The sequence below is a fragment of the Arthrobacter humicola genome (genome assembly GCF_022803015.1).
Classification (GTDB): Bacteria; Actinomycetota; Actinomycetes; order Actinomycetales; family Micrococcaceae; genus Arthrobacter; species Arthrobacter humicola_A.
Map to the genome: position 1 here is coordinate 172047 of NZ_JAFKON010000005.1, position 56358 is coordinate 228404.

Below are 56358 nucleotides of genomic sequence, written 5' to 3' on the forward strand. Positions count from 1 at the left end.
ATAACGCCATTGCACGGCTCCGCCGCACCAGCGCCGGCCTCGAGGAAGCCTCTGCCGACCTCGGCGCCGGTGTTTTCACCACGTTCGGCCTGGTGACTTTCCCCCAGCTCCGCTCCGCGCTTCTGGCCGGCGGCCTGCTGGCCTTCGCGCTGAGCTTCGACGAGATCATCGTTACCACGTTCACGATCGGGGCCGGCGAGACCACGCTGCCGATCTGGATCCTGCAGAACCTCTTCCGTCCGAACCAGGCGCCCGTGGTCAATGTCGTGGCGGTCGTGCTGATCGTGGTCTCGATCGTCCCGATCTGGCTCGCGCAGCGGCTGTCCGGGGACTCGGTGCGTGTCAGCGGCGCCCGGGTGTAGGCGGACAGCGCTATACGGTGCCGGGTTCCGCAGGGTCGATCGAGATGACAGCCAGGAATCCGCGGCCCAGGATTTCCGGCGTCGCGGTATCGGCGCCGACGACGGCGTCGTAACGGTTCAGCTCGACGCGCTCCGGCTCGGGGGCGGCGACGGCGGCCGGCCCGGTGGGAAGGCTGCCGGCAGTCCCGGGGCTGGCCGTCCCCTGCCCCTGCAGGAGGATGCCGAGTTGGCCCGCGAACACCGGATGGGCGCGCTTCTTGGACAGCTCGATGATGGAGGTGTAGCCCTTGAAGGCGCCGTTGCGGGTGATGACGTTCAGATCCCGGATGTCGCCGGTGGGCAGCGCCCCCGCCGAGTCCGCGTCGCCGGAGAACCGGAACGGCCGGTACTTCTCCAGCGGATGCTCGGCCCCGTCCACGCTCAGAAGCAGCAAGTCGCCGTCAACCACCGTCAGTACACGGTCCATTCCGGCGTAGGCGGAGAAGGGGCCCGCTTTGGAGACTTCGGCAATGCTGACGCGCCAGTCCCAGGCGTTGTCCTGCCCTGTATCTTGCGGAGCGGTCTGCGGGCCGGTCTGCATGGACGGGGTCCGTGGATGGCGCGCCACTTCGCGCGTCACCCCGCCGCCGTTGCGCCAGGGGTGGGCTTTGAGCTCGGCATAGCGGATGATCTCCATGGCCTCAGCCTATCGGCCCGTTTCCGGGGACGGCGCTCGCGCCGACGCCGCCGGCACGCCGGCGGGGACTGCGCACGCCCGTGTCGACGCAAAGTCGGCGGCTAGGGCCCGGCCTTGCTAACGTCGGAGGCAGGAAGCGCCCAGAAGGAGCCCGAATGTTTGTCAAAGTGTGCGGCCTGAGCACCCCCGATGCGGTCCGCGTCGCGGCAGGCGCCGGCGCGGACGCCGTCGGCTTCGTCCTGACCCACAGCCCCCGGGAGGTCACGCCGGAACAGGTCAGGAACCTCCTCGCCCACGTCCCGGACGGGGTGCCCGCGGTGGGGGTGTTCCGGCACGAACCGGCCGCCGACGCCGTCGCCGTCGCCCGTGAGGCGGGCCTGGTCTGGGTCCAGCTCCACGGGGACCGCTCACCCGCCGACGTCCGGACAGTGCACGACGCCGGGATGAAACTGATCAGGGCCGTCACCATGGCCGCCGCGCCTGAGGACTTCAGCGACTGGGGCGAGGAGCTGCTCCTGATCGACGCCGCCGTGCCAGGCTCAGGCGAGGCCTGGGACTACGGATCGGTCCGGGCGAAGGCCCTGACCGGACGCAAGTGGCTGCTCGCCGGCGGTCTCGATCCCGCCAACGTGGCCCGGGCAGCGGCGGAGGCCGGGGCGTGGGGTGTCGATGTGTCCTCCGGCGTCGAATCGGCGCGCGGCATCAAGGACTTGGCCAAGATCGGGGATTTCGTGCGGGCGGCCAAGGCGCCTGAATGAGGCTGGGCCGCCCGCGGACCATCTGAGGGGGGCTAGGAGCGTTTGATGATCACGTCATCGATGTATTCGTCGCCCTTTTGCCGGTTGTGCTCGGCCCCGAGCTGAACTTTGCTCAGGCTGCTTCCGAGCATTTGGACGCTCGAGCTGCTGTAGCGCTGCACGCCGTCGAACCATACCTGGATCGTTGACGAATTGCCGTTGGCGGTCACCCGCATGGACACATGGTGCCAGGCGCTCAGAGAGATGCTGCTGGAGATCAGCTTCGTGTAGACAAAGCTGCCACTCGGTGACGTGACCCGGAGCCACAACTGCCCGTTGCTGTTGTAGCGGTAGATGTCCGCGACACGGGTGGAACCGGAGAAGAAACGGAAGTACGGGACGTCATTGCCGGAAACGCCGGCAACAGTGATATTGAACCAGCCGTCTGCGTACGAGGTCTTGGTCCCCGAGGAAAACGAAGGGGAGGAGAGGTTTGCGAGCGAGCCGGAGTCCGTGGTCACGTGCAGCTTAACCGCATGTGTCCCGGTGTGGGGCCGCGAAGTGGACATCGTTGCGGTGCCGGTGCCGGACACCTTGGGGACGAGGCCGCAAAAGCCGCCCGCTTCAAAACTGGTGGCGAGCACGACGGTGCCCGGATAGGAGTTTGTCGGTGCCGGGCTGCAGGTTGCGGCGGTGGCAGCCTGGGCGGAACCGAAGACAAGGGAACCGGCTACGAGCATTCCGAGCGTCCCAACCATGCTGAGTGTTCTAAGTTTTCTCATTGAAAATACTTTCCGTGATTGGTTCGACTTGTTGGTGTCCGCCCGGCGCCGCGGCACCGGGCGGACGGTTTCTGTCATGCCAGCTGCGCCAAATGCACCAATTGCATGACCACCGCGACGCCGACTATGGCCAGCAGGGCTGCCGTGGTGATCACCACGGCGCGCGGGAGTGCCTTGTCCGGCTGCAACACGCGAAGCACATCGCAGCTCACGAGGGCCGTCATGGTGGCCAGCCCCGTCAGGAAGATGATCATTTCGCACGCACCAGGGCACGCTTTGGCCGCTTGAGCTCAATGCCCAGGAATACGAGGGTCAGGGCCGACAGGAGGCATACGGCCGCCGGCGGTGACCAGAGACGTGCGTAGATCATCGCCGTCGCCACGAGGGTGGACATCGCGAGGCTGAAGGCGATTGCGATGGCGATGCTGAGGGGAAGCGCGCCAGTGGCCTGGGCTGAGCGCGGGGGGTCGAAGCGGAGGAGCAACACCAGCGCCGTTCCAGGCCCGGCCAGCATCAGCAGGCCAATCACCGCCAGGCGCAGGCCCTCGGGGCCGACAAACGAGAGCGGTATGGCTGCTACGGCGACGGCTGCCGTCGCATAGCTCACGTAGCTGCGTTCAGTTGCCATTGCTAACTCCTTCGATGTGAAAAATCACGCCGCCTGCGTTTTCAAAAACCTTTGTCCAGCCCGGACTCGTGGCGCATGTGGCGGTAAAACGTTGAAGGTCGCCGGTGGGAGTCGAACCACGAAGTTCGGCTGCCTCCTGCTGGCTTTCGGTAACGATGAGGTACGCGCCCGCTTTGTGGGCGATCTGGTTGGCCGCGTCACAGCTGAGCGGCGCGGCGTTGGGAATGGGCTCGGCAGCAACGAGCGCCCGGTAGTCGTAGTCCGCGTAGTGCTGGTATCTCCACGGGGTGTTGCGAACTGCCTCAATGAGGACGGAACCGGTGGGCGCAGTCGCATAGAGGTGGTTCACTAAGGCGATTTCGTCGTCGTTGAAGCTTTCCATGCCGTCATTTCCGTAACGGGAGACGACAGTGGCTGTAGCGAGTACCGCGCCCATCAGCAGCAGCGCTAGGGCCCGGCGCAGGCTCAGCCCCGCGGCACTGTCTGACATCAGTGGCAGCACAACCAGGCAGACGGCGAACGGAAGGCTGAAGAGGTACAGGCGCAGAAGCAGTTCACCGCCATAGGGCTGGAGGGGAATCAGGACCAGCGGCGCCAGCGCCGCGGCCGCGGCCGCCAGCCACGGTGCCTTCCGCCGGTAGCCCACTATGGCGCCGGCAACGGCGAGCACCCAGACGACCGCAACCTCGGCCATGCGCGTGTAGACCACGAACATGTGGGCGTCGCTGCCTGAGACCCTGTTGCTCAGCGCGCCGAGGCTGTTCGCACCGATGTCACCGAGCGAGCCGAGCAGCTGGCCGAAATGCCCCTCCACGAATGTGGAAGCCGCAAAGAGCAGCCAGCCGACGGGCAGGACCACGGCCAGGACCGGCAGGAAGCGCAGCCGGAGACGTCCGGTCAGCAGGAGCGCGGCCAGGATGGGGATCGCGGCGAAGGGGCTGAGCTGGTGTGAAGCAGTCATGGCAAGCAGGATCAGCGCGCAGACCACCACGAGAATCGCCGTGTCCGCCCGGTGCGGTTCCGCGGCGCCATACCGCGGGACCGAGCTGTCCAGTTTGCCGACACTGCGGGCAAGCCACCGGGAGAAGCGGGTGCGCTCCGTGGGCCAGGCCCAACCGCCGAAGACGCTGAGCAGGCAGGCAATCAGTGTGAGCAGGAGGAGGAACGAATAGGCCTGTGGTGACAGGTAGTCCTGCCCAATCCAGCTGGCCACGTAGAAGATCCAGACAGCCGCCCAGGCCTGGCGCGGATTTGCCGTCAACCGCCGGGCCAGGGCCAGCAGCGGTGCGAGCAGGAGGATGTTGATGCCCACCGGCGCCCACGTTGCGATCCCGAAAAGATCCTTGGCGCCCGTCGCCCCGGAGAGCATTCCCAGCACGTTGAAGAATCCTGGCCAGTTGAAGTAGGCGTCCAGGGTCGGATCCAGCTGGCCCGATTGGCTAATGGTGTCGGCAATGCCCAGATGCCGGTAGCTGGCCTCGAGGCGGGGCAGGCCATGAATGATGGGGTCAGCACCGTCGAGGAGAACCACTGTGACCAGGAGCTGCCAGGTCAGAAGCGCCGGAACCAGACGGCGGAGGCTCAGCGAGGCGACAAATCCGGCGAGGCTGAGCGCGAGCGCAACGAAATAGGCCGGGGGGAGGGCATCAATCAGCCCGGCCCCGCCGATCTGAAAGGGATTGACCTGGTTCATGCTCCACACGCCGAGGGCGAGCGCGGCCGCGGCTGCCGCGGCCAGGGCACCGATGTGCCACGACGGCGTGAGTCCGAGGTTGCGGTGGGTGGGCGGCTTAGCACCGCCGACGTGCGCATGCGCCTCATGCCGGTGGGCGGTGCCCACCGGGAGGCTTGTTGCCGTTTCGTGTGTCATCATTTCTCGATTCAGGTCGGCTGGTGGCGCGCCGCTGAAGGAATCTCGCCTGCGGTGGAGGCGGGCTTCATCCGGGTCAGGGTGATCAGGCGCCAAGTGGCCATCAGGCAAGCAGCCGCTTGGGCAACGGCCCAAAGGACTGAGACCCCGGTGAGGCCATATTGTTGCGCCACGGCCGCGGCGGGTGCCACGACCAGGATGGCGGCCAGAGTGGCGACTATCGTGGATTCGAAAAGCCGCCCTTGGGCCCGGCACAGACCGTAGTAGACCTGGGTCACGCAACTCAGGAGGAGTGCCGGGACGAGTACAGGAATGAGGACCCACGCGGACGCGTAATCCGGCCCGAGGAAGCCCAGAAGCAGGGGGCCGGCCAGCAGCAGTATCAGCCCGGCCACGAGAGTCAGCATAAAGCTGGCCCGTAACGCGGAGGCGAGGAGGCCCGGCCGCGCCCGTGAACCCGCGAGGGCCGTTTGCAGGGTAAACCCGGCGGACTGCGGCACGAAGAACACTGCCGAGGCCATCATCCAGACCACATACCAGGCGGCAGTCGACGCCGGGCCCAGGGTAGCTGCAACGATGAGCGGGAGCAGGTAGCCGGGCGCGCGGTCGGCGAGCGTGAGGGCGTGGTTGGGAAGCCCTGGCTTCAGGAGATTGAGGGCCGGCCGAGGCCGGAAGCCGTGCTTCCAGTCGGGGGACACGTGGGCCCGGGCGAGCTGGCGCAGCCCTACGAGGACACTGGCCAGGGCGCCGGCGGCAACGGCGCCCACAATCACCGCCAGGTCACGGAGCCCGGCGGCCAGCGCGACGGCCAGGAAGAGGAGCTGGACGAGGGACTGTGCGAGGCTTCTGACCAGCGTGCGGTCGGCCCGTTCCTGGGCTACGCCCACGTGGTCGAGCTGGTAGGCGCTGGCGGCGAGCAGCGCCGTGGCCAGGAAAAGAACCGTGACCAAGGGGTCGGCCCAGGCCTCGCCCACGCCTGTGCCGAGCCAGGAGGTGACGGCAACCAGCAGGCCCGCGCCCAGCAGGGAGCACGTCGCCACGGTAAGCAGGCCGGTGGCGATGAGGCGCCGGCCGCCGTCAGTTTCCGCGGGCAGCAGCGTCAGCGTGGCAGGCCCGACGCCGAGCATCCCCAGCTGCACGGTCAGGAGCGCGGCTGCGACCACCGCGGACCCCAGACCTATTTGCTCCGGCGGGAGCACGAGGGCCGCGAGAGCCCAGAACAGGAAGCCCGTCACCATGGGGGCAATCCTCGCGGCGGCCAGCCAGGCAGCGTTCCCGCCGACCGAGATCGGTTTGTGGGCCGGCCGCAGGAGCTCGCCGGCCATGGCGCGGTAGTTGTAGAGCAGGAAGCCCATCCAGTACGGCAGGAAGCGGGGTGCCCGGAACAGGGACATGCCGACCCCCCGAACGGTGGCCAGCAGGGGCAGCATCACGAGCCAGCCGGCGCGGCCCGTGTGCTTGCGGACAGTCCGGGCCATCCCGGCCCCGTCCTGGAGCCATTGGTCGCGGGCGTAGTCGAACGTGTCGTCGAACCGGTGCCTGACCACCACGGAGTCGGAGACGCCGAGCTTGAACCCGGCCTGCTCCAGCCGGATTCTCAGCTCCACATCCTCCCCGGAGCGGAAGTCGTCGTCGAACCCGACGTCGAGCAGCACGTCACGGCGCATCAGCGTGGCGCTGACGCCAAACCACTTGCGCACCCGGCTGTGGTTGTGGTGCCAGGCCAGCGCAGCCCCCCAATAGCCGGGGCCGTCGGCTTCGCTGGCCAGCCCGAATTGCAGGCCGTCGTAGCCGCCGGCCTCGAATTCGGTGAGCAGCCGGGACAGGCTCTTCGGCGGCAGGACGACGTCGGCGTCGATCAGGGCGACAACGTCGCCGGTGGCACTGCGGGCGCCGAGCATCCGTGCGGCAGGCAGGCCACGTCCTTCGTCGGAGATGACAGTCGCCCCGCAGTCGCGGGCGATTTCGACAGTGTCATCCGTCGAGCAGCCATCGACCACGATCATCTCGTACGGGTGTTGGCTGCGGATCGACTCCAGGCACTCGCCCAGCCAGGCTGCGGCATTGCGCGCCGGAACAACAACCGACACCTTCAGATCGCTCACGTGGCCTCGCCTCACTCATCCAGTTTTGAACGAACCAGATTCGCGATGAAGTCAGAGGCCTGGTCCGCTGACCAAGCGGCCGGCAGCCGGAGCAGCCAGCAGGGAACGTCCTCCAGGGCCCGGCGCACCACGGCCGCCTTCTGGCCAAAATGCTCCTCCAGGGGGACGAGGCTGGTGGCGCCGAGGGCCTCGACGAGGCGCCGCGAGACCATGGGCAGTTCCGAATGGAAGTTGCCGACGACCCGGGACGTCATCCACTCGGCGCTGCGTGCTTCCAGCCGCGCGTCCGCGCCGTCGAATCGCTCGAGGAAGATGGCCAGCTGTGCCGGCGCCGCGGACGAGATCCGCTGCGCCCCAAAAACATGCTCCGGCTGCACCATGCGGTGTTCGGGGGACCAGCGCCGGGTGAACGCGGCTGTTTTCGGATAGCGGACAATGACCGGATGGACCGCCGTGGCCAGATGGGCGACAGGGGTCGTCATCCATCCGGGGGCCAGGGGCTTGCGGGTTCCCCGGAACATGTCCGGGTAGATGGCGCGGTGGTGGGGTTTGATGAACATCGGTTTGGCGTAGCCCATGAGCATTCCGCCGGCGCCCATGAAGGCCCAGTCGTCGGCCATGAACCGCACATCGGGCATGGCCACCAGCTTCGCCACCGTACTGGTCTTTCCAACACCTCCCCAGGCCGGCAGGAGAACCCCGGAGCCGCGGAAGTCCACCACGGCGGCATGGATCATGGCGGTCTCCTCCTGGACACACAGCCGGTCCAGCAGCGGAATCACAGAGGTCAGGAGCTCACCGGCGCCTTCGATCCGATACCCGTCCTTTGTTTCGATGATCTGGACGCGGTCCGCCGGAATATAGAGGGACTCCCCGGTGAACCGGTAGGCATCCTCCGCGTGCGACTGGCTGGAAACCGGCGATATCTTGGCGCCGATGGTGATCCGCCGCGGCGCGGTGGAATTCCCCAGGAACGGGGCGAGCATGTCCCGCAGTTGCGGTTCCCCTGGCGTGCCCGCCTCCACGTCGATGCCCACGATCCCGTGGACATCGAAGGAGGCTCCGGCAGAGGCGCCTATGGGCTGTTTCACGTCGCGCTCAGGTTGGCTCATGATCCAAGCTTTCTGGGGTCGGGTTCCTGCGGTCAGGTGGTTCCGGGTGCGTCTGCACCGGGCGGTCTAAGGGGAAGGGCGCAGCGCGGTTCATTTGACTTCCCGCCACGGCTCTTCCGGCGTCACAACAGCCGCTTTGGCCGGCGACGGCGCCGCAGGCAGCCGGCGGCCGCGCACATAGCCGGTCGCAGTGGCCGCGAGCACGGCGATGATGGCCGCGGCCCGGCCGAGCCCGGCGCGGTCCCCGCCGCCGAGCCAGCCGCGGACTCCGGCGAACACTGCACGAGGCAGGACCTGCCGGACATAGCGCCGCTCGGGACCAAGTGCCCGTTTGTGGCCGACCACCCTGCTGACCTGTGCCTTGGAAATCCCCTCGCCCCAGGACCGGGCCAGCATGTAGCGCACGGTGCCGCGCTCGGCCGGAACGTGGTGGTGCACCAGGGCCGCGGGCTCATAGACCACCCGGGATCCGGGAGCTCCGATCACCGCGCGGATGCACAGTTCGGTCTCTTCGCAGCCCAGCGGGACGGCGTCCTGGCGGCCCAAGGTTGTGTTGAAACCGCCGACCCGTTCCAGGACGCCGGCGCGGAAGGACATGTTCGCGCCAATGACGTTGCGGACCTCGGCGGCGACTTTGGGCATTCCCCGGTACGTGCAGCCGACAATCCAGTCGAGCTCGTTGGCGAAGTAGCCCGGCCGTCCGGCTTCCCAGAGCGGTTCCACCCGGCCGCCGACCGCCAGAACGTCGGGATCGTCGTACATCGCCGCGAGCCGTTCGAGCCAGTCCGGCTCGGCTTCGGCATCGTCATCGAGGAAGGCCACGATCTCGGCCTTGGCGATTCCTGCTCCGGTGTTGCGGGCGCCGGAGAGACCCTTGGGTCCGGCGTTCTCGACAATTACGGCATCCGGGACGGTAAAGATCAGGCGCTTGTACAAGTCCACGTTGTAGTCCACGACGACGATCGTCTGCTTGGGTGGGAAGGTCTGGGTGCGGACGGAGTCCAGGGCGCCGATCAGCCGGTCCCACCGGTCCTCCGAGTAGGAGCAAATGACCACGGATACTTCCGGAAGGCTGGAGTTCTCGGACATCCTATTCGCCTGCCCGTACGCCCAGGACGCTGCTGGGATCGGTGGGAACGTGCGGGAAGACCTCGTTGGGGTACTTGTACTTGACCCGGCGCAGGGCTTCGGGGCGGGCGCCGGCGGTCGGGGCTTCCCAGCTCACGCGCTCACGGGCCAGGGTGCGGAGGACCCGCCAGCCGTCCCGGAAGGTATGCAGGTTTGACTGCCCCGAGATGCGGGACAGTTCGTGGCTGGGCACCTCGGCGATGCGCAGGCCCGCCCTTGAGGCCCGCACAATCAGTTCAGTTTCGATCTCGAACCCGTCCGACTCCAGCTCCAGAATGTCAACGCATTCGCGGCGCAGGGCGATGTAGCCGTAGCAAAGGTCCGAGTAGTCGCTGTGGAGGACAGTGTTGGCGAGCCGGGTGAGCATCTTGTTTCCGCCGCTGCGCAGCCATGTGAGATCGTCTGAGCCGCCGCCCGTCACATAGCGGGAGCCTTTGACGAAGTCGTATTCGTGCTGGAGCGGAGTCACCAGCCAGCCGATCTCCTGGGGATCCATACTGCCGTCGCCGTCGAGCATGACGATGATGTCGCCGGAGGCTGCGGCGAATCCGGCCCGCACGGCGTTGCCTTTGCCAGGGCGGGGCTCTGCCACCACCACGACGTCCAGGCGCAAGGCCCGGGCCACCTCCACTGTGCCGTCCAGGGAACGGCCGTCAACAATTACCACCTCATCCACATAGGAAGGCATACGCCGCAGCACCCACGGCAGGTTCATTGCCTCGTTCAAAGTGGGGATCACCACGCTGACCGAGGGATTTGCCGGCGGGGGCGTCGTTTGGGGGCGCACGTTCGGCTTGAGATTCGGGATGGACACTGGCCTCACCACTCAATGACGTATTCTGCTCGTCGCAACTACAGCGCTTTCCGACTCCTCCGACCGGAAAATAGACCCAATGCTTACGCTGTTCGGTCGTCGACAACTTAGTGATATACCCCAGGGTTAAAGTTTGGTTTCGCCACCTTGCATTAACCTTGGATTAACTGGAACCTTCAACCAAATTTGAGGCAAAACTGTTGATGGGCGGTTGCCTCCATGCGACACTGGCCGGATGCGGACACCCGTTCATTGGGGGCGCGTGCCGGCAGGTCGCCGGCGTCTCCTGACCTTCATGACCATGGCGGTTCCCGCCATGGTCATGGTTCTGGCCCTGGCGGCGTGCGGCACGGATGCAGCTCCACAGGGCGAGCGGCCGCTGTTCACGTCCATTTCGGCGTCGCCGGCGGCTCCGCCGACCGACGCCGGAACAGGAGCCCAGCCCGGGCTCCAATCAGTGGCGCCGACTGAGCCGCCGGCAGGTGGCACCGCCACTGCCGCCCCTGCGACTGGGAGCGCGCCGGCGTCACGGCCTGCCCGGACATCGGCACCGCCTCCGGACCGGACCACTGACACGGCCATGTCGGGGGATCTGCCCGGATGGAGGAACGTCTTTGTGGAGGACTTCTCCGGCGGTGACGTCCCCCTTGGCTCCTTTCCCGGGCCGCTGTACCGGGACCGGTGGAGTGCGGGATACAAAGACGGAACACCGGATACGGACGGACAGGTCAGCGGCGGAAAATCGGGCTACTACCCCTCGAAAGTCCTGAGCGTCAAAAACGGCGTTCTGGACTGGTTCATGCATTCGGAAAACGGTGTCTTCATGGGCGCCGCGCCCACGCCCAAATTTCCGAATGCCAGCAAAAATCCCCCGAGGGCCAACAGCATGCTGTACGGCCGCTACTCAGTCCGGTACAGGGGGGATGCCATGCCTGGCTTCAAGACGGCGTGGCTCCTGTGGCCGGATAGTGGCATCTGGCCGCGGGACGGGGAGATAGATTTTCCCGAAGGCGACCTCGGAGCAATCCTGACGGCAGCTGCCCATTTCATGTCCTTGGATCCAAAGCGTTTTGAACAGTTCTTTTCCAATAAAGTTTCCACGGACTGGCATGTGGCCACGACAGAGTGGACCCCCGGACGCGTTGAGTTCTTCATTGACGGACGATCCATCGGCGCGAGCACGACGGACGTGCCCTCGACGCCCATGCATTTCATCCTGCAGACCGAATCCTGCCTGCCTCTGTGTCCGGCTCCGGAAACCCAGGGCCACGTCTACCTGGACTGGGTCAGCATCTGGGTGCCGGCCTGAGCCGTCTTGGGCGCGTCCGGCGGCCTACCGTCGGATGCGCCGCCGCACTCCTGAGCCGGAATGCCGCAGCAGATTACCGGTGGAGGGTAAAGGAATCCGAGAAGCTGTAGCCGTCGGCGGGAATGAACCGGGCGGCAAGTTCATCCGCCGTCGCCATGACGTCCAAGGTCCCAAAGGCCGGGTCCTGGTTCTTTCCGGATGTGCTGGCGAAGTAGCGCATCTCCGGGTCCTCGGACCGGACGTTGTAGAGTCCGACGCCGCCAACGCCGACGGTGGCGAACACGGTCCCCGAGCCCTGGGCCATGGCGTCATCGGTATCGGCCAGGCATGCGGAGGCGAAGGTCGCGGGAACGAGTTCCGCGCAGCCTCCGCCCGTGGCCAGTTGATGCGTCCGCTGATAGACGTGGTCGTGGCCGGACAGGACCAGGTCCACCTGCTTTTCGATCAGCATATTCGTGAAGTCCTGCCCCGCCTGGCAGTCGTAGTTGCCGACGCTCAGGCACGGGGTATGCATGCCCACCACCGTCCAGGGGATGTTCTGCGATTTGGCCTCGTCGATGGCGTCCGCAGTCCAGCGCCAGCGTTCGCTGTCCCTTGAGTAGTCCAGCGGCTCCCCGCCACGGAAATCGATGCCGGGGGAAACCATGATGAAGCGGACAACCGGATTCTGCTCGGGGACATCGAGGCGCCATTGGACGCCGTATTCGCCCTGGAGGCCGGGCATCCTGTTGGGCAGGCACTGGACATACTTCTCGATGTCGCCATCCCGGCCGTCACTCTCGTGGTTTCCGGTCACCAACTGGTACGGGAAGTTCTCGCCGAGACGGGCGGTGACCATGTCGCAGAACTCCTGTTCGAGCCCGGCCTTGTATGCGAAGTCGCCCAGCGCCAGGTTCAGGTGGGGCTTGAGGCCGGCAACGGCGTCGAGCACTTTCTTGGCGCCCGAGCCTACGCCGATGTCACCTTGGGCGGTGAAGTGCACGGGCTCCCCGGCTGACGGCGCGGCAGACGACGACGGCGGTGCGGTGGATGGCGGTGGGGACGACGGCGCGGGGGACGACGGCGTGCCGGGGCTGGGGCGCGGTGCGGGTTCCGGCGGCCCGGGCTGGCAGGCGAAAAGCAACAGACCCAGGCTCAGCAAGCCAGCGCAGATACCCGCCTTGCCACGTTGCCCCAGGGACCTGGCCACGATTCCTCACATCATTTGGTTGATCAGGACTGTGTGAATAGTTCTGCGAAATTCGGTGATTGCCCGGCATTTATAGGCCAGAGTAACCCGGCCGTGGAGCGAAGGCCAGAGAACGCCTCGGCCCGGACAGCTGGATCCGCCGCCGGAAATCCCGCCGCCGCCGCGCGACGCCGCCGCCCGGCGTGGCCGCTGGCGTGTTGCGTGCCGCGTGTCCCGCGTCAGGGCCGGTGGGACCTAGCCCGGGACGGGCTTCCTCGTTAGCATGCAGAGTGGGGAATACCCCGACCGCCCGCGGGACAGGCCCGCCACCGCTTGAAGGAGACCGTTGTGACTCTGCCCGAAGGTTTGACCCCCGGAGTGTGGACATTGGACATGTCCCACAGCGAAATCGGTTTCAGCGTCCGCCACGCGGGCATCAGCAAGGTCCGCGGCCGGTTCAACGAGGCCTCCGCCGAGGCAAGGGTGCGCGAGTCGCTGGCGGACGCAAGCCTGCACGCCACGGTCAAGACCGCCAGCTTCGATTCGGGCGACGCCAACCGCGACGGCCACGTCCGCGGCCCGGACTTCTTCGACGTTGAGCAGTTCCCCGACATGACTTTTCGGGCCACCGGGATCCGGGGTGAGGGGGAAGACTATGTGCTGACCGGCGAGCTCACAATCCGTGGCGTCACCAAGCCGGTGGAGCTCGAAGTCGAGTACACCGGCGTGGCGGTGGACCCCTTCGGCGCCACCCGGGCCGGATTCAGTGCCGAGGCGGACATCAGCCGGAAGGAATTCGGCCTGACGTGGAACGCCGCCCTTGAAGCGGGCGGCCTGCTGGTCAGCGACAAGGTCAAGATCAACGTTGAGGCCGCCATGGTCAAACAGGCCGATACCTAAGCACCGACGAGGCGGGCCCAACCCGGCCGGGCACCCGTGGACCGGGCTCGTGGAAACCTGTCCGGGGTTGGGCGCGAAAATCAGGGATCTTTCCGGGTAAACCACTGATCCGAATGTCACTCCTACGGGCGAGAATTAATCCATGAAGACACTCCTGAACATCATCTGGCTGCTCTTCGGCGGCCTGTGGCTTGCCTTGGGATATTTCCTGGCCGGCGTCGTCTGCTGCCTGCTGGTCGTCACCATTCCGTGGGGCCTGGCCTCGTTCCGCATCGCGTCCTATGCCTTGTGGCCGTTCGGCCGCATGGTGGTGGACAAGCCCGGCGGCAACGGCATATTCACCCTGGTGGGAAATGTCATCTGGCTGCTTGTGGCCGGGATCTGGATCGCGATCGCACACGTCGTTACGGCCTTCGCCATGGCCATCACGATTATCGGCATTCCGCTGGCGATCGCCAATCTCAAGCTCATACCCATCTCGCTGATGCCGCTCGGGAAACAAATCATCCCGAGCAACACCCCGTATGTGACCGCCTACAGCCCCGGCCGGCGCTAGGCGGCGGCAGCGCAGCCAGCAGGCCGGGGGACTTCACCTGTCAGTTCAAGCAATCCGAGGGAGAGGGCCATGAGCCAACCGGCAAACGGCGAAACGGACCTCATGCTGGTCATTGTCCGCGAGTTCAGGGCGCCGATCCACGGCGTGTGGTCGGCTTTGACGGACCCGGACCAGGCTCCGCAGTGGTGGGGTCCGCGCGGCTTCCACGTCCCGCGTGAGAGCGTCGACGCGGACCTCGAAGTCGGCGGCCTGTACCGCGCCTGCATGATCCAGGACAGTACCGGGCAGCAATTCTGGTGGAGTGGGGTGCATACCGATGTCGAGCCGCCGCACCTGTTCATGTTCACCCATGCCTGGGACAAGCCGGACGGCACCCGCGGCTTCGAGACCGAGGTGACGATCCGGTTGGAGGAGATCGACGGCGGCACGCAGATGACCTTCACCCAGGGGCCGTTCGACTCTGCGGAAAGCCGCGACCGCCATGGCGAAGGGTGGCGCGAGTCGTTCGACCGGCTGGCGAATCACCTCAGCGTGGCTGCCTGAGCCGCCGGTCTCCGGTGGGAGGCCGGGGCACCGCTCACGCGAGTTCGCCCTGTAGGTTCCGGCGGGCCGCGTCCAGCCACAGTGTCCGGCCACGGTCGGTGTGGAAGAGCGGATCGAGCTGCAGCAGCTGGCGGACGACGGCGGCGCGGCCGGCGGCGAAGTCGGCGTCGCCGATGTGCGCGAAATCTTCCCTGACGGCGGCGAGGTAGCGGGCGTAGGCCTCCGGTTCCCCGCCGAGGACGGAGAGGTCGGCGTCGCTGAGCAGGGCGCCGTCGTCGTCTCCGGGCTCCGGACAGTGGTCGGCCGTCAGCAGCACCAGGCGCACCACTTCGTCCACCTCGGCGGCCGGGAGACCGGCATGCCGGAGCCGGTCGTCGGCCAGCCGCGCCGACTCTTCCTCGTCCTGGCCTGCCACGCCGCGGTAGACGGCGTCGTGGAACCAGGCGGCCAGCAGCACGGTGCGGGGCGGATCGGCCGGATCGCACAGCACGTCCAGGGCTTCCAGCACCGCCAGCAGATGGGTGCGGCCGTGGTACTTCCGGTGTTCCTCGCCCCAGCGGTCCAGCAGGTCCAGGAAGAGGGCGTCGTGGCCCGCCAACGCCTGGTTCCAGCGGTTCAGGAGCGGAACCCGGAGGGCCTTGACGCGCCGTCGGGCCGGGATCCGCAACCCGCTGGCGATCAACTTTCGGACGAGGACCCGGCCCTCCACAGGAATGGCGCCGGCCGCCACCAGGGCCTCGTATCGGGACTCGGCGACGTCGTAGTGGTCGCCGTCGAACGCTCGCCTCGGGATGCCGGCGGCTGCGGCGAAGGCGTGCAGTTCCGCCAGCGACGTGTCCGAGACCAGGTGGGAAAAGTGGGTTCCGTGGGCAGGCCAGAGCGGCGGATCGACGTAGACGGCCATGGTGGCAGTCTAGCCCCGACCGCGGACACGCGCGGCCCGGACTGCGGGCACCGGTGCGGCACCGGGCGGCCACCGCCGTCGGGGTCATGCCGCGACGGCGGGGCCACCGCCGTTGTGGTCATGCCGCGATGGCGGGTCGGATGTTCTGGTTGCCGCGGAACACGTTCCCGGGATCAAACTCAAGTTTCACTTCTGCCAGCCGGTTGTAGTTTTCGTCGCCGTAGGCCGCGCGGATCCGGGCCTGGCCTTCGTCGCCGATGAAGTTCAGCCAGACGCCCCCGGTCGCGTAGGGGGAGATGTCCTGGCGGAAGCGTTTGACCCATGCCTTCGCGTCCTGCCCGCCCTGCGGGGTGTCGCCCAGGCCGAACGGGTGGCTCACCCAGCTGGCGGTCCGGTTCAGCAGCGGGGTGGCCGCGGCGGCCGGCCCGCTCACCGCCCCGCCCCAATGGGCGATCAGTTGCTGGGAGCTTGGTCCCGGGAGGTTCCGGGCCGAGTCGATGATGACGTCCAGGGCGTCGTCGGAGAGATCGTCGTGATAGTCGGCGCTCCAGTAGTTGTACTTGCCCGGCGGGTCGTCCAGGGAGCACTGGAAGTCTGCGTAGCCGGTATCTTCCACCAGGTCCACAACAGGGCCCAGTTCCCGGTATGCCTTGGCATGTTCTTTGCCTTCCTCTGCATCCCCGGCGAAGACATACACGACGTATACCGCCATCTTGCCCACCATGGCCGCGGGCACGAAGGGTTCCGCCGGTGCAATCCCGTAGATGAGGGTGGCGGACTCTTCGTTGGGAGCCGCGGAGGCCAGGTCCCGGTATCCGCGGCTGAGTTCCGGGGCTGCGTCCCCGGGCCACATCAGCACCCCGGCATGCACGCTTGGCCCCAGCTGATGCAGGCCGAACGTAAAGGAGGTGGCGACGCCGAAGTTCCCGCCGCCGCCGTGAAGGGCCCAGAAGAGTTCGGGATTCTCCTGGGCGCTGGCCGTCACCTGCTCGCCGGTGGCGGTGACCAGATCGACGGAGACGAGGTCGTCGCAGGCGAAGCCGAAGGCGCGCTCAAGCCAGCCGGACCCGCCCCCGAGCGTGAAACCCGCGAGCCCGGTCGTGGAGACCCGCCCGCCCGTGATGGCGAGGCCGTATTCCTGGGTGGCGCGGTCAAACTCGCCGCAGGTGAGGCCCGCGCCCACCGTGGCAGTGCGGGCCTCCGGGTCCACCCGCACGGATTTCATCGGACGAACGTCAATCACGAGGCCGCCGTCGTTCGTGGACATGCCGGCTACGGAATGGCCGCCGGCCCGGACGGCGACTTCGAAGCCGTGTGTACGCGCGTACGCCAACGCCTCGGCCACCCCTTCAGGGCCGGCGCACGGGGCAATCACGGCCGGATGGCGGTCGATCATCGCGTTGAAGAGTCTTCGTGTTTCGTCGTATTCCGGGTGACCCGGCCTGACCCACCTCATGGCAGTGCTCCCTCGGTGACCGCAGCTCCGCCCCACTTTTCGAGCTTACGACTGCACGCCAGTTGTGGCTATGGCTCATTGCTTGGCCAGCCGCACACCGCCGGCGCCTTAGCCGCGGACACCTGTCCGCCGACCGGGTGTTCTGGCGCGGGCGGCTGGCGGGAGTGGACGGTGGGTTAGCCGCGGGCGTCGCGGACCGGGTGCTGGCTGACGATGGAAACCCGGTTGAACGCGTTCATCGTAATCGCCAGCCAGCTGACGGCGGAAAATTCTTCGGCAGTCAGGTGCCGCCTGGCCTGTGCGCCTTCGTGGTCGCGGGCATGGGCGTCAGAGATAGTGGTGATTGCCTCGGCCAGCGTCAGGGCTGCGCGTTCCTTTTCGGAGAACAGAGTGGTGTCGCGCCATGCGGGGAGGACGGCCAGGCGCTGGGCCGACTCGCCGTTCTTGACGGCATCGCCCACGTGCATGTCCAGGCAAAAGGCGCAGCCGTTGATCTGCGAAATGCGGACATTGAGCAACTCGATGAGTGTGTCGTCCAGCCCGGCCTCGACGGCGGCTTCCTTGGCTTTCAGGCCCAGCCCGTTGAGTGCGCGCCAGGCAGCGGGGTGAGCCTTGTCAAGGAATATGCTCCGGTGCCCGGGATCCTGCGGTGCCGTCGTGTCATTCATGGGTTCCACAATACCGACGGGCCTCGGCACGGCCCGGAGCGGCGTGTGACAATTCTGTCAAACCTGTGACAAGCTTTGGGGGTGGGAGTGTTTGGTCCGGCGGCCGGCTCCTTGGGGGACCCAGCCGCCGGACCGCTCCTTCTGAGCCCGGACTTTCGGGCAGCTACTTCCGAGCCGGGCTACTCCTTCCGAGCCGGTCCAGGTTTCGCGCCACCGAGCTCCGCTAGGCCGGGCTTCACGGAGTTGGTTTGCGCAAGTTGTCGCTGGGGGACATGTCCAGTTTTCAGCCAATCGTGCGGCTGCGGGGGACATGTCCAGTCTTCAGATCCGGGGATGAGCACAAAGGGCGTATGTCCACTGGCACGGGGCAGCAGAGGGCATGCCCGGTGGTCACACGTGGCGGGGATGGACATGTCCAGTTTTTGGGCAGTTTTGCGGAGCACGGGAGGACATGTCCAGTGGTCACGTCCGGCTGCGGGGGACATGTCCAGTCTCCAGGTCCGGGGATGGGCACAACGGGAGTATGTCCACTGGCGCGGGCCAAGGGAGGACATGTCCCGCGGACTCACAGGTGAGCAGGCGCGGCAGGAGCAGCACCAGCAGCATGGGAAGCCGCCGAAGCCGCACGGGCCAGTTCCGCCCCCGCGGCCTGCATGGCTGCCGGATCTCCGGCCACGATGATGCGGGCAAAGCTGTCGGCGTAGTCGCCGAGGTCCGGATCCACCGATCCCACCACCGCGTACACCGGCGTGGTGCCGGCACGGGCCAGGATGGCACCGATGATCTTCCCCTGGCCGGTCTGGGAATCCAGCCGGCCCTCGCCGACCACCACGGCGCTGCTGGCAGCCAGTTGCGCGTCGAAGCCCAGCAAATCCAGCACATAGTCCGCCCCTGACACCAGGCGGGCGCCGTAACGGGCCCACATTCCGCCGGAGAAGCCACCCGCCGCCCCGGTCCGGTCCACCAGCCGGGGATCGCGGCCGTAGTCCCGGGCGAACTCCGCCGCGAGCAGCTCGAGTTTGTGTGTCAGCAGCTCAACAGCGGCGGGCCCGGCTCCCTTCTGCGGCCCGAACACGCGTGCGGCGTCGGAAAAAGGCGTCGTGACATCGCTCAGGATCACCAGCTCGGCGCTGCGGAGCCCGCCGCGTTCCTCGATCGCGGCGATGGCGCCGGCCCCGCCGTCGGTGGTGGCCGAGCCCCCTGCCGCCACCACGATGCGGCGTGCGCCGTGCCGGGCGGCCTCCGCGATCATGACGCCGGTGCCGTACGTGCTCGCCGTCAGCGGGTCCCGGCCGCCGGCGGACGGCAGGTTGAGGCCGCTCGCGACGGCCAGTTCGACGACGGCGGTCCCGGTGGCGGTGAGCCCGACCGCCGCCTCGACGGGTTCGCCCCACGGCCCGACCGTGGTGACAAGGACGGGCCGGGCGTCCAGACCGCGGGCGAGGGCCTCGGTGGTGCCCTCGCCGCCGTCGGCCACGGGCAGCTCGCGGGCCGCCGCGCCGGCCGAGCGGATGCCGGCCGCGATGTGCCCGGCCACCTGGGCCGCCGTGAAGGTGCCCTTGAAACTGTCCGGGGCCACCAGGATGCTCATCGGCTCAGAACCCTACGTTTTCCCGGCCCTTGAGGTGCAGCATCTGCCGCGCCTCGTCGGGGGTGGCGACCTCAAAGTTGAGGGCTTCCAGGATGGTGCGGATCCGGGTGACCTGTTCGGCGTTGGACGCGGCGAGCTGGCCAGGACCGATCCACAGGGAATCCTCCAGGCCCACCCGGACGTGGGAGCCCATGGCGGCGCCGATCGTGGCGAGCGGCATCTGGTTCCTGCCGGCGCCCAGGATGGACCACTCGTAGTCCTCGCCGAGCAGGCGGTCCGCCGTGCGGCGCATGTGCATGAGGTCCTCGGGGTGCGCGCCGATGCCGCCGAGCAGGCCGAAGACCGACTGGACGAACAGCGGGCCCCTGGCCAGCCCGCGGCCGTGGAAGTGCGCGAGGTTGTTCAGGTGCGAGATGTCGTAGCACTCGAACTCGAAGCGGGTGCCGTTCTGGTTGCCGATGCCCAGAATGGTCTCGATGTCCTGGAAGGTGTTCTTGAAGACGAGGTCGCGGCTCTTTTCGAGCCCTTCGCGCTCCCAGTCGTGGCCGAACTCGGTGAAGCGGTCCAGCATCGGGTAAAGCCCGAAATTCATCGAGCCCATGTTGAGGGAGGCAAGCTCCGGCTTGAACAGCGCCGCCGGCTGCATCCGCTCCTCGACGCTCATGTGCGGCGAGCCGCCCGTGGTGATGTTGATGACGGCGTCGGTGTTGCGCTTGAGCTTGTCCAGGATCGGGGCGAAGTGCTCGGGGTCCTGGGAGGGGCGGCCGTCCCTGGGGTCGCGGGCGTGCATGTGGACGATCGCGGCGCCTGCCTCGGCGGCGCCGATCGCGGCGTCGGCGATCTCGTCGGGGGAGACGGGCAGGTGCGGGGACATGGACGGGGTGTGGATGGCGCCGGTGACGGCGCTGGTGATGATGACCTTGCGGGCAGCAGCCATGGGAATGTCTCCTTGGTGGGCAGGGCGGGGCAGTGTGGGTGCGGGGCGGGCGGCGGCCTGGGGCGGACCGGCTCCCCAGGCAGTTCAGTTCAGTTCAGGTCAGTAGAGCTTTTCGGTGTTGCCGTCCACGGCCAGAGCCTGGCCGTGGACGTTGCGGGCCATGTCGCTGGCCACGAAGGCGGCCATGTTGGCGATGTCCTCGGCCTCGATCAGCCGGCCCAGCGAGGACTGGTTGTGGTACAGCGCGGACACCTCGTCCGCCGGCAGCTCGAGCATCCGGGCTTTGGCGGCGATGACGGAGTCGATGCGTGGGCCGTTGACGGCGCCGGGGCAGATGGCGTTGACGCGGATGCCGTCCGGGCCAAGTTCGATCGCGAGGGTTTTGGTCAGCCCGACGACGGCCCACTTCGACGCCGAATAGGCGCTGCGGCCGGCCATGCCCAGCCGCCCGGCGGCCGAGGACAGGTTCACGATAGAGGCGCCGCTGCCCTCGCGCAACAGGGGCAGGGCATGCTTGATGCAGAAGAACTGACCATGGATGTTGACGTCGAAGGTTGCCTTCCACGCCGCGGCGTCGAGGGATTCCAGGGGTCCGGTGGGCCCGGCGATGCCGGCGTTGTTGACGAGGACGTCGAGGCCGCCCATTTCGACCCGGACGGTGTCCATGAGTTCGCGGACCTGGCCCTCGTCCGAGACGTCGCTGACCGCGGCGAGGAGCCCGTTGACGCGGGCCTTGTCGACGGCGTCGGGGTCGATGTCGGTGACGAAGACGGTGGCGCCGAGTTCCCGGAACTTGCTGGCGATGGCCAGGCCGATGCCGTTGGCTCCGGCCGTGACGAGAATGCGCTTGGCAGTGAAATCCATGAGTAGTCCTTGCAGTGAGATGGCTTGCGGACCCGCTCCGAACCCGCGGGTCCGGAACGGGCGGTGGGAGCAGTGCGTCAGTGGGCGGCCGGAACAATCGCGGGCTTCTCCGTGCCGCGCTTGAGCAGCAGGGACAGCAGCGCGCCGATGACGCACATGCCCACGATGAACCACAGGCCGGAGAGCTTGGAGCCGGTGGCGTCCTGCATGAAGCCCATGACATAGGGGCCCAGGAAGCCGCCGCAGAGGCCGATGGTGTTGACGAAGGCGATGCCGCCGGCGAGGGCGGCGCCGCTGAGGCGAGTGGCCGGGTAGGTGAAGAGGATCGGCTGCAGGGCGAAGAAATTGAAGGCGGCGAGGCAGAAGCCGATCATGCCCAGCAGCGGCCCGCCGACGGCGCCGAGGGCGAAGCCTGCGACGATGCCGGTCATGGTGCCGGTGACCAGCATCCGGGAGCGGCGGCCGTCGGTGGCGAAGCGGGGGACCAGCAGGGCGCCCGCCGCGGAGAAGATCCACGGGATGGCCGTCAGCAGGCCGATCTGCAGCGGGCTGAGCTTGCCGTACGTGCCGATGATGGAGGGCAGGAAGTAGGACAGGGCGTAGACGGCGATCTGGTGGGTGAAGTAGACGCCGACGACGAGGAGGATCTGCTTGTCCTTCAGGACATCGCGCAGCAGGTGGTTGCCGGAGGCCGCGGCGCCGGCGGTCTCCTCGGCGGCGATGCGGGCCTCGAGATCGGCGGATTCCTCGGCGGTGAGGAACGTCGCCATGCTGGGGCGGTCCGGGAGCTTCTTCCAGACGACGTAGGCGAGGACGCAGGCCGGGAGTCCTTCGACGAGGAACATCCACTGCCAGCCGTGCAGGCCGCCGAGCCCGTCAAAGGTCAGCAGCAGCCCGCCCAGCGGGGCCCCGACAATGTTGGCGATGGAGACGCCGAGCAGGAACATTCCGTTGGCCTTGGCGCGGTCCTTGACCACGAACCACTGCGTCAGGAAGTACATAACGCCCGGGAAGAGTCCGGCCTCGGCCACGCCGAGCAGCATCCGCATGATGTAGAAGGACCATTCGCCCTGGACGAAGGCCATGCCGGCGGAGATGATGCCCCAGGTGATCATGATCCGCATGATCCAGAACCGGGCGCCGACCTTGTGCATGATCAGGTTGGACGGGATTTCGGACAGGGCATAGGTCAGGAAGAACAGCCCGGCGCCGATGCCGTACGCGGTGGCCGAGATGCCGAGGTCGATCTCCAGCCGGTCCTTGGCCATACCGATGTTGGTGCGGTCCAGGAAGGCCATGATGTAGGCGCCGATCAGCAGCGGCATGACGCGGCGTAAGATCACGCCGTTGATTTCCTGTGGTGTGCGCATCTTCTTTGTTGCGGATACAACTGACATGGGTCGGGGTCCTTGGCTCGTTGGCGGGATAGGTGGTCAGGGAGGGCATGCGGAAAGGGCAAACGGGAGGTAGGCGGCAGTGCGCGCGGCGCGTGGTTCGTCAGGGTCGCGGGAACGGGTGGGGCTGGCCGCGGACGAGTCGGCCCGCGCGTGGCGCGGCCTCAGCTGTCAGGAGGCGTGCAGCCGCACGTCCGCCCGACGTGCAGGCGGTGCCGGCACACTTTCGAGGTGTAGGTGGCGGACGGGGAATCGATGCGTTTGAGCAGCATGGCGAACGCCTCGTTGGCCATTTCCTGCTGCGGTTGGACAATGCTGGTCAGGTTGATCAGCCCGGAGCGGCTGTGCGGCAGCCCGTCACAGCCGACGACGGCGACGTCGTCCGGGATGCGAAGGCCGCGCGACAAGGCGTATTCCATGACGCCGATGGCAAGCTCGTCGCTGCCGCACACCACGGCCTGCGGCGGCGTTTCGGCAGAGAAGAGCCGCTCCGCCGCCAGCCGGCCGCCCTCGTTGTTGACCCTGGTGCTGATCTTCCGGTCGCCGCTGATCGTGATGCCCGCCGCGGCGGCTGTGCGGACAAACGCCTGTTCGCGGGCCAGGGAGGCCGTTGAGAACCGGGGGCCGATCACTGTGGCGATTTCGGTGAAGCCGTGGCTGAGCATGTGCTGCATCAGCGTGGTGGCTGCCGCGTCGTCGTCGATCCCGACGAAATCCGAGTCGAGGAAGTCCGCCCTGCGGGACAGGCACACGTAGGGGATGCGGGCCGCCCTCAGCGTGCGGAGCGCGGTGGCGTCGTCCCGGAGCGAGGCGGCCAGGATGATGCCATCGACGTTGCGGTGCGCGAGTGTCGAGGTGACCTGGGCGAGCACCTCCGGATCGTCCTGGGTAGTGGCGACGAACACTTCGTAGCCGGACTCCGCCGCGGCCGTAATGACGCCCTGCGCCCAGCGTGGAAACATCGGATTGATGATGTTCGGCAGGATCAGCCCGATGACCCGGGTCCGCTGCGGGTCGGTTGACTGCGACGGCTTACGGGGCCTGAAGCCGAGCTCGTTCGCCACGTGGATGATGTGGCGCCGGGTCTCGGGCGAGACGCCGCCTTTGCCGTTGAGGACGTAGGAAACCGCAGCCGAGGAAACCCCTGCGGCGCGGGCCACGGCAGCGGCCGAAACCGGCGGTACGGGGCCGTCGACGGTGGCGCTTATGGCGTGTTCGTGCATGTCCGGCCCTCCTTCGCGTCGGTTCGTTTTGCTGTGACCCCAGTTACAGTAAGGAGCCCGCCGATCGTTAAGCAACGTTAAGTCATTCACGCGGGCCGCGCAGGCTAAGGGCCGCCGGGCATGCTCATTGTTCACGCCCGGCCCGAGGGGACATGCCCAATGTTTGTGGCCGGCCCGAGGGGACATGCCCAATGTTGGCGTCCGGGCCGGGGGGACATGTGCAGCCGTGGACCCGGGCGCTGGGCATAGTGGCACTATGTCCACTCTTCGGGCGCGGGGGAGGGCATGTCCCGCGGCGGGGGTGCGCGGGGGAGGGCATGTCCCGCGGCGGGGGGGGCGTCCGGGTGGCCGCGGGCGGTCGGCCCTAGACAGGCGTTTCGCTGTCGGCAAACATGGAGCCAGCCTCCCTCATTTCAAACTTGAGCGATGTAGACTCAACTTTGATATCAGGACCATTCCGGAAGGAGCCCTCGTTGGACGCCAAATTCACCACCAAGAGCCAGGAGGCCCTCGCTGCGGCCGCCATGAACGCCTCGACCGCGGGCAACCCGCAGCTCGAGCCCGCTCACTTGCTCAAGGCCCTCATGGACCAGCGGGAGGGCGTCGCCGTCGCGCTGCTCCGCGCCACCGGCGCCGACCCGGACGCCGTCAGCGTCCAGGCGAGCACCGCCATCAAGGCCCTTCCGTCGACCTCCGGGAGCAGCGTGCAGCAGGCGCAGTTGTCCCGGGCAGGGCTGCAGGCGATCAAGAATGCCCAGAACGAGGCCGAGCGGCTCGGGGACGCCTTTGTTTCCACCGAACACCTGCTGCTGGGCCTTGCCGCCGGGACCGACGGCGTCGGGAGGCTTCTGCGCGAGGCCGGCGCCTCGCACGAGGCACTGCTGGCCGCCCTGCCGGGCTTCCGAGGCGGCCGCAAGGTGGACAACGCTGACCCCGAAAACTCCTTCCAGGCGCTGGAGAAGTACGGCACCGACCTGACTGCGATTGCCCGCTCGGGCAAGCTGGACCCTGTGATTGGCCGCGATGCCGAAATCCGGCGGATCATCCAGGTCCTGAGCCGCCGCACCAAGAACAACCCCGTCATCATCGGCGAGCCCGGCGTGGGCAAGACCGCCGTCGTCGAAGGACTTGCCCAGCGAATCGTGGCGGGCGACGTCCCCGAAAGCCTGCGCGGCAAGACGCTGATCGCCCTGGACCTCGCCTCGATGGTGGCCGGGGCGAAGTACCGCGGCGAATTCGAGGAGCGGCTCAAGGCTGTCCTGGAAGAGATCAAGAACTCTGAGGGGCAGATCGTCACGTTCATTGACGAGCTCCACACGGTGGTGGGTGCCGGCGCCACCGGGGACAGCTCCATGGATGCCGGCAACATGCTCAAGCCCATGCTGGCCCGCGGCGAGTTGCGCCTCATCGGTGCGACCACGCTGGACGAGTACCGGGAGAACATCGAGAAGGACCCCGCCCTGGAACGCCGGTTCCAGCAGGTCTACGTGGGCGAGCCCAGCGTGGAGGACACCATCGGCATTTTGCGCGGCCTCAAGGAGCGCTACGAGGCGCACCACAAGGTTGCCATCGCCGACTCCGCCCTGGTTGCCGCCGCCACGCTCTCCAACCGGTACATCTCCGGCCGGCAGCTGCCGGACAAGGCGATCGACCTCGTGGACGAGGCCGCGTCCCGGCTGCGCATGGAGATCGATTCCTACCCGGAGGAGATTGACCAGCTGCGCCGCTCCGTGGACCGCCTGACCATGGAGGAGTTAGCCCTCGCAAAAGAGAAGGACCCTGCCTCCGTGGAGCGGCTGGCTACACTCCGCGCGGACAAGGCGGACAAGAATGAAGAACTGGCCGCGCTGAACGCCCGCTGGGAAGCCGAGAAGGCCGGCCTCAACAGAGTGGGAGACCTGAAGGCCAAGCTGGACGAACTCCGCTCGGCAGCGCAAAAGGCCCAGCGCGAAAGCGATTGGGAGACCGCGTCGAGGATCGAGTATGGCGATATTCCTGCCCTTGAGCGGGAACTCAATGTGGCCGCCGAAGCGGAGTCGGCCCGGGTGGCCGGCGGCGGGGCCAAGCAGGATCTCATGGTGGCCGACCAGGTTACCGCCGACGACATCGCCGAGGTGATTTCGGCCTGGACCGGCATCCCCGCGGGGCGCATGCTCCAGGGCGAGAGCCAGAAGCTGCTGAACATGGAGCACGTGCTGGGCGAGCGGCTGATCGGCCAGAAGCAGGCCGTCGCCGCGGTCTCCGACGCCGTGCGCCGCGCCCGCGCCGGGATCAGCGACCCCAACCGGCCCACCGGCTCGTTCCTGTTCCTCGGCCCCACCGGCGTCGGCAAGACCGAACTCGCCAAGTCCCTCGCGGACTTCCTGTTCGACGACGAGCGCGCGATGGTGCGGATCGACATGTCCGAATATTCGGAGAAGCACTCCGTGGCCCGGCTCGTCGGGGCGCCTCCCGGGTACGTCGGCTACGAGGAGGGCGGCCAACTTACCGAGGCCGTGCGGCGGCGCCCGTACTCCGTGCTGCTGCTTGACGAAGTGGAAAAGGCCCATCCGGAGGTCTTTGACATCCTCCTGCAGGTGCTCGACGACGGCCGGCTCACCGACGGGCAGGGCCGCACCGTGGACTTCCGCAACGTGATCCTGGTGCTCACCTCGAACCTGGGCAGCCAGTTCCTCGTGGACCCCAACCTCGACGCCGCGGCCAAGAAGAACGCCGTCATGGCCACGGTCAACGCTTCTTTCAAGCCGGAGTTCCTCAATCGGCTCGACGAAGTGGTGCTGTTCGATCCGCTGAGCGTGGAGGAGCTCTCCCGGATCGTGGAACTGCAGGTCAAGGAGCTGGGCGAGCGGCTCAAGGGCCGCCGGCTGAACCTCGAAGTTACCGAGGGTGCCCGCGCCTGGCTGGCCGTATCCGGCTTCGATCCCGCGTACGGCGCGCGGCCGCTGCGCCGCCTGGTGCAGCGCGAGATCGGCGACCGGCTCGCAAAGGCCATCCTGGCCGGCGAAATCGCCGACGGCGACACCGTCCTGGTGGACACCGCGCCGGACCTGATGGAACTCACCATGGGCGGCCTGGGGGACAGGGAGCTGACCAGCGGCGGCGCGGCCACGGGCACCGGGCTCTCGGTCCGGCGCAAGGAGTAGGCGCCGGCCCGGGTGCGCTCGGTGCCACTGGCAGCCCGGTCCCGTCCCGGCCGCCAGTGGCGCTCAGCACCCTGCCGGCGGGCCAACACCGTGCGCCTTGCCAGCGCACTTGGCCGGGCAAGCCTAGGGCAGCAGGGACTCCTTGATGACGTTTCCACCGTTCGCCGCGGCGTAGCAGTCGACCCGCCGGTCGCCCATCTCCCAGCTGCGCGGGCTCGGGTAGGCCAGCTTGTAGCTCAGGTCGTAGTCGCCGGCCTTTGCCGTGAGCGGAGCCGCCTTGCAGGCATCGCGGGCCTTCTGCTTGAGCTGGTCCCGGCCGGGGTACGAGTCATCTGGCCCGTATTTTTCCACCGCGACCAGCTGCGCCGAGTGGCCGGTGGCGCAATCCACGACGGTGGACTGTTGCGCATCCGGGTCGAAGTCCTTGAAGCAGTCCCGCAGCTGGAAGTCCAGGGGGCTGACGCCTTCCAGCGGCAACGCCCCGCGGCTGGCGGGGGCGGACGCCGACGAAGCGGCGGGGGCCGGGCTGTCGTTGTCCGCGGAGGCCTGGCCGCTGCCGGCAATTGCGGCCACAGCCCACCAGACCAGAAGCGCAAGCACCACGAGGACCGCCGCGGCCACGCCGAGCCGCTTTGGCCCCTGCCGGCGGATCCGGCGGACCAGGGGACGTGCCCGCCGTGAGAGAGCCTTCTTGGTGCGTGAGAGCGCTTTCCTGGCGCCGGCGAACGCGGTGCCGGCAAGGGCCGGGCGCGCGGGCTTCGCCGCTGCGGGTGCCGCCGCAGGATTCGTGGGCCGCGCACGGTCGGCTGTAATGACGGGCAGGGCGGACGTCGGCGGCCTCGAGGGCGGCGGCGGGATAGTCCCGGCGTCGTTCCTTGGATTCTCTTCGGTCACTGAGAAATTCACCACTTCCGTGCGTCTTTGCCGGGGCTGGAGGCCCGGCGTAGCGGCCCTTTTCTGGGCGCACATCACGAAACTCTATCGAAGATGCGCGGCACCGCGCATGCGCCAGCGGCTGCGGCCACCGTTGCGGGAGGCGCCACACTGTCCACAGGGGGCGGGCCGGCGAGCAGTTGGCGCCGAAAGCATGTAATCTAGGTGTACGACAAATTGACCAAACATTCCGGGGCCTCACCGATCGCCAAAAGGTGACCACCTCCGGTCCAAGTACAAAAGGGGGTCACGCCATGGGGCGCGGCCGTCAAAAGGCAAAAGCTACCAAGCAGGCTCGGGACATCAAGTACTACTCCCCGAACACTGACTATTCGGCCCTTCAGCGCGAGCTCACGGGCCCGGGAAGTCGTGCCACGAGCCACTTCGCGGATGACCCGGTTGAACCGGATTATTCAGCGTATGTGGATAAGTACGCGGACGATGTGGAAGACGACGACGACGAGGTTGATTCCCGTCGCATAGGTTAGTCGACGCTTCCTTCCGGCAGTTTTCTCCGGGGGATCCATCCGGCACCGCGGTGCCAGCCAAAGATTTTCGGGCCGCCGGCCACACCTGTAACAGGCGTGGCCGGCGGCCTTTCTTGTGCCCGCAGCCGTCCGTATCCGGGCCGGCCGGCTGGCCCGCGCTGCGCCGCGGATGAGCGCGGATGAGCCGGCGCAGTTGTCACCGGCGGGGCGCCGGGCTAGGTTGTTCGTGCCGGATTTTCCCGGACGCCACACCGATGCCCCGGAAGGACTGCCATGACCATGCGCAAAGGATTCGCCGAGGGCGAGCTCTGCTGGACGGACCTCCAGACCCCCGACGTGGAGACGGCGAAGGTCTTTTACTCGGAGGTTTTCGGCTGGCGGTTTGAAGACCTGCCCACTCCGGACGGACGCAGCTACGCGAAAGCCTTCCTGGGCGACGACCTGGTTACCGTGCTCGCGCCGCAGAACCCACGGCAGGAAGCCGCGGCCGAACCGGGCCGGTGGAACGTGTACTTCGCGGTCGACGACGCGCGGGACCTGGCCACCGAACTGGCCCATTCCCCCGGGCACCTTGAATTCGGCCCCGAGGAGATCGGTGACACCGGCGTCATGGTCTTCTTCGCCCCGCCCGGCGGCGGAACCACCGGGGCCTGGCAGGCCGGCAGCCACATCGGAGCCGGCCGGAGCCAGGAGGCGGGCACCTTGGCCTGGGCCGAACTGCTCACGCCGGAACCGCAGGCCGCCGTCGGCTTCTTCCAACAGCTCTTCGGGCACGACGTCACCGAATACCCCCAGGACGACGGCGGCACCTACTCCACGCTCATGGTGGGCGGCGCCGAGGTGGCCGGCATCGCCCGGGTCCCCGGCGACGCGCAGGACACGCTCGAGCCGGGGTGGCAGGTCTACTTCGGCGTCTCCGACGTCGCAGCGGCGGTGCAGGCTGCGGTGGCCGCGGGCGGAGTCGTGCTGATCGAACCGGACGAGATCGAGGAAGCCGGCACCATCGCCACCCTCAAGGATCCGCAGGGCGGCGTCTTCAGCCTGCTGGAGGTTTAGGGCCGCGGCTTAAACGGATCGAGTGCTCCCCAGCTGCCGTTCTGAGCGTTCAAAACGGCAGCTGGGGAGCACTCGACATGGGTCGGGCCCGTTTAGGCGTAGGCGTTGACCAGCCTGACGGCGCCGCCGTCGACGCCCTTGGCGCCCTGGACGTAATCCGGGCCGGTTTTGAGGACCGCATCCGAGTTCTGCTCGACGGTGCCCATGATCCAGGACGGCAGGCCGCGGTCGTTGAGCCGGTTCACGGCGGCGTCGGCCGCTTCCGGCGAAACAATGGCGACCATGCCCACGCCCAGGTTCAGGGTGCGCTCGAGGTCGGCCAGCGGGACGTTGCCGAGCTCGGAAACCAGCTTGAAGATGGCCGGGAGCTCCCAGGTGGAGCGGTCGACGGTGGCCAGCAGGCCCTGCGGGAGGACGCGGGCGAGGTTGGCTGCGAGGCCGCCGCCGGTCACGTGGCTGAAGCCGTGGACGGCCTTGCCGGCCGCGGAGCCGTTCACCGGGAAGGTGCGGGCGAGGTCCAGGCAGTCCGCGGCGTAGACGCGGGTGGGCTCGAGGAGCTCCTCGCCCAGGGTGCGGCCGAGCTCGGAGACCTGGCGGTCCAGGGCCCAGCCGGCGTGGTTGATGACGCGGCGGACCAAGGAGTAGCCGTTGGAGTGCAGGCCGGAGGAGGCCATGCCGATCACCACGTCGCCGGCGCGGACGCGGTCCGGGCCGAGCAACTGGTCGGCCTCGACGACGCCGGTGGCGGCACCGGCGACGTCGTACTCGTGTTCACCGAGCAGGCCGGGGTGTTCGGCGGTTTCGCCGCCCACCAGGGCGGTGCCGGCGACGGAGCAGGCGGCCGCGATGCCGCGGACGATGTCGGCGATGCGCTCCGGGACCACCTTGCCGCAGGCGATGTAGTCGGTCATGTACAGCGGTTCTGCGCCCACGACGACGATGTCGTCCACCACCATGCCGACGAGGTCGTAGCCGATGGTGTCGTGGATGTCCATGGCCTGGGCGATTGCCACCTTGGTGCCGACTCCGTCCGTGGAGGTGGCCAGCAGCGGGCGCCTGTAGGTCAGCAGCCGGGAGACGTCGTAGAGGCCCGCGAACCCGCCGACGCCGCCGATCACCGAGGCGTTGTGGGTTGCCTTGACGGCGTCCTTCATGAGTTCGACGGCGCGGTCTCCCGCTTCGACGTCGACGCCGGCGGAGGCGTAGGTGATGCCGGCGTTCTGGGCGGCGTTCATGTCAGCGGCCGGGGAGGCGGAAGTCATACTGGCTCTTTCTTGTCGGCTGTGGTGACGCGGTCGGCATCGGTGAGCAGTTCTTCGAATTCTGAGTCCGGCCCCGGATCGCAGCCGGTGGCGCCGGCCTTCTCGGCCGGATCGTCGGAGATCGACGTGCCGGGTTCGGCGTCGGACGCTGCGGAGGCCGCGGGCGCCGCGCCGGAAGCAGCCGTGGCGGGCGGGAGGCCGCCGAGGTCGGTGCGCTCGAGCAGGTTCTTGCCGAGCTTGTCCGCGCCGGGCAGCTCGATCGGGTACTTGCCGGTGAAGCAGGCGGTGCAGAGACGCTCGCGCGGCTGGCGGGTGGCGTCGATCATGCCGTCTTCGGAAATGTAGGCGAGCGAGTCGGCGCCGATGGCCTGGGTGATCTCGTCGATGGTGGCGCCGTTGGCGATCAGTTCCGCCCGGGAGGCGAAGTCGATGCCGTAGAAGCAGGGCCACTTGACCGGCGGGGAGGAAATCTTGATGTGGACGCTTGCGGCGCCCGCCTCCCGGAGCATCCGCACGATGGCGCGCTGGGTGTTGCCGCGGACGATCGAGTCGTCCACCACCACGACACGCTTGCCGCGGATCACGGATTCGAGGGCGTTGAGCTTGAGCCGGATGCCGAGCTGGCGCAGGGTCTGCGAGGGCTGGATGAACGTCCGGCCCACGTAGGAGTTCTTGACGAAGCCGTGCGCGAAGGGGATGCCCGATTCCTCGGCGTAGCCGACCGCAGCGGGGGTGCCGGATTCCGGCACGGGGATGACGATGTCCGCTTCCTGGGTGTTTTCGCGGGCCAGCTGGCGGCCCATTTCGACGCGGGATTCGTACACCGAGCGGCCCGCAATGGAGGCGTCCGGGCGGGCGAGGTAGACGTATTCGAAAACGCAGCCGGCCGGCGTCGCCTCGGCGAAGCGCTGCGAGCGGACGCCGTCCTCGTCGATCGCGATGAATTCGCCGGGTTCGATTTCGCGGATGAAGCTGGCGCCGACGGTGGCGAGGGCGGACTGCTCGGAGGCAACCACCCAGCCGCGTTCAAGCCGGCCCAGGCACAGCGGGCGGATCCCGTAGGTGTCGCGGGCCGCGTAGAGGGTGCCCTCATCCATGAAGACGAAGCAGAAGCCGCCCTTGATCTTGGGCAGCAGCTCCATGGCCGTCTGCTCCAGGGACTTGCCCTCTTCGCCCTCCAGGAGCGCGGTCACCAGGGCGGTGTCCGAGGTGTTGCCCTGCTTCATCTCGCCGCTGAGGTTCCCGCCGTTGCGGTCCTCGATCATCGCCTTGAGCTCGGCCGTGTTGGTCAGGTTGCCGTTGTGGGCCAGGGCCACGGTGCCCGTGGACGTCGCGCCCAGGGTGGGCTGGGCGTTGGCCCAGTGGCTCGCACCGGTAGTGGAATAGCGGCAGTGGCCGACGGCCAGGTGCCCGGTCAGGGTGTTCAGCGTGGTCTCGTCGAAGACCTGGGAAACGAGGCCCATGTCCTTGTAGACGTTGATCCGCTTGCCGTCGCTGGTTGCTATGCCAGCCGACTCCTGACCGCGGTGCTGCAGTGCATACAGCCCGTAGTAGGTGAGTTTTGCTACTTCTTCACCGGGTGCCCAGACCCCAAAGACGCCGCATGCGTCCTGAGGGCCTTTTTCGCCTGGGAGAAGATCATGAGAAAGTTTTCCATCGCCGCGTGCCACTGGTCGATTATCTCACGATGTGCGCTAAGACTTTTCCGGCGGCCGGTTTATGACCTGACGCCCTTCAGCGGAGGTTCCCGCTGCGGCCCTCGTCGTCGGCGTCCGGTGCGGATTCGACGACGGCGTGCTCGGCGCGGCGGACGCTCCGGCGGTCCAGGACCAGGGCGGTCGCGGCACCCACGATGACGCCGCCGGCCGCGCAGAGGACCATGAAGAAGCCGAAGACCGAGGAGCGGTCGAAGCTCGGGTCACCGGGCAGGGCGTAGGCGATGATGGCCGCGACGGCCACGCCCAGGAGCCCGCCCAGGATCAGGAAGGGAACATATTTCGGGGCCCGGCGGACGGTGACCTCACGGCGCTCCGGAACGCCGCCCTGAACGTTGCCCTGTGCCGGTTCCCGCTGGGGGTCGTTGCCTGCTGTGCCGGGGGTTTCGTGGGGAGACATGCCGTTAAGCCTACTGCCCTTCGACTCATTGCCGCGGACCGCATCCCAGAGCAGACTAGGGCTAGGTACAGACGAGCTAAGGATCCGCCATGTTAGCCTCAGCCGACCGTGTTCGTGAGGAGCAGCGCTTGCTCTGGGATGAATTCTCGGCGGGCTGGAAGAAATGGGACGCGGAACTGCTCGGCTGGCAGGCCCCGTTCGGCGACGCCCTCCGCCAGGAGCTCCGGCTCCGCCCCGACTCAGCGGTGCTGGACGTCGCGGCAGGCACGGGGGAGCCCGGCCTCAACGTGGCCGCGCAGGTGCCGGAGGGCCGCGTGGTCCTGACTGACATTTCGGCCGGAATGCTCCGGGTGGCAGAAGAGAAGGCATCGGCCCGGCGCCTGAACAACCTGGACTTTCAAGTGTGCGATTCGGCCGCCCTGCCGTTCCGCAACAACACGTTCGACGCCGTGTACAGCCACTTCGGTTTGATGTTCTTCCCCGTGATGTCCGCGGCCATGGCAGAGATGGCGCGCACCGCGAGGCCGGGCGCCCGGGTGGGCGCCGTCGTCTGGGGACGCGCGGCGGCAAACCCCTGGGCCAGCCTGATCCTGGGCACAATTGCCCGGCACCGGGAACTGCCCATTCCGCCCGCCGAGACTCCCGGGCTGTTCCGCTGCGCACCAACCGGTTTCATGACCCGCATGTTCAAGGAGGCCGGGCTGGCCGAGGTGGCCGAGCACCAGGTCAGCACCGACCTGGTGCACGAATCCCCGGAGAGCTACTGGGAGTTCATGACCGACATCGCGACCACCGTGGCGATGGGCCTGGCCAAGGCGGACGCGGAGTCGCGGGCCCTGATCCGCTCGGATGTGTTCGCTCTGCTGGGCCGCTACGAGCACGACGGCGCGATCCGGCTCCGGTCCACCGCCACCGTGGTGGCGGGGACCAAGGTCTAGCCAAGCGGGCGGCCCCGGACTGTTTGCGACGCTGCGGAGCGGTGCGGCGTCAGACGCCCAGCGCTTCCTTTAACGACGCCACGTGGCCCTGGGCCTTGACCTGGTACTGCGCCAGTTTCACGTTGCCCTCGGGGTCCAGCACCACGGTGGAGCGGACGATGCCCTCCGTGACCTCGCCGTGGACCAGCTTCTCGCCCCACGCGCCGTAGGCCAGTGCGACAGCGTGGTCCTCGTCGGCCAGGAGCGGGAAGGTCAGGGCGAAGTCGCCGGTGAAGTGGGCCAGGGCTTCGGGGGCGTCGGGGGAGATGCCCAGGACTTCGTAGCCTGAGCCCTGCAGGGACGCGAGGTTGTCTCGGAAATCGCACGCCTCGGTCGTGCAGCCCGGGGTCGCGGCCTGCGGGTAGAAGTACACAATGACGTTCTTGCCGCGGTAATCGGCCAGGGCCACCGGCTTGCCTTCGGCGTCCGGCAGGGTGAAATCCGGGGCCGGCGTGCCGGGCTGAAGCTTGACGGTCATGTTTGCGCTCATGATGATCCTTCGGGGAGGGGACAATGGGTCTGTGATGCACAACATCGTGGACCCAGGCTGTATTCCGCCGGCTGAGCCTGGCAAGGACCCGTCCGGGGCGGCTTTGGCAGGCTTGGGGCCGACAGCTTTTTCATAGCTCCGGCATAGCGGCCGTAGCTAGATTGAAGTCATTATGGAACAGCAAAATCCACAGCAGCGACGATTTGGATTCGGGCGCACTTCCGGCCGCGGGCGCGTCGAGTGACCGTCCGGCCACGGGCCCTGATGGGTGCGGTCTGTGCAGCAGTGCTCGCGGTCGTCCTGGCCGCAGGTATCTATTCCTTTGCGCAAGCCCGCTTGACGGCGGCGAATCCCACGGCGGCGAATCCCACGGCGGCGAATCCCACGACGGCGAATCCCACGACGACGTCGGCCGCGCAGTCTGCCGCGACGACAGCTGAGGCCGGTGCTTCGCCGTCAGCCAGTCTCAATGCTGCGGTCCAGGCATCCGGCCCGGCGTCGGGCGCGGTGGACGCGGCCCTGGACGCGCGCATCCAGGCCATTCTCGCTGCCAACAGCCAGTACCAGATCGGCGTGGCGCTGGTCGGCCTCTCCCAGGGCGCCGGTTCCGCGGACGTCCACGAATACGGTGTCCGGGAGAAATTCGTGGCCGCGAGCACAGCCAAAGTCCTGGCCGCGGCGGCCTACTACCACTTGGTCGAAACCGGGGCGGCCAGCCTCGATGACCCTTTGGGGAGCTACACCGCCGGCTTCCAGCTCCGGGAGATGATCCAGCAGAGCGACAATGACTCGTGGTCGCTGATCATGGACGCAGTGGGCCACGAGGAACTGACAGAGTACGCGGCGTCGCTGGGTGTGAGCTATGACCCGGAAACCAACACGCTGACACCGGCGGAAATGGCGACCATCGTCTCCCGCCTCTACTCCGGGACGCTCCTGAACGCCGACCACACCGCCGAGCTGTTGTCCTATATGCAGGACACCAACTACGAAACACTCATTCCCGCCGCAGTGCCGGACGGGATCACGGTCTTCCACAAGTACGGGCTCCTGGGCGGTGAACTGCACGACGCCGGCATCCTCGCCCGGGACGGCACCGCATACGCCCTGGTGATCTACACCAAGGGCAAGGACCTGAGCGACGTCCCGGAACGCACTGAAGTGATCCATCAGCTGACGCAGGCGGTGGCGGGCGCCGTCTTCTAGGCTGTTTCCAGCCCGCGCATGTCCGGGTCCGCCCGCATGGCGTCCGAGCCCCTAGATGCCAAGCTCCTCCCGCAGCGCCCGCACGTGGCCCTGCGGACTGACGTGGTATTGCGCCAGGACCACGTTGCCATCGGGACCGACAACCACGGTGGACCGGACCGTGCCTTCGCGGACCTCGCCGTCCATCAGCTTCTCGCCCCAGGCGCCGTACGCGAGGGCCACAGCGTGGTCTTCGTCCGCGAGCAGGGGGAACGTGAGCGCATGTTCCGCGGCAAAGGCGGACAGGGCCTCCCGGGCGTCGGGTGAGATGCCAAGGACCTCGAAGCCTGCGCCGTGGAGGGCAGCGAGGCTGTCGCGGAAGTCGCAAGCCTCGGTGGTGCACCCGGGAGTGGCTGCGCGGGGGTAGAAGTAGATGATGACGTTTTTGCCGCGATAATCGGCCAGGGAGATCCGGCGGCCCGCAGCATCTGGCAGCGTGAACCCGGGTGCTGGATCTTCGCTGTGCAGCTTAGTGATGGCGTGCAGCTTGGTGGTCACGGTGGATTGCATGCAGTTCCTTCGATCGAGGGTCGGGATGGTTGTGGCAGCGGAGCTCAGATGCTGTATTCCGCTGGTCCGCGGACCGTCGCCCGCGGACTGGGGACGAAGCGGTAGCCGCCGCTGCGGACGGTGACGACGGCGTGCCGGCAGCCCTTGAGTTTCCGGCGCAACCGGCCGACGTACACGTCGATGGACCGGGTTGCCGCGCCCGGGGTGTCGAACGCGTCGAGGCAAAGCTGCAGCTCCTGCCGGCTTACCGTGCGGGAGCAGTTCTGCACGAGACATCTCAGAAGCGTGAACTCCAGATCCGTCAGGGGCACCCGCTCTCCATCCAGCCTGGCGTCTCCGGCCGCGAGGTCGACGGCGAGCCGGCTGATGCTGCCGGGGACGGGCTCCAGGCCCGCCCCGCCGGTGTCCCCGGCGGGATCTGCTGTTCCCGCCGGGGTGCCGTCGTCTCCGGGGGACCGGACGACGGCGGATGTTGCGGCTCCGGCGGCGGGCCTAAAGTGGACTTCCGCCTCCGGGGCCCATCTGAGGGCGCGGCCGAGCACGAGTTCGGCCGCGCGGGCCAGGCACACCGGGTCAACCTCGGAGTCGTCCGGCACCGTGACCCAGACCGCCAGTCCCTTCGCGGTGAGGCCGGCCTGCCGTGCCTGCCCGTTATGCCGGGCCCGTCCGTGAACGGCGGGCGGGGTGCCGGCCACGGCCGCCTGGCTCACACGCCGCCGCGGCGGATCAGCTTGCCGGCCGGGGTCCGGCCGTCGATCAGGGTGCCGCGGAGGTAGGTCTGCCGGACGACGCCGGAAAGCGCCTTACCGTCATACGGGGTGATGGGGTTCTTGTGTTTGAGCTTGGAGACATCCACAACGAAAGCCTCGTCCGGGGCAAATACGGCGAGGTCGGCGTCGTATCCCAGCGCCAGTTGGCCTTTATTGCCAAGGCCGGCGAGTTGGGCCGGCTTTGCCGCCATCCACGAGAGAACCTGCTCGAGCGGGATGCCGCGGTGTCGGGCCTCGGTCCAGATCAGTGACAGGCCCAACTGCAGCGAGGAGACGCCGCCCCAGGCCACGGCGAAGTCACCGTTTTCCAAGTCCTTCAGGTCCAGGGTGGACGGGGAGTGGTCCGAGACGATGCAGTCGATGGTGCCGTCCTGCAGGCCGGCCCACAGCAGTTCGCGGTTGGAGGCTTCGCGGATCGGCGGGCAGCACTTGTAGGCGGTGGCGCCGTTCGGGATTTCCTCGGCCGTCAGCGTCAGGTAGTGCGGGCACGTTTCCACGGTGAGGCGAACGCCGTCGCGCTTGGCGGTGGCGATCATGGGGAGCGCGTCGGAGGAGGAAAGGTGCAGGATGTGGGCGCGGGCTCCGGTCCAGCGGGCCCGTTCGATGACCTCGGCGACGGCCTTGTTCTCGGCCCCGCGCGGGCGGGAAGCCAGGAACGTGGAGTAGTGGTCGCCGCCGGGGTGGGGCGCGTGGTCGATCGCGTGGGAGTCCTCGGCGTGGACGATCATGAGCGAGTCGAAGGACTTGAGCTCGGCCATGTCCTGTTCCATTTCGTCCGCTTCCAAGTGCGGGAACTCGTCCACGCCGGAGTGCAGCAGGAAGCATTTGAAGCCGAAAACGCCCTCGTCGTGCAGCGGCCGCAGTTCGTTCTTGTTGCCCGGGACGGCTCCGCCCCAGAAGCCGACGTCCACGAACACCTGGTCCCCGGCCACCTCCCGCTTCAGTTTCAGGGCCTCCACGGTAGTGGTGGGCGGGATGCTGTTCAACGGCATGTCAATGATGGTGGTGACGCCGCCGGCCGCTGCCGCCCGGGTGGCGGACGCGAATCCCTCCCACTCGGTCCGGCCGGGCTCATTGACGTGCACGTGGGTGTCCACGAGGCCCGGCAGGAGGGTCTCGTCGTCGGCAAGCTCAATGACTTCACGGCCGGAGAGGCCGTTGCCCAACGGCTCGATCGCGACAATCACGCCGCCGCGGATGCCGACTTCCCGGGCGGCGATGCCGGCGGTGGTCAGCACCCGCTGCCCGCGGAAGACGACGTCGTAGGTTTCTTCAGACACTGAGGGTCTCCTTTCCGGGAGCACTGTCCAGGGCGCGGGCGCCCTGCGCGGAGTGCGCCACGTTGGCCAATTGCTCGCCGAGTTGCCGTCCGAGGCGCTCCAGCAGCGCCGCTGCGTCGGTTATACATGTGTCTACATTGCTTTCCAGCTCCGTCAAAGCGTGGACTGCGAGGAACCCGGAACTGCTGATCTGCTCCGGAGTCAGGACGGACCGGCCGCACACCGCGACCACCGGAACCTTGGCGCGGCGCGCCGCCCGGGCAACGCCCACCGGAGTCTTGCCCAGAAGGGTCTGTTCGTCGAGGCTGCCTTCGCCGGTGATCACCAGATCCGCGCCGGCCAGCCGCTCGGCCAGCCCGGTGAATTCGAGGACGACGTCGATGCCGGGCCGGCGGGTCGCGGCCAGCACCGCGATGGCTGCGTAGCCCACGCCGCCGGCAGCCCCGGCACCCGGAGCGTCCGCAGCCTTCCGCGCGCGGGGCCCGATTTCGGCGCAGAGCACGTCCACAAAGCGGGCCAGGGCGGCGTCGAGGGCTGCTACGTCCTCGGGGGTGGCGCCCTTCTGCGGGCCGAAGATCGCAGCGGCGCCTTGGGCACCAAGCAACGGGTTGTCGACGTCGCTGGCGAGTACGAAGCGTGCCTCGTCCAGACGGGCATCGAAGCCGGAGAAGTCGATCCAGGCCAGCCGGGCCAGGGCCGCGCCGCCGGGCGGAAGTTCGTTGCCGTCGGCGTCGAGGAGCTTGGCACCGAGTCCCTGGAGGACCCCGGCGCCGCCGTCGGTGTTGGCGCTGCCGCCGACGCCCAGGATGATCTGCCGGCACCCGGCGTCGAGCGCGGCCCGGATCAGTTCGCCGGTTCCCTTGCTGCTGGCGCCATTGGCGGAGTCGGAATCAGGGCGGCCGCCCCCGCCGCCGGGCAGGACGGCGAGGCCGGACGCGGCGGCCATCTCAATGACCGCCTCGCGTCCGCGGACCGCGAACTCCGCCCGGATCGGCGCTCCGGTGGGGCCGCTGACGACGTCGCTGCGGCGGGTGAAGCCGGAGCCGACGGCGGCATCGAGGGTGCCCTCGCCGCCGTCGGCCACGGGAATCCGCAGTACCTCCAGATTGCCCCCGCAAGCCCGCTGCAGCCCTGCTTCGAGGTGCCGGGCGACGTCCGGGGCCGAGAGCGATCCCTTGAACTTGTCCGGCGCTATGACGACGCGCATCTCAGGCCTGCAGGGCCAGAATGGCGGTGGGGGCGTCCTCGGCGGTCTCGGCCAGGGCCTCGAACTCGTTGACGGCGTTGATTTCGGTGCCCATGGAGATGTTCGTGATCTTCTCCAGGATGACTTCCACCACCACCGGAACCCTGAACTCGCCCAGGAGCGCCGTGGCCTTGTCGAACGCGGCAGGCAGGTCTTCCGGGTTTTCCACCCGGATCGCCTTGCAGCCCAGGCCCTCGGCCACCTTAATGTGGTCCACGCCGTAGCCGCTTGCGGTTGCAGAGAGATCCGTGGAGTTGATGTTCTCGAACGCCAGGGACACGTTCTGTTCCATGTTGAAGCCGCGCTGGGACTGGCGGATCAGGCCGAGGTAGGAGTTGTTGACCACAACGTGGATGTACGGCAGGTTGAATTGGGCGCCCACGGCCAGTTCCTCGATCATGAACTGGAAGTCGTAGTCACCGGAGAGGGCAACCACGGTCTGGTCCGGCTTGCCCCGGACCACGCCCAGCGCGGCGGGGGCGGTCCAGCCCAGCGGGCCTGCCTGTCCGGCGTTGATCCATTTGCGCGGGCCGAACACGTGCAGCATCTGGGCGCCGGCGATCTGCGACAGTCCGATGGTGGACACGTACGTGGTGTCCTTGCCGAATGCTTTGTTCATTTCCTCGTACACGCGCTGCGGCTTGATCGGCACGTTGTCGAAGTGGGTCTTGCGGTGCAGTGTGGCTTTGCGCCCGGAACATTCGTCAACCCAGGCGGTGTAGTCCGGCAGGGACCCGGCGTCCCGGCGTTCCCGGGCCAGCTCCAGCAGCCCATCCAGGGCGGCGCCGGCGTCGGAGGCGATGCCGAAGTCCGGGGAGAACACGCGGCCGATCTGGGTCGGCTCGATGTCGATGTGCACGAACGTGCGGCCTGCGGTGTAGGTGTCCAGGCCGCCGGTGTGGCGGTTGGCCCAGCGGTTGCCGATGCCGATCACGAAGTCGCTGCGCAGGAAGTTCTCGTTGCCGTACCGGTGGCTGGTCTGCAGGCCCACCATGCCGGCCATGAGTTCGTGGTCATCCGGGATCGCGCCCCAGCCCATCAGGGTGGGGATCACGGGGACGCCCAGCAGCTCGGCCAGTTCCACGAGCTGGGCCGAGGCTCCGGCATTGATGATGCCGCCGCCGGCCACGATCAGCGGGCGCTCGCCTGCGGTGAGCATGTCCAGTGCCTTTTCCAGCTGCTTCCGGCTGGCCCGGGGCTTCTCCACGGGCAGGGGCTCATAGGTGTCGATATCGAATTCGATCTCGGCCATCTGCACGTCGATCGGCAGGTCCAGCAGGACCGGGCCCGGGCGGCCGGAGCGCATCAGCTGGAAAGCTTTCTGGAAGGCTCCGGGAACCTGGCCGGGTTCAAGGATGGTCATGGCCAACTTGGTGACCGGCTTGGCGATGGACTCGATGTCCACGGCCTGGAAGTCCTCCTTGTGCAGCTTGGCCACGGGTGCCTGGCCGGTGATGCAGAGCATCGGGATGGAATCGGCCCACGCCGCGTACAGGCCGGTGATCATGTCCGTGCCCGCGGGGCCCGAGGTGCCGATGCAGATGCCGATGTTGCCGTCCTTGGCCCGGCTGTAGCCGTCGGCCATGTGGCTGGCGCCTTCAACGTGGCGGGCCAGGGTGTGGCGGATGCCGCCGTGGGCCCTCATGGCCGAATAGAACGGGTTGATCGCCGCGCCTGGCAGGCCGAACGCCTCGGTGGCGCCTTCCTTTTCCAGGATGGCGACGGCTGCGTCTACAGTGCGCATCTTCGTCATGGTGTGCTCCTTGAAAGTCTGTTTTTGGGTGTGGTGAAGGGAGGCCCGGCGAACCGTCGCGGGCACCTCTTGTTGGGGGGAGGGGGGGCCGCCGTCGTAAATCTCGACGCCGGCCGGTGCGTTCGTGTCGAAGTGCCCCTTGCCGGGGCGGCAGCGTCGCTTAGTTGCGGCCGCTGAGCTTCAGGACCTGCTTGAAGAGGCCCGAGTGGTCCAGGCCGCCGTCGCCCTGGTTGACGGTGGCGGCGACGAGCTGCGCGACGATGGCGCCGAGGGGGACGGCGACATTGGCCTCGCGGGCCGCGGAGGTGACGATGCCGAGGTCCTTGTGGTGCAAGGCCAGGCGGAAGCCGGGGTCGAAGTTGCGGTCCAGCATCTTCTGACCCTTCTGCTCCAGGACCTTGGAGCCGGCCAGGCCGCCGCCGAGGACCTTGAGGGCGGCGTCCGTGTCCACGCCGTAGGCCTCGAGGAAGGCGATCGCCTCGCCAAGGACTTCAATGTTGACGGCCACGATCAGCTGGTTGGCTGCCTTGACGGTCTGGCCGGAACCGGAGGGCCCCACGTGGACGATGGTCTTGCCGACGGCGGCCAGGACATCCCGTGCCGCCTCGAAGTCGGCGGCGTCACCGCCCACCATGATGGACAGCGCGGCGTCGATGGCGCCTTGTTCGCCGCCGGAGACCGGGGCGTCGAGGGGCCGGATCCCGGCGGCCCGGGCGTCGTCGGCGAGGCGTTTGGCGACGTCGGGGCGGATGCTGCTGGCATCAACCCACAGGGCGCCCGGCTTGGCGTTGGCGAACACCCCGTCGGGGCCGCTGACCACGCCTTCGACGTCGGGGGAGTCCGGCACCATGGTGATGACCACGTCGGCGTCCCTGACGGCCTCCGCGATGCTCGTGGCACCCTTGCCGCCTTCGGAGGCGAGCTTGTCGGTCTTGTCCTGGCTGCGGTTGAAGCCCGTGACCGTGTGGCCGGCCTTGACGAGGTTGACGGCCATGGGCAGGCCCATGATACCGAGGCCGATGACTGCGATGTTGCTCATTGTGGTTCTCTTTCTGAAGTCTTTGTGTGCGTTTTAGCGCGCGTGTGCTTCTTTGCGCTCGTGCGGACTGAGGGTGCGGGTGGGACTACTGCGGGACGCGCTGGCGGATGGCCCAGCTGAACGCGGTCTGCGCCGGTTCCTTGTATTCGAGGCCGATGTAGCCTTCGTAGCCGAGTGCGCGGCTGCGGGCGATCCATTCGCCGAGGGGAAGCTGCCCGGTTCCGGGAGCCCCGCGGCCGGGGTTGTCGGCGATCTGGATGTGGCCGAAGTCCTTGGCGTGCTTTTCGATGACGGCGGCGACGTCGTCACCGTTCGCGGCCAGGTGGTAGAAGTCCGCGAGGAGTTTGACGTTCCCGGCGCCGGATTCCTGCTTCACCCGGGCGATGACGTCGAGGGCGTCCTGTGCCTTGAGCAGGGGGTACCGGGGGGCGCCGCTGACGGGTTCCAGGAGGACCGTACCGCCGATGCGGGCCACGCCGGCAGCCGCCGCCGCAAGATTTTCGGCGCCAATGGCGTCCTGCTGCTCAGCAGATTCGCCGTCAATACGATTGCCGTAGAGGGCGTTGAAGGCCTTGCAGCCGAGGCGCTCACCGATGCCGGCGACGACGTCGATGTTGTCCTGGAACTCGGTGGAACGTGCCGGCCAGGAGACCAGGCCGCGGTCACCGCCCGGCATATCGCCCGCGTTGAAGTTCAGGCCTGTGAGCTGCACGCCGGCGTCAGTGATGGCGTTCTCAAACCGGGCAACCTCGACGTCGGTGGGGACGGATGTCTCGAAGGGCCACCAGAATTCGACGGCGTCAAAACCAGCGGCCTTCGCGGCGGCCGGGCGTTCCCAGAGGGGGAGCTCCGTCAGGAGGATGGAGCAGTTCACGGTGTACGTCATTGTGGGTTCCTTCCGGTGTGGGCGGGAGCTGGATCCCGGGCACCTTTGCCTTGCAGATCCTCTTGCCTGTTTTCCGCTTTGTGGAATTAAGATTCTGCTTTATGAAAAGTGTAGGGAAGGTTGGGCCGGGGAGTCAAGGGGTGAGCGAATGCGGGGTGTGGCTGCGGGGTGAGGCGCGCGGGACCCCAATATTCTTGGCCCGGCACCTCAGGGCGCGGGAGCCTACGGTAGTTCAGGCTCCGGCAGTTCAGGGCGCGCGGGCAGCAGATGCCGCGAAATTCCCTAGCGCTTCGTAGGGTCCTTCCGGATGCCCAGGCCCACGAGTGCGCCGACCCCGAGGCCGATCAGCAGGCCCGTGAATGGCTTGTCGACGGTGGTGACCCCGATGGCGAAGCCGAGGGCCGCGCCGAGGAGCATTCCGATCCACAGGGATTCGTACTTCACAGCCTCAGGCTAGCAAGCATCGCCCGGGCCGCAAGGGCTCCGGGCTGGATGACCAGATTTGGTGCGGAGGCGCGACCGGCGGAACCACGGAGGAGTCCGCCCCGTCAGACGGGGCGGACTCCACTACGTGGATCGGTATTGGTGGATTGGTAGTGCTGGATCGGTCTTAGGTCAGGCGGATCTGGCGGTTGACGTCCTTGTACAGCAGGTACCGGAAGTTGCCCGGACCGCCGGCGTAGCACGCCTGGGGGCAGAAGGCACGCAGCCACATGAAGTCGCCGGCCTCCACCTCCACCCAGTCGTCATTGAGCCGGTAGACGGCTTTGCCTTCCAGCACGAAGAGGCCGTGCTCCATGACGTGGGTTTCCGCGAAGGGGATGGAGGCGCCGGGCTTGAGGGTGACGATGTTGACGTGCATGTCGTGGGCGAGGTCCTCCGGGTCCACGAAACGCGTGGTGGCCCAGGCCCCGTCGGTGTCCGGCATCGCCCGCGGTGCGACGTCCTGGTCGCGGGTTACAAAGGATTTCGCCGTGTAGCCGTCCAGCGGCTCGTAGGCCTTCCGGATCCACTGGAAACTGGCGATCTCCCCGGACTCGTTCGCCACGGACCATTGGGCCCCCGCGGCGAGGTAGGCGTAGCCGCCCTCGCCCAGCCTGTGGATTTCCCCTTCGAGGGTCAGTGCCAGGGCGCCCTTGGTCAGGAAGATGACGCCTTCGACGCCGGCCTCCGGCTCGGGCTTCTCCGAGCCTCCGCCCGGTCCCACCTCGACGATCAGCTGCGAGAACGTCGTGGCAAAACCGGCGATGGGCCGGGCCAGGATCCAGGAGCGGGTGTTGGTCCAGCCGGGCAGTTTGCTCGTGACGATGTCCCGGAGCACGCCCTTCGGAATGACGGTGTAGGCCTCCTTGACCACGGCCCGGTCGGAGAGGATCTGGGTCTGCGGCGGAAGCCCGCCTTCGGGGTAGAAATAGTTGCTCATGGGTGCGTTCCTTTTGCTGAGGGAGTTGAGGTGTTGGCCAGCCGGGGGTGGGCCAGCGCGGTGAGTTCAGGGAGCCCGACGCCGGCCAGCGCCATGACTTCTTCGGTGCCGACGGCGCCGCACTGGACGCCGCGCAGCACGAAGGCTGCCAGAGCCCGTGCGGTGGCGGGTTCGTCCAGAACGCCGCCGGCGGTTTGGTCCACGTAATTGCGGAGCCGGGCAGCGGCGGCCGGGAGCCCTTGCCGGTAGAAGGCGTAGGTTGCGGCGAACCGGCTGGGCAGCTGGGCGGGGTGGAGGTCCCAGCCCTGGTAGTAGCCGCGTTCCAGCGAGCGGCGGACCAGCCGGCCGTGGAGCTGCCAGGCCTGCTCCACGTTCCCGCCCACCGGGATGATGTTGGTGGAGCCGTCGGAGAGCCGGATCCCGGTGCCGGCCGCGGCAAGCTGCATGACTTCCTTGGCAAAGTCCGCCACGGGATGTTCCATGGACTGGTATTCGGCGGAGATCTGCAGCGATGCCGAGTAGTCGTAGGTGCCGTAGTGCAGCCCGCTGATCCGGCCGGGCACCGCGTGCGGCAGGCGCGCCACCGGCGAGGTTCCGTCCGGGCCCAGGATGAGCTGCGGCGTTTCCACCTGCACCTCAAAGCGGAGCCGGCCCGCGGGGAGCGAGTGGACTTCCTCGAGCCGGGACACGGCGAAGGCCATGGCCTCCACCTGCGCCACCGTGGTGACCTTTGGCAGGGTGAGGACGAGCCCGTCCGGCAGTTCGCCGGCCGTGGCCAGCTGCGAGACGAAGAGATCCAGGGTCCGCAGACCCCGGGCGCGGGTGGCAGCCTCGAAGCACTTGAAGCGGATCCCGATGAACGGCGGCGCGGTACCGGCGGCGACGGCGGCGGCCACGGCGGATGCCGCGGCGGCAGCGGCGGCGTCCTCGGCGTCGTCGCCCCGGTCCCCGAACCCGTCCTCAAAGTCCAGACGGAGGTCCTCGATCGGCTCGCGTGAGAGCTTGGCCCGGACCCGCGGCGCGACGGCGGCGGCCAGTTCGGTTTCCTGGCCCTGCAGCGCGCACAGGCTTTCGACGCCGCCGCGGGCGTCCACCGCGGCGAGGGCCTGGGCGCCCCAGTCCGCGGCGAACTCCGGGCCGAAGCGGTCGGCCGGAACGTAGACGGTGTGCACCGGCTGGCGGGAGCCGTCGTCGCCCGGGTAGCTGCGCTCCAGCAGCCGGTCGGTGTCGGCGAGCTGCGCATCGATCCGGGCGAGGTCGGCCCCGGAGAGGGCCGGCGTCACCGGACCCTGGCTCTGCAGATGGCTGCGTGGTTGCGGCCTGGCACTGGCGGAGGTGGCTGCCATGCCTCAGCCCACCAGCTCGTAAGCCGGCGTGGTGAGGAAGTCCGTGTAGTCCTCGGACAGGCAGATGTCGCCGATGAGCTTGCTGGCGGGCAGGTAGTGCTTCACGAAAGCTTCCTCGCCCACCTCGCCCCGGAGCTTCTCGGTTTCCTCGGCCAGGATCCCGGATACCAGCTCGCGGGTGACGGTCCGGCCAGTGTCGGCGAGCACAGAGTTGTTGCGGATCTGCTGCCAGACCTGGGACCGCGAGATTTCCGCCGTCGCCGCGTCCTCCATCAGGTTGTGGATGGCGACCGCGCCGTTGCCCGAAATCCACACCGCTGTGTAGGCGACGGCAACGTAGAGGTTCAGGCGCATGCCTGCCTCGGTGACCGTGCCACGGGCGGAGGCGACGTCCAGGAGCTGGTCCGCGGTGACCGAGACTTCCGGGCGCTGCCTGTCCAGCTGGTTCGGCCGCTCGCCCAGGACGGCGTCGAAGACGTCCCGGCAGACCGGCACCAGGTCCGGGTGGGCCACCCAGGAACCGTCAAAGCCGTCGTTCGCCTCACGGGTCTTGTCCGCGCGCACTTTCTCGAACGCCTGGGCTGTCACCTCGGGTTCGCGGCGGTTGGGAATGACGGCCGCCATGCCGCCCATGGCGAAGGCGCCGCGGTGGTGGCAGGTCTTGACCAGCAGTTCGGTGTAGGCACGCATGAACGGCGCGGTCATGGCCACGGTGGCGCGGTCCGGCAGCACAAAGCGCGAGCCGGCATCACGGAAGTACTTGATGATGCTGAACAGGTAGTCCCAGCGGCCAGCGTTCAGGCCGGAGGCGTGGTCGCGGAGTTCGTAGAGGATCTCGTCCATTTCGAATGCTGCAGGGATGGTCTCGATCAGGACGGTCGCGCGGATGGTGCCTTGCGGAATGCCGAGGTAGTCCTGGGCGAAGACGAAGACCTCGTTCCACAGCCGGGCCTCGAGGTGGCTCTCCATCTTGGGCAGGTAATAGTACGGGCCATGGCCATTTTTCAGCAGCTGCCTGGCGGTGTGGAAGAAGTGCAGGCCGAAGTCCACCAGGGCGCCCACGGTGTGTTCGCCGTCGATCAGCAGGTGGCGCTCTGCCATGTGCCAGCCGCGCGGGCGGGCGACAACGACGGCCAGCGGGGCATCGGTCCGGAGCGTATATTCCTTGCCCTCGGGGGAGGTGTAGGCCAGGGTTCCCGCCGCGGCGTCGCGGAGGTTCAGGATTGATTCGACCACGTTGGACCAGGTGGGAGTGCTGGCGTCCTCGAGGTCCGCGAGCCAGACCTTGGCCCCGGAGTTCAGGGCATTAATGGCCATCTTGGCCGGTGCGGCCGGACCCGTCATTTCCACCCGGCGGTCCTGCAGGGCTGTCGGGGCCGGGGCCACCGTCCAGTCGCCTTCACGGATATCACGGGTTTCCGGCAGGAAATCGAGCCGGCCGGTGCGGCCCACCTCGTCGCGTTTGACCGCGCGGGCCTTGAGCAAATCCCCGCGGGTGGCGGCGAAACGTTGGTGCAATTGCTCAATGAAGGCCAGCGCCTCGGGTGTGAGGATCTCCTCCGCGCGGTCAACGGGGCGGCGGGCTGAAATGGTGAGGGCCATTGTGGTCCTTCCTGGTCGGTGAAGCAGGCGGCGAATCAGGCGTGGGTCAGCGCGGCGGCCGGGACCGTCGCATGGGCAGCCGCGACAACCGCCGCGGCGACGTCGGCGGCAACGTGGGGGTCGAAGACGCTGGGAATGATGTAGCTGGCATTGAGCTCATCGTCGGCGACCCGGTTGGCGATCGCCGCGGCGGCGGCCACCAGCATCTCGGGGGTGATGTCCGCCGCCCCCGCGTCCAGCAGCCCGCGGAAGAATCCTGGGAAGGCCAGGACGTTGTTGATCTGGTTGGGGAAGTCGCTGCGGCCGGTCGCCACCACAGCGGCGTGCCGTGATGCGACCACCGGGTCGATTTCCGGCGTGGGGTTGGCCATGGCGAACACAATAGCGTCGTTGGCCATGGATGCCACCTGTTCTTCGCCGATCACGTGCGGTGCGCTGACGCCGATGAAGACGTCGGCTCCCTTGAGCGCTTCGTGGAGGGTGCCCGAGAAGCCCCTTTCATTGGTGTTCTCGGCAATCCACGTGCGGTGCTCGTCGTTGTACTGTTCGCCGAAGTGGATCGCTCCCGAGCGGCCGGCGGCGATGATGTTGCGGGCCCCCTGTGCCTTGAGCAGCGCGATGATGGCGGAGCCGGCGGCGCCGACGCCCGAAACGACAATCCGGACCTCGGAGAGTTTCTTGTCCACGACGCGCAGGGCGTTGGTCAGGGCTGCCAGCGTGACGATTGCGGTTCCGTGCTGGTCGTCGTGGAAGACCGGGATGTCGAGTTCCTCGCGGAGCCGGGTTTCGATCTCGAAGCAGCGCGGAGCGGCGATGTCCTCAAGATTGACCCCGCCATAGACCGGGGCGAGCGCCTTGACGATCCGGATGATTTCCTCCGTGTCCTGGGTGTCCAGGCAGACCGGCCAGGCGTCGACGTTGGCGAACTGCTTGAAGAGCGCGGCCTTGCCTTCCATGACCGGCAGTGCGGCGGCCGGGCCGATGTTGCCGAGGCCCAGGACGGCGGAGCCGTCGGTGACGACGGCGATGGTGTTGCGTTTGATGGTCAGGTTCCGGGCGGCCTCGGGGTTTTCCGCGATCGCCAGGCAGACGCGGGCGACGCCGGGGGTGTAGGCCCGCGAGAGGTCGTCGCGGTTGCGCAGCGCGACCTTCGGGACAACTTCCAGCTTGCCGCCGAGGTGCATCAGGAAGGTTCGGTCCGAGACGTTCCGGACCGTGACGCCGTCGAGCGCGTTGAGCGCGTCCTTGACACGTGCGGCGTGCTCGTCGTCCGTGGTGTTGCAGGTGACGTCGACTACCAGGGTCTCGTGGTGGGATTCGGTGACGTCCAGGGCCGTGATCGCGGCGCCGGCCGCACCGACGGCGGCGGCCAGTTCGCTGGTGGCGGTGAAGCTCGAGGGCGCCTCCACGCGCAGGGTGATCGAATTTCCGGGGCTGGGATTCGCCATTGAATTTTCCTCCTAGTCGGCCCGCGGACGGGCTCTTACTGCACTAACTTATTTCGTATGATGGATATTATTATCTACTTTGTGGAAATACAAGCCCCCAGGGGTCCGTCGGCGGCGGGGGCGGTACTGTATCTTGTGTCCACTAGGCACTTTTTTCACGATGTGGATAAAATTTGTCGTAAGCAACCCCTCAGGAGAGCAAAGTTATGGCGGAAAAAGCCCCCGGAGGCGTGCAGTCCGTTGAACGCGTCTTCGAACTTCTGGAACTGATCACCGATGCCGGCGGCGACGTCACCCTCAGCGAACTCTCGTCCTCTACCGATCTGCCGCTTCCCACCATCCACCGGCTGCTGCGCACCCTCGTCACCCTGGGCTACATCAGGCAGCTGCCGAACCGCCGCTATGCCCTGGGCCCGCGCCTGATCCGTCTGGGCGAGGCGGCGAACAAGCAGCTCGGGGCGCTCGCCCGGCCGCAGCTCCAGTCCCTCGTGGAACGGCTCGGGGAAACCGCCAACATGGCTGTGCTGGACTCTGACATGGTGATGTACGTGGCCCAGGTCCCGTCCCTGCACTCCATGCGGATGATCACCGAAGTGGGCCGCCGCGGTTACATGCACGCCACCGGCATGGGCAAGGCGATCCTGGCCCAGCTGGACGATGAGACGGTGCGTGGCATCGTGACCCGGAAGGGCATGCCCACACCCACACCGAAGAGCATCGGCGACGTCGAATCCCTGCTCGCCGACTTGAAGCTGATCCGCAGCCGCGGCTATTCGATCGATGAGGAAGAGCAGGAGATCGGCGTCCGCTGCTTCGCGATTGCCATCCCCAACGCGCCGACCCCCGCGGCGATTTCCGTCTCCGGGCCCGTTTCCCGGGTGGACGAGACTTTCGCGGACCGGGCTGTGCCGTTGCTGCGCGAGGCAGCCCTGGCGATCTCCCAGGACCTCAACAAGAGCTGACATCCAGCGGCCGTGCCGCAGTCCGCCAGGCCAGGTTGCGGCCCCTTTTCCTTCACGGGGAGGGGCCGCAACGCTCATGCCGGTGGTGTCTTAGGGGGCTAGTGTTCGGATGTCGCGGCGGACTCCACCGGGACTTCCTTGCCGTCGCAGTCGATCAGTTTGCCGTTCTCGTAGCGGTCGCCCTCGGCCAGGCACTGGAGGTCTTCCTCGCGGATGACCCGGCCCGTTCCGGCCACGAAGACCGACTGGTTCTCCGAGTTGCCCTTCTTTAGGTGGTTGAAGAGCAGGTTCAGCGCGATGGCCATGACCGCTGCGGAGCTGATGCCGGAATGGAAAATCGTTGCGAACCAGCTGGGGAACTTGTCGTAGAACGTGGGGGCGGCGATCGGGATCATCCCGAAGCCGATGGAGGCGGCGACGATGATCAGGTTCATGTTGTTCCGGTACTCCACCTTGGCCAGGGTCCGGATGCCGCTCGCGGCCACCGTGCCGAAGAGCACGATCCCCGCACCGCCCAGGACGGCTGTGGGGACCGCCGCGACCACGCGGCCGAGCACCGGCAGCAGGCCCAGCAGCACCAGGATGACGCCGCCGGCCGCCACCACATAGCGGCTCTTGATCTTGGTGACGGCGACCAGGCCAACGTTCTGGGCGAACGCGCTCTGCGTGAAGGAACCGAAGACCGGCGCCACGAGGCTGGAAACCATATCTGCCCGCAGGCCCGCGGCGATCCGCTTCGAATCGACCCGGGTGCCCACGATTTCGCCGACGGCCAGGATGTCGGCCATGGTCTCGGTCAGGATGACCAGGACCACGATCAGCATGGAGATGATGGCGGCAGCCTCGAAGGTGGGTGCGCCGAGGTGGAACGGTGCGGGGAAGGCGACGATCGGGCCGTCACCAACCTTTGAGAAGTCCGCCATGCCGGTCACGACGGCCACCCCGGTTCCGGCGACCATGGCCAGCAGGATGGACAGGCGGGAAATGGTGGCGCTGCCGACCTTGCTCAGCAGGAGCACGAGGGCCAGGGTGATGGCCGCCAGCCCGATGTTGGCCACGCTCCCATAGTCCGCCGCCTTCTTGTTCCCGCCCATCGCCCAGTTGGCCGCCACGGGCATCAGCGTGAGGCCGATGGTGGTGATGACTGTGCCGGTGACCACCGGCGGGAAGAACCGGACAATCTTGGAGAACACCGGGGCGATCAGCAGCCCGATGGCTGCAGAGGCAATGACAGCGCCGAAGACGGCCGGGAGGCCGCCTCCGCCGGTGACGATGGCGACCATGGTCGCCACGCTGGCGAAGGAGACGCCTTGGACCAGGGGCAGCTGGGAGCCGAAGAACGGCACGCCCAGGGTCTGGAGCAGCGTTGCCAGGCCGCCCATGAAGAGGGCCGCGGCGATCAGGACCCCGACGTCGGCCGGGGCCAGGCCGGCGGCCTGGCCGACGATCAGGGGGACGGCGATGATGCCGCCGTACATGGTCAGGACGTGCTGGAAGCCGTAGGCGAAGCTACTTCCGACGGAGAGCCGTTGGTCCTCGGGGCGGAGAGTGCCGCCGGTGCCGCCGGTGCCGCCGGTGCCGCGGGTGCCGCGGGTGCGTGGCAGCCGGGCGGTCAATTTTTTGCGTGCGTTCATGGCAGACCTTCTTGGTTCATGGCGGACGTCGTTGTCCGGCTAACAATGTCTGGCTAACGGGTGCCGGAGTGCCGGCGCCGGAGGCCCGGGCCGGCCGGCCCGGGAGTCCTAGCAGAAGCCGGCGATCCCGGACCAGGCGATTTCTGCGGGGCTGGCGTCTTCACGCTGGACAGTGGCCTCGATCAGGCCGTAAGGGCGGTCGGCGGCGAAGAAGACCTCGTTGGGGTTGTCGAGGCCAAAGGGCGAGAGGTCGACGAGGAAGTGGTGCTTGTTGGGCATGGAGAACTTGATCTCGTCGATCTCGGTGTGCGCTTCCAGGACCTTGGCGCCCATGTCGAAGAGGGTCTGCTGCAGGGCGTGGGAGTAGTTTTCGCTGAAGCCCTCCAGCAGCAGGCTCTTGACGTCCTCGTAGCTCTTGTTGAAGTCGAACGTGCCGAAATCGGTGCCGGTCCTGAAGCGCCAGCGGGCCGATACGTCCGTGGCGAGGATGCGGTCGGACGTTTCCGGGAGGGTGGTGTACTTGTCCCGCGGGAAGCCGCTGAACCCGGACTGGGTCGACTTCAACACGGTGAGGTCCTTGAGCCCGGCGATGAGGTGCTCGGTACCGCTGTCGCGGACAAGGACCGCGGTGCGGACTTCCTGGCCGCTGCGGACGAAGGAGTGGTCGTGCCCGGTCCCGTGGGCCTGGATCCGGTCCCATTTGTAGGATTCGGCTGCCCAGCGGCCGCCGGTGACCCAGTCGAAGTTCGAGGTGAAGTGCTTGCCTAGCCGCAGCAGGAAGGCTTCCGGGGAGCCGATGCCGTCCCGGGCGAAGGCATAGATGGTGTTCTTTTGGGTGTCCGTGGCCACCACATGGCTGTTGTCGCCTTCGAGGTGGGCAGCCGCGAAGTCCCCGCGCAACTGCGAGGTGACATTCAGGTCTTCGATTTCATGGCGGTCGGTGTCCCTGGTGATCTTGACGACCCGGACTTCGGCTTTTCCGTACTGGTTGTGGCCGAGGACGATCTTGTTGCTCATGGTCTGATTCCCAACTTCAGGTATGTGGCACCAAAGTCCCACATAGAAATTAAGCGCGTGTTTCCCGCGCGTTTCTCATTCCGTCGGCCCACAAAAAAGAGCCGACATCAGTTGATGCCAGCTCATTACGACCCTGCCTGCTGCTCCCAGGTTACGTGACCTGCGCCACGAATTGGGATTAAGCGTAGCCCGGTCCGGGCGTGGTGTACATCACTTTTCGAAAAAACGGTTTGTGACCGCGGCGGCCAACGCTCTTGACCGCCGGCTCCGCCCGCCCCTACTCTTTTCCACATAACAATAAATTATTTCCAAATTGTGGAACTCCTCCGCGTGCTTCGACTCGGTGCGGAGAAGCGCCCAGCAATGCATGAGGAGGAATCCATGAACTCGCAGGAGACGGACAGTGCCGTTGAATTTCCGGCGCCCGGGGTGGAGCTGTACCTGCCGTTCGCCGCCACGGACTTCGGCGCCACGGACCCAGACTTCTACATTCCGGCCGACTGCGAGCGGAGGGACCGCGGCTTTTCCCGGTGGCTCCGCGCGCTGCCGCTCTTTGGCCGGTAGGCGTTTCTCTTGGGCGGTTGGGCGGCGGCAGGGCCTTGGCGTGAAGACCCGGAAATAGAGATTTCACATAACGAAACTGGGCTTCCCTCAAATAGGGCGCGCCGCGCGGACATCCCGGTGCTACTGTCGATCTTGCCAACGGCGGGCAGCCCGGGATCCGGGAAGCTATCTACCAGGCGCAACCTTCAAGGCACATGCTGAAGACTGGTCACCGTCGCATACGGCCCTTGCGTACCCGTCACGGTGTACAGGCTTCCGCAGGTAGGGAGTGGCGGCATGACTACAACCGATACGGCCCAGAAGTTCCTGGCGAGATCCATCGAGTTGGCCACGGCCAACGTCCTGAACGGCGGTGGCCCGTTCGGCGCAGTGGTGGTCACTGCGGACGGGCTAGCGTTCGAAGGCGTCAACCGCGTCACCGCCACCAACGATCCCACGGCGCACGCCGAGGTCACGGCCATCCGGCAGGCCTGCAGCGAACTTGGCACTTTCGATCTCAGCGGAGCCACGCTCTACTGCAGCTGCGAGCCGTGCCCCATGTGCCTGGCGTCCGCACTGTGGGCGCGGGTGTCACGCGTGATGTTCGCCGCGGACCGGCACGATGCCGCGGCTGCGGGGTTCGATGACGCCGTCTTCTACGAATACTTCGAAAACGACCAGCGCGACACGCTCATGCCGGTGGGCAGGCTGCAACTGACAGACCCGCAAGCGCCCGCGGCACTGGATCCCTTCAAGGCCTGGAACTCGCTCGAGTCCCGGACCGACTACTAGCGCCGGGGACTGCGGCCATGTTGGATCTGCTCCCGCACCTGGGCACATGGCGGCCGGCCGCGTCCGGGCAGCTCTGCGCGGTGGCCACCGTCGTGGGCACTGCCGGATCAGTGCCGAGGCCCGTGGGCACCTCCATGCTGGTCTCGGAGACCGGCGAGGTGCTGGGCAGCCTGTCCGGTGGATGCGTTGAAGGGGCCGTTGTGGAAGCGGCCCTGGAGGCAATGCGCGACGGCGGGACGCGCCGGGAGTTCTTCGGATACAGCGCCGAGGACGCGTTTGCCGCCGGGCTGACCTGCGGCGGCGGGCTGGAAATCCACATCGAACCCCTGGGCGCAGGGCCCGGCCGGCTGCGGCTGGACAGCCTGCAGGCCCTGGCCGGGAGGCATCCGGCCGGGGCCGCGCTGATCCGCAGGATGGACGCCGGCGGACGCGGCGCCGTCGTGGTTCCTGACCCGGCGGCCTTCCGGGTACTGCAGTCGGCCGAACTCGCCGCGCTGCTCGGGGCGGGCGGGTCCGCCGGTGCCGGGCGCATGCTGCCGGCCGCGGCAGCCCAGCTGGAACCGCTGCTGAGGGGAGGCCGTACCGGGCTGATCGGGCTCGCACCCGCGGGGGAGTGCCAGCCGGAACCCGTCAGCCTGCTGGTGGAGAGCCGGCTGCCCGCGGCGCGCCTGCTGATCTTCGGCGCCAATGACTTCGGTGCGGCGCTCGTCCCGGCCGCGAAACTCCTGGGCTTCCATGTCACGGTGTGCGATGCGCGCCCGGCGTTCGCACAGCAGGACAGGTTCGGCGCCGCGGACGAGGTGGCCACGGCCTGGCCGCACCGGTACCTGGCGGACCAGGCACGGGCCGGCCGCACCGACGCACGGACGGCCATCTGCGTCCTCACGCACGATCCGAAATTCGATGTCCCGCTCCTGCAGGCCGCGCTCGGCCTGGACGTGGACTATGTCGGCGCCATGGGGTCCAGACGAAGCCACCGCGGGCGGATCGATGCTCTGCGGCAGGCCGGCGTGGCCGACGGCGACCTGGCCCGGCTGCACTCACCCATCGGCCTGGACCTCGGCGCCGTCACGCCGGAAGAGGTCGCGGTCTCCATCACGGCAGAACTCGTGGCCAACCGGAGCAAGGCCGCCGGGCTGGCCCAGGGCAGCGTGTCCCTGAAGGATGCCAGCGGCCCCATTCACCACTACTCCCGAAATCATCAGGACAGCAGTCATCACGGCCGCAACCATCACGACAGCAGCGCCGGCATGCCGGAACCTGAGGAGGCCCAGTGGACATGAACACCATCGAGGCCGTGGTCCGCACCGCGGATCCGGCGCAGTGGCGCGAAGGGGACGCCTGGCTCGCGGGGGGCACCGTGCTTTTCTCCTCCGGGAGCCCCTCCGCCGGACAGGAACCGCTCCGGCGCCTCCTGGACCTCGGCTCCACGGACTGGACACCCATAGCGGTGTCGGCGGCCGGCATCGAGCTGGCGGCAACCTGCACCATCGCGCAACTGTATGCATTCCCGGATGCGGATGCGGATGCGGATGCGGATGCCGGCTCGGCCGCCGGCCGGGGGCTGGCCGGGAACTGGCCCGGCGTGGAACTCGTCCGCCCCTGCTGCGAGTCCTTTGTGGCCTCCTTCAAGGTCTGGAACATGTCCACGGTGGGCGGCAACCTGTGCACTTCCCTGCCGGCCGGGCCCATGATCTCGCTTTGCGCGGCGCTCGACGCCACGGCCACCATTCTGGGCCCCGGCGGCGCCCGCCGCACGCTCCCGGTGCTGGACTTCGTTACGGGCGACGGGACGAACTGCCTCGCTCCCGGCGAGCTCCTGCGCAGCGTGGGCCTGCCGGCGGTGGCACTGTCCTCCCGGGTGGCCTTCCGCCGGCTGTCGCTGAGCAACCTGGGCAGGTCAGCGGTGCTGCTGATTGGAAGGCTCGACGCCGGCGGCACCCTGGTCCTGACCGTCACCGCAGCCACCAAGCGCCCCGTGCAGCTGCGTCTGGAGTCCTCCGCGGCGGCGCTCGCCGGCGCCCTCACTGATGCTCTCTCCGAGGCCTTGGATACCGCCGTCCCCGATGACCTGTACCACGACGACGTCCACGGCCTGCCCGCCTGGCGCAAGGACATGACGTACCGGCTGGCCCATGAAATCCAGGCCGAACTCACCGCCCCGGCAGACCGCGACCCGTTACGCATATCCGGTGACTTCTGGCCGCCGCGGGGCGGGACCCTTAACGGTGGACCCCGGACGGAAGGTGCCTGAGCATGAGAATCGAGATCAACGGCATCCCGGCGCAGGCCGAACCCCGCCCCGGCCAGTGCCTGCGGACGTACCTTCGCGAGCAGGGGAACCTGGGTGTCAAGAAGGGCTGCGACGCCGGCGATTGCGGCGCCTGCACGGTGCATGTGGACGGGGTGCCGGTGCACAGCTGCATTTATCCCGCCGTCCGCGCGGAAGGCCGCGCGGTCACCACGGTGGAAGGATTGGCTGCCGCCCGCGCCTCCGGCGGGTCTGATGACCCCGACGGCGCCGCACTTCATCCGATGCAGCAGCAGTTCCTGGACCGGCAGGGTTTCCAGTGCGGTTTTTGCACGGCCGGCATGGTGATGACGGCCGCGACGTTCGATGAGGAGCAGAAGGCGGACCTGCCGCGGAACCTGAAGGGCAACCTGTGCCGGT

General features: G+C 67.7%; 54 protein-coding genes and 1 pseudogene (2 of these 55 running past the window's edge). 17 read left to right on the top strand and 38 right to left on the bottom strand.

The features are described from left to right. On the top strand, positions 1–362 hold the 3' end of the coding sequence (locus ARTB_RS12010; RefSeq protein WP_243180628.1) for an ABC transporter permease. 451 nt of this gene lie to the left of the window's left edge; 362 of the gene's 813 nt are visible here — the last part of the coding sequence; the start codon falls outside the window, past its left edge; it ends in the stop codon at positions 360–362. Between the two features lie 10 nt (positions 363–372). Here the strand turns inward: ARTB_RS12010 and ARTB_RS12015 are convergent, their stop codons facing one another. Further along, entirely contained in the window at positions 373–1038 is a 666-nt protein-coding gene (locus tag ARTB_RS12015; RefSeq protein ID WP_243180629.1) for a HutD/Ves family protein, read from the bottom strand. 155 nt (positions 1039–1193) lie between these two features. Between ARTB_RS12015 and ARTB_RS12020 the strand changes: the two genes are divergently transcribed. Next, positions 1194–1796 carry a phosphoribosylanthranilate isomerase gene (locus ARTB_RS12020; protein ID WP_243180630.1) on the top strand — a complete coding sequence of 201 codons (603 nt, stop codon included), beginning with the start codon at positions 1194–1196 and terminating at the stop codon, positions 1794–1796. 32 nt (positions 1797–1828) lie between these two features. Here the strand turns inward: ARTB_RS12020 and ARTB_RS12025 are convergent, their stop codons facing one another. The 8 genes from ARTB_RS12025 to ARTB_RS12060 form a co-directional block, all read right to left on the bottom strand. Next, positions 1829–2533, bottom strand: coding sequence for a hypothetical protein (locus ARTB_RS12025; RefSeq protein ID WP_243180631.1), 705 nt, complete (start codon positions 2531–2533; stop codon positions 1829–1831). A gap of 98 nt (positions 2534–2631) precedes the next feature. Next, positions 2632–2811 carry a hypothetical protein gene (locus ARTB_RS12030; protein WP_026538140.1) on the bottom strand — a complete coding sequence of 60 codons (180 nt, stop codon included), beginning with the start codon at positions 2809–2811 and terminating at the stop codon, positions 2632–2634. After that, positions 2808–3185, bottom strand: coding sequence for a hypothetical protein (locus tag ARTB_RS12035; protein ID WP_243180632.1), 378 nt, complete (start codon positions 3183–3185; stop codon positions 2808–2810). Before ARTB_RS12035 ends, ARTB_RS12030 begins: the two co-directional genes overlap by 4 nt. Continuing rightward, positions 3175–5058, bottom strand: coding sequence for a hypothetical protein (locus ARTB_RS12040; RefSeq protein ID WP_243180633.1), 1884 nt, complete (start codon positions 5056–5058; stop codon positions 3175–3177). The genes ARTB_RS12035 and ARTB_RS12040 overlap by 11 nt, the downstream gene beginning before the upstream one ends. An 8-nt stretch (positions 5059–5066) precedes the next feature. After that, positions 5067–7160 (bottom strand): glycosyltransferase, encoded by a 2094-nt coding sequence (locus ARTB_RS12045; RefSeq protein WP_243180634.1) that lies wholly within the window; start codon positions 7158–7160, stop codon positions 5067–5069. A gap of 11 nt (positions 7161–7171) precedes the next feature. Then, complete coding sequence (locus ARTB_RS12050; protein WP_243180635.1) at positions 7172–8272, bottom strand: hypothetical protein; 1101 nt, start codon at positions 8270–8272, stop codon at positions 7172–7174. 90 nt (positions 8273–8362) lie between these two features. Further along, positions 8363–9361 carry a glycosyltransferase family 2 protein gene (locus ARTB_RS12055; RefSeq protein WP_243180636.1) on the bottom strand — a complete coding sequence of 333 codons (999 nt, stop codon included), beginning with the start codon at positions 9359–9361 and terminating at the stop codon, positions 8363–8365. Position 9362: 1 nt separating this feature from the next. Next, positions 9363–10214, bottom strand: coding sequence for a glycosyltransferase family 2 protein (locus tag ARTB_RS12060; protein WP_243180637.1), 852 nt, complete (start codon positions 10212–10214; stop codon positions 9363–9365). A 616-nt stretch (positions 10215–10830) separates the two neighbouring features. Here ARTB_RS12060 and ARTB_RS12065 point away from each other — a divergent pair. Continuing rightward, the gene (locus tag ARTB_RS12065) at positions 10831–11523 is read left to right on the top strand and encodes a glycoside hydrolase family 16 protein (protein ID WP_243180638.1); all 693 of its coding nucleotides are present in this window, start codon (positions 10831–10833) and stop codon (positions 11521–11523) included. 73 nt (positions 11524–11596) lie between these two features. Here the strand turns inward: ARTB_RS12065 and ARTB_RS12070 are convergent, their stop codons facing one another. Beyond that, positions 11597–12712 carry a metallophosphoesterase gene (locus ARTB_RS12070; RefSeq protein ID WP_243180639.1) on the bottom strand — a complete coding sequence of 372 codons (1116 nt, stop codon included), beginning with the start codon at positions 12710–12712 and terminating at the stop codon, positions 11597–11599. A 327-nt stretch (positions 12713–13039) separates the two neighbouring features. Here ARTB_RS12070 and ARTB_RS12075 point away from each other — a divergent pair, with 327 nt between their 5' ends. The 3 genes from ARTB_RS12075 to ARTB_RS12085 all read left to right on the top strand — a co-directional run bounded on the left by ARTB_RS12075 (position 13040) and on the right by ARTB_RS12085 (position 14690). After that, the gene (locus ARTB_RS12075; protein ID WP_028275465.1) at positions 13040–13591 is read left to right on the top strand and encodes a YceI family protein; all 552 of its coding nucleotides are present in this window, start codon (positions 13040–13042) and stop codon (positions 13589–13591) included. Positions 13592–13733: 142 nt separating this feature from the next. Next, entirely contained in the window at positions 13734–14147 is a 414-nt protein-coding gene (locus tag ARTB_RS12080) for a YccF domain-containing protein (RefSeq protein WP_028275466.1), read from the top strand. Positions 14148–14216: 69 nt separating this feature from the next. Beyond that, a complete protein-coding gene (locus ARTB_RS12085) occupies positions 14217–14690 on the top strand; it encodes an SRPBCC family protein (protein ID WP_243180640.1) in 474 nt (157 codons plus the stop codon). Positions 14691–14724: 34 nt separating this feature from the next. Here ARTB_RS12085 and ARTB_RS12090 read toward each other — a convergent pair whose 3' ends face one another. From ARTB_RS12090 to ARTB_RS12125, 8 genes are all read right to left on the bottom strand, one after another. Then, the gene (locus ARTB_RS12090; RefSeq protein WP_243180641.1) at positions 14725–15594 is read right to left on the bottom strand and encodes a DUF4031 domain-containing protein; all 870 of its coding nucleotides are present in this window, start codon (positions 15592–15594) and stop codon (positions 14725–14727) included. A 118-nt stretch (positions 15595–15712) separates the two neighbouring features. Beyond that, positions 15713–17050 carry an FAD-binding oxidoreductase gene (locus ARTB_RS12095; RefSeq protein ID WP_243180642.1) on the bottom strand — a complete coding sequence of 446 codons (1338 nt, stop codon included), beginning with the start codon at positions 17048–17050 and terminating at the stop codon, positions 15713–15715. 176 nt (positions 17051–17226) lie between these two features. Then, positions 17227–17718: a carboxymuconolactone decarboxylase family protein gene (locus ARTB_RS12100; protein WP_243180643.1), complete on the bottom strand. Its 492-nt coding sequence runs from the start codon at positions 17716–17718 to the stop codon at positions 17227–17229. Between the two features lie 565 nt (positions 17719–18283). Continuing rightward, positions 18284–19309 (bottom strand): glycerate kinase, encoded by a 1026-nt coding sequence (locus ARTB_RS12105; RefSeq protein ID WP_243180644.1) that lies wholly within the window; start codon positions 19307–19309, stop codon positions 18284–18286. A gap of 4 nt (positions 19310–19313) precedes the next feature. Beyond that, positions 19314–20246, bottom strand: coding sequence for a 3-keto-5-aminohexanoate cleavage protein (locus ARTB_RS12110; RefSeq protein ID WP_243180645.1), 933 nt, complete (start codon positions 20244–20246; stop codon positions 19314–19316). 99 nt (positions 20247–20345) lie between these two features. Next, positions 20346–21110 (bottom strand): SDR family oxidoreductase, encoded by a 765-nt coding sequence (locus tag ARTB_RS12115; protein WP_243180646.1) that lies wholly within the window; start codon positions 21108–21110, stop codon positions 20346–20348. Positions 21111–21187: 77 nt separating this feature from the next. Then, positions 21188–22507, bottom strand: coding sequence for an MFS transporter (locus tag ARTB_RS12120; RefSeq protein WP_243180647.1), 1320 nt, complete (start codon positions 22505–22507; stop codon positions 21188–21190). 161 nt (positions 22508–22668) lie between these two features. Beyond that, entirely contained in the window at positions 22669–23727 is a 1059-nt protein-coding gene (locus ARTB_RS12125) for a LacI family DNA-binding transcriptional regulator (protein WP_243180648.1), read from the bottom strand. A gap of 473 nt (positions 23728–24200) precedes the next feature. Here ARTB_RS12125 and clpB point away from each other — a divergent pair, with 473 nt between their 5' ends. After that, a complete protein-coding gene (clpB, locus tag ARTB_RS12130) occupies positions 24201–26870 on the top strand; it encodes an ATP-dependent chaperone ClpB (protein WP_243180649.1) in 2670 nt (889 codons plus the stop codon). Between the two features lie 123 nt (positions 26871–26993). On the opposite strand, the gene ARTB_RS12135 is transcribed toward clpB, so the two are convergent. After that, entirely contained in the window at positions 26994–27764 is a 771-nt protein-coding gene (locus ARTB_RS12135) for a septum formation family protein (RefSeq protein WP_243180650.1), read from the bottom strand. Between the two features lie 293 nt (positions 27765–28057). Here ARTB_RS12135 and ARTB_RS12140 point away from each other — a divergent pair, with 293 nt between their 5' ends. Together ARTB_RS12140 and ARTB_RS12145 are read left to right on the top strand one after the other, a co-directional pair. After that, complete coding sequence (locus tag ARTB_RS12140) at positions 28058–28291, top strand: DUF3073 domain-containing protein (protein ID WP_018774150.1); 234 nt, start codon at positions 28058–28060, stop codon at positions 28289–28291. 273 nt (positions 28292–28564) lie between these two features. After that, positions 28565–29347, top strand: coding sequence for a VOC family protein (locus ARTB_RS12145; RefSeq protein WP_243180651.1), 783 nt, complete (start codon positions 28565–28567; stop codon positions 29345–29347). Positions 29348–29439: 92 nt separating this feature from the next. Here the strand turns inward: ARTB_RS12145 and purM are convergent, their stop codons facing one another. The 3 genes from purM to ARTB_RS12160 all read right to left on the bottom strand — a co-directional run bounded on the left by purM (position 29440) and on the right by ARTB_RS12160 (position 32724). Then, the gene (purM, locus tag ARTB_RS12150; protein WP_243180652.1) at positions 29440–30609 is read right to left on the bottom strand and encodes a phosphoribosylformylglycinamidine cyclo-ligase; all 1170 of its coding nucleotides are present in this window, start codon (positions 30607–30609) and stop codon (positions 29440–29442) included. Beyond that, positions 30606–32279: an amidophosphoribosyltransferase gene (purF, locus tag ARTB_RS12155; protein ID WP_028275477.1), complete on the bottom strand. Its 1674-nt coding sequence runs from the start codon at positions 32277–32279 to the stop codon at positions 30606–30608. The genes purM and purF overlap by 4 nt, the downstream gene beginning before the upstream one ends. 64 nt (positions 32280–32343) lie before the next feature. Further along, entirely contained in the window at positions 32344–32724 is a 381-nt protein-coding gene (locus ARTB_RS12160) for a hypothetical protein (protein WP_243180653.1), read from the bottom strand. 89 nt (positions 32725–32813) lie between these two features. On the opposite strand from ARTB_RS12160, the gene ARTB_RS12165 reads away from it, so the two are divergent. After that, positions 32814–33662 carry a class I SAM-dependent methyltransferase gene (locus ARTB_RS12165; RefSeq protein ID WP_243180654.1) on the top strand — a complete coding sequence of 283 codons (849 nt, stop codon included), beginning with the start codon at positions 32814–32816 and terminating at the stop codon, positions 33660–33662. Between the two features lie 49 nt (positions 33663–33711). On the opposite strand, the gene bcp is transcribed toward ARTB_RS12165, so the two are convergent. Continuing rightward, positions 33712–34191, bottom strand: coding sequence for a thioredoxin-dependent thiol peroxidase (gene bcp / locus ARTB_RS12170; protein WP_243180655.1), 480 nt, complete (start codon positions 34189–34191; stop codon positions 33712–33714). A gap of 314 nt (positions 34192–34505) precedes the next feature. After that, entirely contained in the window at positions 34506–34724 is a 219-nt protein-coding gene (locus tag ARTB_RS12175; protein WP_243180656.1) for a hypothetical protein, read from the bottom strand. On the opposite strand from ARTB_RS12175, the gene ARTB_RS12180 reads away from it, so the two are divergent. Then, positions 34699–35397: a serine hydrolase gene (locus ARTB_RS12180; protein WP_243180657.1), complete on the top strand. Its 699-nt coding sequence runs from the start codon at positions 34699–34701 to the stop codon at positions 35395–35397. The genes ARTB_RS12175 and ARTB_RS12180 overlap by 26 nt on opposite strands. 51 nt (positions 35398–35448) lie before the next feature. On the opposite strand, the gene ARTB_RS12185 is transcribed toward ARTB_RS12180, so the two are convergent. The 12 genes and pseudogenes from ARTB_RS12185 to ARTB_RS12240 all read right to left on the bottom strand — a co-directional run bounded on the left by ARTB_RS12185 (position 35449) and on the right by ARTB_RS12240 (position 48739). Beyond that, positions 35449–35946 (bottom strand): peroxiredoxin, encoded by a 498-nt coding sequence (locus ARTB_RS12185; RefSeq protein ID WP_243180658.1) that lies wholly within the window; start codon positions 35944–35946, stop codon positions 35449–35451. A 44-nt stretch (positions 35947–35990) separates the two neighbouring features. Continuing rightward, positions 35991–36641: a winged helix-turn-helix domain-containing protein gene (locus tag ARTB_RS12190; protein WP_243180659.1), complete on the bottom strand. Its 651-nt coding sequence runs from the start codon at positions 36639–36641 to the stop codon at positions 35991–35993. 11 nt (positions 36642–36652) lie between these two features. Further along, complete coding sequence (gene allB / locus ARTB_RS12195) at positions 36653–37996, bottom strand: allantoinase AllB (protein ID WP_243180660.1); 1344 nt, start codon at positions 37994–37996, stop codon at positions 36653–36655. Next, entirely contained in the window at positions 37989–39203 is a 1215-nt protein-coding gene (locus ARTB_RS12200; protein WP_243180661.1) for a glycerate kinase, read from the bottom strand. The genes allB and ARTB_RS12200 overlap by 8 nt, the downstream gene beginning before the upstream one ends. Before the next feature lies 1 nt (position 39204). Next, positions 39205–40995, bottom strand: coding sequence for a glyoxylate carboligase (gcl, locus tag ARTB_RS12205; RefSeq protein ID WP_243180662.1), 1791 nt, complete (start codon positions 40993–40995; stop codon positions 39205–39207). A 160-nt stretch (positions 40996–41155) separates the two neighbouring features. After that, a pseudogene (locus tag ARTB_RS12210) lies at positions 41156–42046 on the bottom strand (2-hydroxy-3-oxopropionate reductase); the annotation flags it as partial. A gap of 73 nt (positions 42047–42119) precedes the next feature. Then, complete coding sequence (locus ARTB_RS12215; protein WP_243180664.1) at positions 42120–42920, bottom strand: hydroxypyruvate isomerase family protein; 801 nt, start codon at positions 42918–42920, stop codon at positions 42120–42122. A gap of 282 nt (positions 42921–43202) precedes the next feature. Next, positions 43203–43364: a glycine zipper domain-containing protein gene (locus tag ARTB_RS12220; RefSeq protein WP_162159054.1), complete on the bottom strand. Its 162-nt coding sequence runs from the start codon at positions 43362–43364 to the stop codon at positions 43203–43205. Between the two features lie 166 nt (positions 43365–43530). Next, entirely contained in the window at positions 43531–44343 is an 813-nt protein-coding gene (locus tag ARTB_RS12225; protein ID WP_028275486.1) for a bifunctional allantoicase/(S)-ureidoglycine aminohydrolase, read from the bottom strand. Continuing rightward, the gene (locus tag ARTB_RS12230; protein ID WP_243180907.1) at positions 44340–45626 is read right to left on the bottom strand and encodes a DUF6986 family protein; all 1287 of its coding nucleotides are present in this window, start codon (positions 45624–45626) and stop codon (positions 44340–44342) included. The genes ARTB_RS12225 and ARTB_RS12230 overlap by 4 nt, the downstream gene beginning before the upstream one ends. Before the next feature lie 66 nt (positions 45627–45692). Next, positions 45693–47291, bottom strand: a complete 1599-nt coding sequence (gene aceB, locus ARTB_RS12235) for a malate synthase A (protein ID WP_243180665.1) — start codon at positions 47289–47291, stop codon at positions 45693–45695. A 35-nt stretch (positions 47292–47326) separates the two neighbouring features. Beyond that, positions 47327–48739: an NAD-dependent malic enzyme gene (locus ARTB_RS12240; protein WP_243180666.1), complete on the bottom strand. Its 1413-nt coding sequence runs from the start codon at positions 48737–48739 to the stop codon at positions 47327–47329. A gap of 206 nt (positions 48740–48945) precedes the next feature. Between ARTB_RS12240 and ARTB_RS12245 the strand changes: the two genes are divergently transcribed. Then, on the top strand, positions 48946–49701 hold the full coding sequence (locus tag ARTB_RS12245; RefSeq protein WP_028275490.1) for an IclR family transcriptional regulator: 756 nt from the start codon (positions 48946–48948) through the stop codon (positions 49699–49701). A gap of 98 nt (positions 49702–49799) precedes the next feature. On the opposite strand, the gene ARTB_RS12250 is transcribed toward ARTB_RS12245, so the two are convergent. Together ARTB_RS12250 and pucL are read right to left on the bottom strand one after the other, a co-directional pair. Continuing rightward, entirely contained in the window at positions 49800–51335 is a 1536-nt protein-coding gene (locus tag ARTB_RS12250) for a nucleobase:cation symporter-2 family protein (protein ID WP_243180667.1), read from the bottom strand. A 108-nt stretch (positions 51336–51443) separates the two neighbouring features. Further along, the gene (gene pucL, locus ARTB_RS12255; protein ID WP_243180668.1) at positions 51444–52352 is read right to left on the bottom strand and encodes a factor-independent urate hydroxylase; all 909 of its coding nucleotides are present in this window, start codon (positions 52350–52352) and stop codon (positions 51444–51446) included. Positions 52353–52733: 381 nt separating this feature from the next. Here pucL and ARTB_RS12260 point away from each other — a divergent pair, with 381 nt between their 5' ends. The 5 genes from ARTB_RS12260 to ARTB_RS12280 form a co-directional block, all read left to right on the top strand. Beyond that, positions 52734–52916: a hypothetical protein gene (locus tag ARTB_RS12260; protein WP_243180669.1), complete on the top strand. Its 183-nt coding sequence runs from the start codon at positions 52734–52736 to the stop codon at positions 52914–52916. 276 nt (positions 52917–53192) lie between these two features. Beyond that, entirely contained in the window at positions 53193–53687 is a 495-nt protein-coding gene (locus tag ARTB_RS12265; protein ID WP_230008935.1) for a nucleoside deaminase, read from the top strand. 17 nt (positions 53688–53704) lie between these two features. Next, positions 53705–54970 (top strand): XdhC family protein, encoded by a 1266-nt coding sequence (locus ARTB_RS12270; protein WP_243180670.1) that lies wholly within the window; start codon positions 53705–53707, stop codon positions 54968–54970. After that, positions 54961–55941 (top strand): FAD binding domain-containing protein, encoded by a 981-nt coding sequence (locus tag ARTB_RS12275; protein WP_243180671.1) that lies wholly within the window; start codon positions 54961–54963, stop codon positions 55939–55941. Before ARTB_RS12270 ends, ARTB_RS12275 begins: the two co-directional genes overlap by 10 nt. A 2-nt stretch (positions 55942–55943) precedes the next feature. Beyond that, a protein-coding gene (locus ARTB_RS12280; protein ID WP_243180672.1) for a molybdopterin-dependent oxidoreductase crosses the window boundary here: on the top strand, positions 55944–56358 show its beginning. The gene runs 2438 nt beyond the window's last position; 415 of the gene's 2853 nt are visible here — the first part of the coding sequence; it begins with the start codon at positions 55944–55946; its stop codon lies beyond the right edge, outside the window.

Excerpts from the sequence above, each read along its gene's own strand:
- ARTB_RS12015 (WP_243180629.1), bottom strand. The coding sequence starts at position 1,038 with ATGGAGATCATCCGCTATGCCGAGCTCAAAGCCCACCCCTGGCGCAAC.
- ARTB_RS12020 (WP_243180630.1), top strand. The coding sequence starts at position 1,194 with ATGTTTGTCAAAGTGTGCGGCCTGAGCACCCCCGATGCGGTCCGCGTC.
- ARTB_RS12025 (WP_243180631.1), bottom strand. The coding sequence starts at position 2,533 with ATGGTTGGGACGCTCGGAATGCTCGTAGCCGGTTCCCTTGTCTTCGGT.
- ARTB_RS12030 (WP_026538140.1), bottom strand. The coding sequence starts at position 2,811 with ATGATCATCTTCCTGACGGGGCTGGCCACCATGACGGCCCTCGTGAGC.
- ARTB_RS12035 (WP_243180632.1), bottom strand. The coding sequence starts at position 3,185 with ATGGCAACTGAACGCAGCTACGTGAGCTATGCGACGGCAGCCGTCGCC.
- ARTB_RS12040 (WP_243180633.1), bottom strand. The coding sequence starts at position 5,058 with ATGATGACACACGAAACGGCAACAAGCCTCCCGGTGGGCACCGCCCAC.
- ARTB_RS12050 (WP_243180635.1), bottom strand. The coding sequence starts at position 8,272 with ATGAGCCAACCTGAGCGCGACGTGAAACAGCCCATAGGCGCCTCTGCC.
- ARTB_RS12055 (WP_243180636.1), bottom strand. The coding sequence starts at position 9,361 with ATGTCCGAGAACTCCAGCCTTCCGGAAGTATCCGTGGTCATTTGCTCC.
- ARTB_RS12080 (WP_028275466.1), top strand. The coding sequence starts at position 13,734 with ATGAAGACACTCCTGAACATCATCTGGCTGCTCTTCGGCGGCCTGTGG.
- ARTB_RS12085 (WP_243180640.1), top strand. The coding sequence starts at position 14,217 with ATGAGCCAACCGGCAAACGGCGAAACGGACCTCATGCTGGTCATTGTC.
- ARTB_RS12090 (WP_243180641.1), bottom strand. The coding sequence starts at position 15,594 with ATGGCCGTCTACGTCGATCCGCCGCTCTGGCCTGCCCACGGAACCCAC.
- ARTB_RS12095 (WP_243180642.1), bottom strand. The coding sequence starts at position 17,050 with ATGAGGTGGGTCAGGCCGGGTCACCCGGAATACGACGAAACACGAAGA.
- ARTB_RS12100 (WP_243180643.1), bottom strand. The coding sequence starts at position 17,718 with ATGAATGACACGACGGCACCGCAGGATCCCGGGCACCGGAGCATATTC.
- ARTB_RS12105 (WP_243180644.1), bottom strand. The coding sequence starts at position 19,309 with ATGAGCATCCTGGTGGCCCCGGACAGTTTCAAGGGCACCTTCACGGCG.
- ARTB_RS12110 (WP_243180645.1), bottom strand. The coding sequence starts at position 20,246 with ATGGCTGCTGCCCGCAAGGTCATCATCACCAGCGCCGTCACCGGCGCC.
- ARTB_RS12115 (WP_243180646.1), bottom strand. The coding sequence starts at position 21,110 with ATGGATTTCACTGCCAAGCGCATTCTCGTCACGGCCGGAGCCAACGGC.
- ARTB_RS12120 (WP_243180647.1), bottom strand. The coding sequence starts at position 22,507 with ATGTCAGTTGTATCCGCAACAAAGAAGATGCGCACACCACAGGAAATC.
- ARTB_RS12125 (WP_243180648.1), bottom strand. The coding sequence starts at position 23,727 with ATGCACGAACACGCCATAAGCGCCACCGTCGACGGCCCCGTACCGCCG.
- ARTB_RS12140 (WP_018774150.1), top strand. The coding sequence starts at position 28,058 with ATGGGGCGCGGCCGTCAAAAGGCAAAAGCTACCAAGCAGGCTCGGGAC.
- ARTB_RS12145 (WP_243180651.1), top strand. The coding sequence starts at position 28,565 with ATGACCATGCGCAAAGGATTCGCCGAGGGCGAGCTCTGCTGGACGGAC.
- purM (WP_243180652.1), bottom strand. The coding sequence starts at position 30,609 with ATGACTTCCGCCTCCCCGGCCGCTGACATGAACGCCGCCCAGAACGCC.
- ARTB_RS12160 (WP_243180653.1), bottom strand. The coding sequence starts at position 32,724 with ATGTCTCCCCACGAAACCCCCGGCACAGCAGGCAACGACCCCCAGCGG.
- ARTB_RS12165 (WP_243180654.1), top strand. The coding sequence starts at position 32,814 with ATGTTAGCCTCAGCCGACCGTGTTCGTGAGGAGCAGCGCTTGCTCTGG.
- bcp (WP_243180655.1), bottom strand. The coding sequence starts at position 34,191 with ATGAGCGCAAACATGACCGTCAAGCTTCAGCCCGGCACGCCGGCCCCG.
- ARTB_RS12175 (WP_243180656.1), bottom strand. The coding sequence starts at position 34,724 with ATGCGCGCGTCCAGGGCCGCGTCCACCGCGCCCGACGCCGGGCCGGAT.
- ARTB_RS12185 (WP_243180658.1), bottom strand. The coding sequence starts at position 35,946 with ATGCAATCCACCGTGACCACCAAGCTGCACGCCATCACTAAGCTGCAC.
- ARTB_RS12200 (WP_243180661.1), bottom strand. The coding sequence starts at position 39,203 with ATGCGCGTCGTCATAGCGCCGGACAAGTTCAAGGGATCGCTCTCGGCC.
- gcl (WP_243180662.1), bottom strand. The coding sequence starts at position 40,995 with ATGACGAAGATGCGCACTGTAGACGCAGCCGTCGCCATCCTGGAAAAG.
- ARTB_RS12215 (WP_243180664.1), bottom strand. The coding sequence starts at position 42,920 with ATGACGTACACCGTGAACTGCTCCATCCTCCTGACGGAGCTCCCCCTC.
- ARTB_RS12225 (WP_028275486.1), bottom strand. The coding sequence starts at position 44,343 with ATGAGCAACTATTTCTACCCCGAAGGCGGGCTTCCGCCGCAGACCCAG.
- aceB (WP_243180665.1), bottom strand. The coding sequence starts at position 47,291 with ATGGCCCTCACCATTTCAGCCCGCCGCCCCGTTGACCGCGCGGAGGAG.
- ARTB_RS12240 (WP_243180666.1), bottom strand. The coding sequence starts at position 48,739 with ATGGCGAATCCCAGCCCCGGAAATTCGATCACCCTGCGCGTGGAGGCG.
- ARTB_RS12245 (WP_028275490.1), top strand. The coding sequence starts at position 48,946 with ATGGCGGAAAAAGCCCCCGGAGGCGTGCAGTCCGTTGAACGCGTCTTC.
- ARTB_RS12250 (WP_243180667.1), bottom strand. The coding sequence starts at position 51,335 with ATGAACGCACGCAAAAAATTGACCGCCCGGCTGCCACGCACCCGCGGC.
- pucL (WP_243180668.1), bottom strand. The coding sequence starts at position 52,352 with ATGAGCAACAAGATCGTCCTCGGCCACAACCAGTACGGAAAAGCCGAA.
- ARTB_RS12260 (WP_243180669.1), top strand. The coding sequence starts at position 52,734 with ATGAACTCGCAGGAGACGGACAGTGCCGTTGAATTTCCGGCGCCCGGG.
- ARTB_RS12265 (WP_230008935.1), top strand. The coding sequence starts at position 53,193 with ATGACTACAACCGATACGGCCCAGAAGTTCCTGGCGAGATCCATCGAG.
- ARTB_RS12270 (WP_243180670.1), top strand. The coding sequence starts at position 53,705 with ATGTTGGATCTGCTCCCGCACCTGGGCACATGGCGGCCGGCCGCGTCC.